The sequence below is a fragment of the Proteus hauseri ATCC 700826 genome (assembly GCF_001654965.1).
Taxonomy (GTDB): Bacteria; Pseudomonadota; Gammaproteobacteria; order Enterobacterales; family Enterobacteriaceae; genus Proteus; species Proteus hauseri.
The window spans coordinates 1-56,432 of the sequence record NZ_LXEV01000027.1 but is presented as its reverse complement, the minus strand read 5'-3'; the positions used below and the strand labels follow the sequence as shown (position 1 = coordinate 56,432).

The following is a 56,432-nucleotide window of genomic DNA, read 5'->3' as shown; positions in this document are numbered from 1 at the left end:
TAATATTAATTATTGCATTATGAATTGCCAACGTTCGTATTAATTCATGTCTTATTGGTGGATTAGTCAAGTCTATATTGTTCTGGCATGTGTCATCCAATATTATGCTTTTCTATTAAAATAAGTCAGTTGGGTTAATTTAAAAGAGTTTTCTCTTTGAATGCATTAATTTATCTATTATACGTAAATCTATAAGTTGATTGAGATTTTAAGAAACCAGTTGCTGTAATATCAGTGTAATGCGGTTAAATGTGTCACTAAATACACGTTCAGTAAAGACAGGCAGCGCAGGCATTATCATCGACATAGCCAAAATACCCACAGTTAATGTGAGCGGAAAACCGACAACAAATACCGATAACTGTGGTGTCATACGATTTAAAATACCTAATGACAAGTTAAGCACTAAAAGAAGGGTGATTAATGGCATTGCTAACATCATGCCGTTAATAAAAATGGCACTAGCACTTTGAACTAAGGTTAAAAAAGCCAAAGAATTAAAGGTTTGATTTTCTATCGGAACGACATAGAAAGTATCTACTAAAATAGATAACAGCCATAAATGCCCATCAAATACCATAAATAGCAACATGGTGAGCAGGTTAAAAATACGCGCAAGAATGGGCATGTTGGGCCCACCAGAGGGGTCAAAGAAGGTGGCGAAGGATAGACCCATTTGCAAACCTATTACCTCTCCAGCATGGCGTACAGAGGCAAACGCCATCTGCATTGCTAGTCCTAGCAGCGTACCAATCAGGATTTGCTGAAGTAGCACCCAAAAGGCAATGATAGAAAATAACGGAATATTATTTTGCGGCAATCCCGGCGCAATGAGTGCGGTGATAAGAAAGGCTAACGCAATACGAAACTTTTTTGGTGTTTGCTTTTCACTAAAAAGCGGTGCCGTGCTAAAAAGCGCAAGGATGCGAACAAATGGCCAGAAAAAATCACTCATGTAGCCGGTAAGCATTTCACTGGTCAGGGTCATCATTGCAATTAACCAATCATTCCTGGAATACCCGTAAATAAGTTACGCATATAATCTAATAACAAACTGAGCATCCAAGGTCCTGCAACTAAAATAGCTGCCAATACAGCCAGAATTTTAGGAATAAACGATAATGTCATTTCGTTTATTTGCGTTGCCGCCTGAAGCATACTGATGACTAAACCAGTGACAAGGGCTGAAAGTAACAATGGGCCGGCAAGAGATAAAGCGATTTTCATCGCTTCTGTACCAAGTGCTAGAACGGATTCTGGTGTCATAAATAACCTCAGCGCTAATGAAAGAAGCTTTGTGCTAATGAACCCAGTATTAACTGCCAGCCATCAACTAACACAAATAGCATGAGCTTAAAGGGGAGTGAGACCGTAGCAGGGGGTACCATCATCATACCAAGCGCCATTAAAACACTGGCAACCACCAAGTCGATAATTAAGAAAGGAATAAATATCATAAAACCGATTTGGAATGCGGTTTTTAGTTCACTAGTAATATAAGCCGGAACTAATATACGCATTGGTACGCTTTCGCGAGTTTCAAATGCAGGTGCATCGGCAAGACGCGCAAATAGCGCTAAATCTGTCTCACGTGTTTGTTGCATCATAAATTCACGTAGTGGTTTAGAACCATTATCTAACGCTTGTTCAAAAGAGATTTTATCTTCACTAAATGGCATATAGGCATCTTGATAAATTTTATCAAATACTGGAGCCATAATGAAAAAAGTCATAAATAGCGCAAGGCCAAGAACAACTTGGTTTGGTGGAGCAGAAGGTGTGCCTAACGCATTACGTAATAGCCCCAGCACAATAATAATGCGCGTAAAACTTGTCATCATCAGTAAAACAGCAGGAATAAATCCAAGTGCTGTAATAAAGATTAATGTTTGTACGGGCAATGACCAACTCTGACCACCCCCCGGTAACGATTGAGAAACAATACTGGGAAATTGAGCAAACGCGCTGCTAGGTAATAGTGACAAAATCAGCACACTAGCCAAGAGATGCCAGCGCTTTAATGCGTTAAAAAAAGAGACACATTGATGCATTATGAGTTGCCTTTATCTCGCTTTAGCGTTTTTTGTAATAATTGGGTAAATAGTGGAGATGTGGGTGATGCAGTCGCTTCCTGCGAGGCGTTATCAGGGATAGGTAATTTATGTAACAGATTAATCTGCGACGCAGTTACCCCTAATACTAGCCATTCCTGTTCAATTTCAACCACCACCACACGCTCTTTGGCACCTAATGAACAACTTGCTTTTACGTTAAGTTGAGCCTGAGCACCTTTAAATGTTCCACGAGCTAAGCCAAAACGACGGAATAACCACATTGCAACAATGATAAGAACAATAATACCGGCCAGCGCCGTACTGACTTGCGCAAGGCTTTGACCTACAGGTAAAGGCGGTTGTGCAACGGTTTGGACAGTTTGTGTTGTAGCGGGTGCGGCAATTGTCTCCGCACCTTGGCTGGAAAAGGAAGGAAGCTGTTCCATAAATTAACGGCTCAGACGACGCATACGTTCTGATGGTGTAATGATATCGGTAATACGGATGCCATATTTATCAGAAACAACAACAACCTCACCTTGAGCAATCAGATAGCCATTGATCAGAATATCAAGGGGTTCTCCTGCTAAACCATCAAGAGAAACCACAGAACCTTGTGACAGGCTAAGTAATTTTTTGATAGTCATTTTGGTGCGACCTAACTCTACCGTTAATTTGACTGGAATATCCATAATCAAATTGATATCAGACAGATGGCTCAGTGCATCCTCTTCGGGTAACAGGTGCTCAAATAAATCGGAACTATTGTCCTGGCTTTTCCCAGTTTGCTGTTCCATTGCTTCAGCCCACATATCTTCAGCAGGTTGTGAATTATCAGTTGGGCGATTCGCATCACTCATCGGTTTGTTCCTCATCCAGAGCGTTTAAAACAGGGTTAATAAGGTGTTCAACACGTAAGGCATATTGCCCATTTACCGTACCATACTGGCTAGTTAATACAGGTACACCATCAACATGTGCAATCAATCTTTCCGGTTTATCAATAGGGATAACATCCCCTTGTTTTAGTGTTAGCACTTTTGATAAACGTAACGGGACATCAGTAAAATTGGCAACCAATTCAAGTTCTGAATGTTGAACTTGATTGACTAAGCTATCTAACCAGATCCCATCTTCTTGACGGACATTCTCAATAGGTGGATTAATCAGTCGTTCACGTAACGGTTCAATCATGGCAAAAGGAATACAGATACTAAATTCCCCAACCATTGAACCGATTTCTACCTGAAAAGGTGTCGTAACAACGATGTCATTCGGCGATGAGGTGATATTAGTAAATTTAACCTGCATCTCTGAACGTACATATTCAACTTGAATTTTGAATATGGAATCCCAAGCATCACGGTAGGCATCAAGTGCCAGTTTCAACATTTTGTTGATGATCCGTTGCTCTGTGTTTGTAAATTCACGGCCTTCCACAGGGATAGGAAAGCGTCCATCACCACCAAACAGGTTATCAACCGCGATATAAACCAGGTTAGGTTCAAAGGTAAATAACGCTGTGCCACGTAACGGTTTTAAATGTACCAAGTTCAAGTTAGTTGGTACGGGTAAGTTACGTGCAAAGTCGTGATAAGGATGAATTTTAACGCCACCAACAGTAATATCTGGACTCCGACGGAGCATGTTAAACAGCCCCATACGAAATTGACGAGCAAAGCGTTCGTTAATAATTTCTAACGACTGTAAACGTTCACGAACTACACGACGTTGCGTGTTCGGGTCATAAGGCTGAATATCCGGTTCATTCGGATCCTTCGCTATCGCAGGTTCCCTGTTCGCGCTTTTTTGGGCGTCGTCACCTGATGTGTCATCATTCAGCAGAGCATCTATCTCTGCCTGTGAAAGGATATTATCGCTCATAATGATTATCGCAGAATAAACGTGGTAAACAGTACATCGGAAAGGATCTGTTCAGATTCTCCCGGTACGAGAGTCGGTCTCAGCGTTTCTTTTACATCAGTCATTAGCTGGATTTTTCCATTATCTGTCGCAAGCTTGTTAGCTTGTTGACGAGAAAGAAGTAATAACAACCGGCTGCGGACTTCGGGTAAGTAGTCATGCAGACGTTTACGAGTGTCGTCATTATGTAATCGTAATGTGATACCGATATAGAGCACTCGGTCTAAGTGTTCTTCATCATCAATTAGATTTACAGTAAAGGGTTCTAATGACATAAAAACGGGGGCCGGTATAACTTTTTGCTGACTTGTGCCCGCTGAACCTGATTTAGCATGCTTCAATGCCCACCAACTATATCCACCGAATGCCGCTGCAATAATGGCGACCACCAATAATACGATGATCAGAATTAAGCTATAGCTTTTACGTTCATTGCTGTAATTAGACATGGACAGTTAAATTCCTGTTTTGTAGTGGATACGTGTTCACTGTTGTGGACTTCCATATCCATCTAAATCAACCTTAATTATCCCGCTATTTCTGTTTTTTAATTGCAGAAACAGATAGGGAAAAAACCATTAACTCTTACGTTTATTGACATAGTGTGTCCTCCCAATACATTTGTATTAGGCAAAAATATCGACGCCACCACGAGCAGATGCTAATTCTTGCGGCGTAAGAGTTATCTTTTGTAGTGCCGGTTCGGAGGCTAATTGCATAGAATTACCCTCACTTCCTTGATGATTATCGGCACCATCTCCACTAAATTGAGAGGAATCTGACATATTTTCTTGTTGCCAACTGTCTTGACTGTCGCTAGACACTTGGCTTTGCGTGAGCTGGATCCCATTTTCAGAGAGCGCTTGACGCAAATGATGGATGGCATTTTCTAATACAGAACGCACTTGCCCATTCTGAGAAGCAAGATGTAACTGTGCCTGACCATCTTCTATCTTCATACGAATGTGCAATGAACCGAGCTCTTCAGGATGTAAACGTAGCTCTGCTTTTTGTAAGCCATTACGGCTAAACATCACAATTTGCTGATTTAATTGCTGTTGCCACTCTGGTGTACCCACCTGTGCATTTAATACCTGTGTTGCCATTGGTGAAAAATGTACTTGAGGTTGGTTTATCGCTGATGTGTGCGTACCAGCGATAGCGTGCGAAGCAAAAGAAGAGGTCGTTGATAACGTATTATGAAGATCTCTTTCAGCAAGGCTGTTTGTTGCCACAACGTGTTGAGCCGCATTTTCTGCTAATTTACTTGCTGATAGCTGCTTGTCACCATTAAGCAGTGAATTCACTTTCTCTGCGCTAGGTGTAAGCAATGAAGCGAGAGAATCAGTTTTCTTCGCTTGTGGCTTCTCAGTTTTATTTGCTGTTACGCCAATAGGTTGCGTTGCTAATGCCGCAGTTTCAGGCCGTAACTGTGCTAATAGTGATTTTTCATCAGATTTTGCAAGATTTTGTTGTTCGGAAAGGTTGAGATCCGATAACGCATCGTTGTCTTTTGAAAAAGAATTAGCCAAAGAAGCCAAGCTATCTTCTCGTTTTAGCGAGTGCGGTTGCTGTAATGCCTGAGCAAGATGTTCAGAACCTAATGGGGCGCGTTTTAAGCCCGGTAATCCTGCTAATTGAACGGGAAGTTCAGCTGCAAGTTCTTCGGCTGACATTAACGAAGGTGCTGTTTTATTATCAAGAATGGCAGCAAACTGTTCGTTGTCAGGTAAAGAGAGGGCTAGGGGAGATTTCTCTTGAGGCTGCTTCTCTTCGATAGGGGACTGAGTAGCAACAGATACGATGCTATTTTCGTCCTCTTTATTCTTGTTTTTATCTTCTTCAGAGTGAAGATGTGCCTTATTCTCTTTTGGTGATTGACCTTCGATATGGGCATTTTTTTTGTCACTCTGAGCATTCTGCGGTTGACTACTCAAAAGTTGAGCAAATGTCGAAGCATTATCACCGGGCTGACTATTTGTCGAGGATGTCGGTCCCGGAGATGGTGCTATGACATCCATAGTCAGAAGCGTTATCTCCATTAAGTTGTTCTCCGTAAAGTACTACGCTGTGCGTACTCGTCCATTTGTTTCTGTTCAATACGATCAAGATGTCGCTTACGGCTATCCTCAGCACGCTGCTCCAAAGTCTCAAATGCATTGAGCCGTTGCTGTTTTTCTCTCCATTGATTAGTCGCTAAATCTAACTGCTCTTGCCAATGGAGAAGTTGCTGTTTATGTTGCTCGATAGTCAGTTCGAGTGTTTTGAGAAACTGTTGGTAGTTTTGCCATGATGCAGACGACATTCCACCTAAGTTTAGCGTCTCATTCAGACGTACACGGTATTCATCCTGATACCCGATCAACATATTGAGTTGCTGTTCCATTTGTTGATGACTCTGCCGGACCTGAGCCAGTTGAATAGCGGCTTGTTCAGCCGCTGTCTGTGCCAGTTCTCTCAGTGTCACTAAAGGTGACTGCTCCCGCATTGGAACCCTCTTTACGTTCTCTGATTATGTTCAGAATTAGTTTAGTGTGATCAGTTGATTAAGCTGTTCACATGCACTCTGATAGCTGCATTGTTCTTGGATATCTTGTTGTAAGAACTTCGACAATGAAGGATAAAGCGCAATGGCTTTATCAAGCATTGGGTCACTTCCCGCGGCATAAGCACCCACGTTAATTAAATCGCGGTTACGCTGATAACTTGATAACAACTGTTTAAAAACTTGCACACGACGATAATGTGTTTTATCAATCAATGACGTCATCGCACGACTAATTGATGCTTCAATATCGATAGCAGGGTAGTGACCTGATTCTGCTAATGAACGTGAAAGCACAATATGGCCATCTAAAATGGCACGAGCCGAGTCTGCAATGGGATCTTGCTGGTCATCACCTTCGGTTAATACGGTGTAAAACGCGGTAATCGACCCCCCGCCATCAACACCATTACCTGCACGTTCAACCAATGCGGGTAATTTTGCGAATACAGAAGGCGGATAGCCTTTGGTTGCTGGTGGTTCACCTACGGCAAGCGCAATTTCACGTTGCGCCATACTGTAACGAGTGAGTGAATCCATAATCAGCAAAACATGTTTACCACGATCACGAAAATCCTCGGCAATACGTGTGGCATAAGAAGCACCTTGCATACGTAATAATGGTGATACGTCAGCAGGGGCCGCAACCACAACAGAACGGGCTAAGCCTTCTGTGCCAAGAATATTTTCGATAAAATCTTTAACTTCGCGGCCACGTTCGCCAATCAATCCAACCACAATTACATCAGCTTGCGTAAAACGCGCCATCATGCCTAATAGCACACTTTTACCTACACCTGAGCCAGCAAAAAGCCCCATTCGCTGTCCACGACCCACGGTTAAGAGTGAGTTGATCGCGCGAACACCGACATCCAGTACATCGGTTATCGGTGTACGTTGTAGTGGGTTAATTGGCGGTGTGATAAGTGGTGCACGATAACCAGTATCTGGCGGTGGTAGACCATCTAAAGGATAACCAGAACCATCAAGAACCCGGCCTAATAACGCATCACCTAGCGGTAATTGACGACCTTCATTTTCACTACCTGGCGCAGCTTGTGCATAGACTCTGGCACCGGGTGTTAATCCCTCGACTTCCTGTAAAGGCATTAACAACATTTGGCTGCCATTAAATCCAACCACTTCACTTTCTACTTCTTCAACCGTCTTGCCGATGGTGCGTTCTATTAAACACGTAGAACCAAGAGGCATCACTAGCCCCTTAGCTTCCATAACTAAACCGGTTGCTCTGGTTAAACGCCCATATTGACGAACACGTGGAATTTTATTTAAACGCGCTTCTGTCTCACTGAGTTTTTCTAGCCAACGCCCCAATCTTGCTGTCATTACAACGCCTCCGGTGCGGCAAGACGACAAAGTTCATGCCAACGGGTTGCAATGGTTGCATCAAGATCGCCATCGTTTGTTACAACGCGGCATCCACCAACATGAATACTGTTATCGGCAACAACTTTCCAACCATGAGCAGAAAGTGAATCACCTAACTCTTTTTCAATCAGTGGGATATGCTTAGGGTTAATCCGCAATTGCGGATTCCCTGTAAACATCTGCTCTTGCTGAACCATTAACGTAATCTGAGCAAGCAATGCAGAACCATCACATACCGCAGGTTGACCTAATACTTCTTTTGCAGCAGTGAGTGCAATTTGCATTAATCGTGCGGCAATAACGCTATCTAACCCATTAAGCGAATGTCTAAACTCAGAGAGTAAACCTTGCCATTCATTAATTAATGGATCTTGCTGCGCAATACCTTGACGAATGCCTTCTTCGATACCCGATTGTAATCCTGCCTGATAGCCGTCCTGATAACCCTGGTTTTTCCCTGCCTCAAAGCCTTCAGCGTGGCCCATTTTCTGAGCCTTTTCTTTCATGTCATCGAGCATATTGATTTGCTCAAGGACTTTCTGTTGCTGAACGACTTCTTTTTCCTGTTTTTCGTCATCCTTTTCGCTTTCTGCCGTATCCTCGGCAGCTAATTCCCAATCAGTGAGTTCTTTTGGAACCCAAGGCTTCCAGTTTGTATCAGTATGTTTATCAGACATAGGTATCGTCTCCTCCATGAAGCACAACTTCTCCGGTTTCTGCTAAGCGGCGAACGACAAGCAGAATGGCTTTTTGCTCTGCTTCCACTTGGGACATACGAACAGGCCCACGAGAAGACAAGTCATCACGCATAATCTCAGCAGCACGTTGCGACATATTGTTGAGGAAGTGATCGCGCAGCTCTTGATCGCACCCTTTCAATGCCACAACCAAGGAGTCGGATTCCACTTCCTGTAGAATGCGTTGAATAGAACGGTTGTCGATATCGATAAGGTTCTCGAATAGGAACATTTCGTCGATAATTTTTTGTGCCAGCTCGCCGTCGTAGTCGCGTACTGCGGTAATAACATTCTCTTCCTGTTGACTCTTCATCAGGTTGATAATTTCCGCAGCAGTACGAACACCACCCATTTTGCTGCGTTTGAGATTCTGACCATCAAGCAGGTTATTCAGAACTTCAGTTAACTCAGCTAATGCGGATGGTTGAACACCACCAAATGTCGCGATACGCAGCATGACGTCATTACGCAGCTTCTCGTCGAACAGAGCAAGAATATCAGCCGCTTGACCACGTTTAAGATGAACCAAGATAGTTGCGATAATCTGCGGATGTTCGTCGCGGATAATATCGGCAGCCATTTGTGGCTCCATAAAGTTAAGCGTTTCAATCCCTGTAGAGGTTTCTCGTGTTTCAGAGATTTCATCTAACAGATTATTTGCACGTTCTTCACCCAATGCTTTAACAAGAACAGAGCGTAGGTAGTCATTTGCATTTACATTTAGTGCAGCATATTGAACGGCGTCTTCTTCAAAACTCGCCATTACATCAATCAATTGCTGATTTGAAATCTGGCGCATTGATGACATTGCAATACTGAGTTGCTGTACTTCACGCGTTGATAGATGTCTAAATACGTCTGCCGCTCGGTCTTCACCGAGAGTTAGTAACATGACGGCGCTTTTTTCGGTTCCAGTTAAGTTACTCATTGTTCTTTACTCATCCATTGACGAATTACCATTGCCACAACGCGAGGGTCTTTCTCAGCCATTTCTCGGATACGTTGGCTTTGTAATTCGGCACTTACGCGTTGACGCGCTTGTTTACGTCTTTCTTCGTCGTCTAATTCAGCTTCATTAACGTCATCTTTCACTTTCAGCTTCGTTTTCAACACAGCTTTCTGTGCAGCAATTTCAGCTTCACGACGTTTCTCAATCTGTGGTTTAACCAGCTTACGCCATAAGATCCATGCGATAATGACCAGTAACAGCCAACGACCTAAATCTAATGCTTTTGATAAGATCTCTGGATTTTCCCAAACAGGAACTGTAATGACTTTTTCTTCAATATCACTAAACTGAGAGTTCACAACACTTAAAGAGTCACCACGATCTTGAGAATATCCCATCGCTTCGCGAACAAGACCTTCAATTTGTTGAAGTTGTTCATCTGTAAGCGGGATCTGTTTTGTTTCAACAACAGGTTCTTCGCCTTCAGCCGCTTCTTTCTTATCTTCTACTGTTTTGTAGTTAACAATAACAGCAACAGAAAGGCGCTCGATACTTCCAACAGGGCGTTTAATATGACGGATCCGACGGTCAACTTCATAGTTAGTCGTTTCATCTAAACGGCTATTGCTGTTTGGATTACGAGTGAGGGAACGATTTGTGCCTGTAGTTGCATCCTCTTTTTTCTCACCATCTTCAGCTTTAGGTGCTTCAATAGGTGCTTGAGGTGGTGCAACAGGTTGATTTGATAATGCACCAGGTACGCCGCCAGCTAACATGCCACCATTTTGCTCGCTTTGGCTCACTTGTTTTGAGCGCACAGCAGACTGATTAGGTGGTTGATTTGGCTTGTACTCTTCAGCGGTTTCTTCGGTATGAGAAAAATCGACTTGAGCAGTTACCTGTGCGTGAACGTTGCCACGCCCAACAATTGGGCCTAATAACGTTTCGATACGTTGTTGATAACGGGTTTCTAATTCCTGAACAAACTTAAGCTGCGTGGAATTAAGATCACGCCCCATAGCATCAGGTTGTGTTAGTAATTTACCGCTTTGGTCAACGATGGTAACACTGCTGTCTGGCATGCCAGCAACACTGCTTGCAACGATATGCACGATGGCATTAATCTGACCTTCGTCCAGTGCTCGGCCTTGTAAAAGACCCACAGTAACGGATGCAGAAGGGGATTTCTGTTCACGAACAAAAAGGGACGGCTTTGGTAATGCCAAATGAACGCGAGCATTTTGTACCGGACCTAATGTTTCGATGGTACGAGCAAGCTCACCTTCCAGCGCACGTTGGTAATTAATCTGTTCACTAAACTGGCTGATCCCGAACTTTTCTTTATCTAGTAGTTCAAAACCGGCAGCACCGCCTTTAGGAAACCCCGCTTGAGCGAGTTTCAGGCGTAATTCGTGAACCTGATTATCAGGCACCATAATCGCCGCGCCATTTTGAGACAAGCGATAAGGTACATTCATCTGTGTTAACTGTGTGACAATTTCGCCACCGTCTTTATCACTAAGATTACTATAAAGCACTTTATATTCAGGGCTTTGTAACCATAAAAAAGCAGCAACAAAAATGGCAATTGCCGCCGATCCCGCAATAATTAACGGGATTTTCGGATCGGCTTTTAACCGGTTAATAATGGCGTTAAAACCTTTTTTCTGGTTCACAACGTCGGTTTTTTCGGCATTCATAGACAATCCTTGCCTTGTAGTTCGGGATGAATACTAAAAGCGTGGCGTAACAAAACAGACTCCCCTTACGCAAATAAATAAACCTACTCTCAGGTGTCTCATTATTGGCCTTTTGCGTTTCATTTAATGGCGTAATTAGCCTTTAACTTTTGCGTTAATTACTCGCTTTGGAATGAAGCCCCTGTGTTAGGGTATTACTCAGTAAGCGTGTTGGTTCACTTCCTTACTATGACATTGATTCAGTAATTGAATTAGATGATTAACGCAGAGGTTTATATGTCAATTCCAGCTATTGAAAGTGTTCTGGATAAAATGCAAATCCAGAGTTTACAAGCATCCAATATTGCTAAACCCCAGCCAGTACAGGCGGGATTCGCCAGTCAGCTTGTTCAAGCTGTAGGTAAAATTAATGAAACTCGAGTTAATGCGGCCAACAAAGTACAAGCGTTTACCTTAGGAACTCCTGGCGTTGAATTAAACGACGTTATGGTTGATATGCAAAAATCCAGCATTTCATTACAAATGGGTGTGCAGGTTCGTAATAAACTGGTCGCGGCATATCAAGAAATTATGTCTATGCAGGTTTAGTATTGAACCATTTGATATTAATGATTTTATTTTTTATTAATATTAAGTGGGCACATAGGGGACATTGGCTCAGTTTCATTTATTGTTATGATACAATTTATTGATTATTATTAAATATGCAATAAACCATCCTATTTGCGCTATTTTTGAAAATGGGTGTCCCATTTTGTGTTTTGTATGTAGAAGCAGAATTACGGATTAATTGATGCCATTTGGGGTAGGATTTGTTACATCTAAATATTATTTAAATATAAATAATATTATATTATCGTATATTACACCCTACGCTTCTCAATAAAACAAAATAAAATAAAAACACTTTATTAATACAATTATATTAATAACTATATTATAAATAAAAATATAGTTATTAAGCTCTATTTTTTATTTTGCGGTAAAAGCCGAGAATTTAATTTTCCTGGATTGTTAATGGTGTCTAAATATTTTAATATAGCAGAGTGTTTGCAGCACACCATGCCGAGATTAAAAGAGATATATATATGCAGCCAATTCATAAATCAGAAGAATTATTAAATTTGCTTCAAGATCAAATAGTACGTGAAAACGTATGTACTGATTTTGAATTTATACAGTTTATTAGAGAAATAAATAAATATAGTACAGGGTTAGAAAAAAACTATCTTAAAGCGTTAGCTTATAGTTTATATAATAAAATAGAACAAGCTATTGATTTTTTCGAATTATCTCTTCAGTTTAATAATGTTGATTATGCTAGAAACTATTTGGCAGTTATAAATCAGCGTTCATCGAATAAAAAATATTTAAAACTTTTATATCGTTTTGCTGACGAGTATGAATCAGTAAGTTTTACTCTATTAGCTTATCAAACAAGTATTTACATAGCTAATTTAAAACTGGCTGAACATTATTTAAATAAAATATGCAAATTGTCTAATAAAGAAAAGGCAGATAAATATAAAAATAATTTTGAAAGAACCAAGTCAGCATTATTAAAATATTGCTTCTTATCTGGATTAAATGAAGATGAATTAATGAAATTGGTTAGCATGGCTATTTCAATTCTTGATAATCATCAAGTTAAAATTGTGGGGGTTAATTATACCAATGCTTCTGTGCATAATGAAGAATCTAATATATTTATTATGACAGCAGAATGCGATGATGCAGATATATTATCTGAAATGAATTTACAGTTAGCATATGAGTTAGCCGAGCATAAAGAATTTTTAGGTAAAAACTTTAGTATATTTATTAATGGTGTTGATGATGTATCCAAATTAAAGGAAGGTTTAACGTGTCTGTAACTTATGTTGATATACTTTCTTTTGCTAAAGACTGTATAAATAGAGATGATGAAGTGGGTTATAGAAATGCAATATCTAGGGCTTATTATGCAGCATACCATTGTGTATACCCATTAATAAGATATGGGCCGAAAGGTAGTCATCAAGGTTTGATTAATTATCTTCTACAAGCAGATTCAGCGAAAAAAGAATCGTGCAACAAAAAGGCATTGCTTGCTCTGGCTTATGCTATGCAAAATTTAAAAGGAATGCGTGTAATTGCTGATTATAGTTTAAATAATGAAAATATGAATAAGGTTAATGCGAGTTCAAGTATTATTACGAGTGAAAAATTGATAAATAAAATCAAAGAAATAAAATAAAATTTATTAATAACTTATAATCGTTACATGTTAAAATTATTATTTTTATAGTGAAACTTAACGTAGATAGCTATTGCTATATTTATAATACTTCTTGTTTTAGTGTTTTTATTATGCGTCATTTTTGGCTGTTCCCTGATGAAATCTTAATTGCCAATGATGTTCTTTATTTTTTATCCATATTGAAGAACGATAAGTGATTTTTATTTTCTTCTTGTTTTCTAATTGATAACTGATATAAGTTAATAGCACTGTATCATTATTTAAATATGAACAGTGATAATTTTCAGAATAAATATTTATTCTACAGTTTTCTAATGTTAGGCTATTTATGGTTTCCATTTTATTTACACTTACACCAGAGCGACAAATTTCAATAAAGTCGTCATGTAAAAGATTAACCAAGATATCTGTATTTTTTCGATTAGTTTCTGAGTGAAGTGTTTTTTCTTTTTCTATTAATTTATCAAAAAGTATTTTCATTTTTTTATTTTCTCTTTTTTATTATTTGCTTATTACTATTTTATTTTACTTTTTTGCCTATTTATACAGTGTGTTGTGTGAAGTTAAAACTCAATCCTGACAAAATAGAATTGACTCAGATTACATTTTGATCTTGTATATTGGTACCTCAATTTTTTCTATCGATAGACTAAACTAATGGGATTACTTGTTAAAGCGTTAATTGGTGCATTCGTGGTTGTGCTTATTGCGGTTTTATCCAAAACTCGCAATTACTATATTGCCGGGCTTGTTCCGCTTTTTCCTACTTTTGCACTTATTGCTCACTATATTGTCGGATCAGAACGTTCAATAGAAGCTTTACGTACAACAATTATTTTTAGCATGTGGGCAGTTGTGCCTTATATGGTGTATTTAGTTTCGCTCTATTTTATGCTTAATTATGTCAAATTATTTACTGCACTAAGTGCCGCAGTTTTATGTTGGGTGATTGCTGCATGGATACTAATTTTGCTTTGGAATAGAGTTCATGGTTTATAGTAGATTATCACCTATAAAATCGATTGATTTTACTAATAAATATTGAGCTAATCATCCTATTGAAATGATGATAGGACAAGAAAGGGCTATTAGTGATATTTTCTTTGCCTGCACCAATAACATTTCGTCGTATAACGAAGTATCGATTTTATTTTTAACTATCCTTATTTTCATTCAGAAAAATAAGGAAAAAAAATGTCAAAATGTCCTTTAAACACCTCTTCATTAAATAAATTAAAAAAATACTTAAATCATAATAATTATCGGGTACGACCTGAAGAGACTCCTGTACCTAAAATTATCCAACATAGCTTCTTAGGTGATATATTTTCAAAGCTAATCAGAATGCGAGATGATGAAAAGAGAGTGCCAGTAAAGCAAGCACTAACTCAAGCTTTAAATAGTTATACTTATGACGCTATTTTTAACATAACACAAAATGTAGCTAAACAAAATTTGCCGAAAACAATAACTGCTGAGGGATTAAACACTTTTTTAGCAACATTGCCTGTTTATGTATTAGGAACATTATTAGGTTATAAACCAGAGCAATGGCAACAACTCGCTTATGATGCTCACCATTTTTCTTGTACAGTTCTTTCTTTACATATTAAACCCTATGAAATATCGGCTCAAATAGAAAGTGCTGAACGTCTTTACTCTCAGATTGAACAGCAAAATGGTGAACTTTTTGTACTGTTTTCTCAATACGCACAGCAACATAAAATTGTAGATAAATCATTACTTATAAGTAATTTAATGGGACTATTTTTTCAAATTAGCGATAGCACCACTGCACTTATTGGATTAACACTAATTGAAACTCAAAAAGGAACTGAGCAAACTATTTCATCTTTGATTGAAAAAGTATTGAATGAAATAGTTCCGATAAAACAGACTAAACGTTTTAAGTCTCAAAATAACTCAGTAGATGAAATAGCAATACCTTTGTTAACACGTGACGGTGCTTTACCCTTCGGTTATGGCAAGCATCGCTGCCCTGGTGAACATATTGCTAGAGCGATGGGATGTAGTGCTGTTAAGTTTATTTTGCAACAAAAATACAATAAAGATTATTTTACACACTATAGATGGAAAACATCGACTAATGCACAAATTCTATTATTTTACTTAAAACAGGAATTATCATCATGATCGCGGTTATTTTTGAATTAAAAACGAATGAAGAACAACAGCAAAATTATTTAACCTTAGCTCAAGATTTAAAAAAAATATTAGTTAATATAGATGGTTTTATTTCAATTGAACGTTTTCAAAGTTTAAGTGATAACGATAAATTACTTTCACTCTCATTTTGGCAAAGTGAAAATGCGATTATGCAATGGCGTAATACTGAATTACATCGTATGGCTCAAGCCAGAGGGCGGCATTCTATTTTACAGCATTATCGCTTACGTGTTGCTAGCGTTATTCGGGATTATGGATTTAATGAAAGAGAACATGCGCCTCAAGATAGTGTGTTATATCATCAATCATCAGAAAATGAGGAAAATAATAATTTATTCTAGATTCGTATTAGCGGGAAGTTATTAAATAAAGTTATTAAATAAAAACAGTAAAAATAAAAGAAGAACAATCTATGAACAAAAGACTACAGAAAAAAATTATTCAAGTTTGTGACGATAAAATAGCGACAAAAGGTGAAAATGTCGGATTATCATTTTATGCCTTTTTTGCTAATAAAAATGACAAACCAGAATTACTGATGGAAGCAGCAAATTGGTGGATAATGACGCATAAATTAGATCACTTTGAAAAAGCGGTTAAGATAAAAGCACTTATTCAGTCTGAAATGTGTTAGAGCTACCATTATTGCTTTTTACTATTTAAAAAATTTTATTAAACCGAAGATAGTTGATTATTGTCACATTAAAGAGGGAAATAAACCGTTATGGTAATTCTATGATTAATAACGTAAACGGTGATGATATGGAATATTGGTTTATTGCGTATAAAGTGCGTTCCAGAAATGGTGATACCTACGCCGGACATAAAATAGTAGAAACTGAGAGTGGCATTTCACCTCATATTGCGTTAGAAAAAGCATGTCAGGAAGTGGCTGACGGAGCTCAAGCTGATATTCCTGCAGTACGTGTAGTTGCTTTTAATCGTCTCTAATAATTATCCTAATAAAAAGATCCCACTTTAGTGGGATTTTTTTTTATTAAATCGTAACACCAATAACTCCCAATAAAATAAACAAGTGAATTTATTTAGCTAAATAAAATTAGTTAAGAAGGTTTAAATAAAAAATTGATTTTATTGTGTTTTTTATTTATTGATCAATTAAATGAAATTTGATTTTGTGATCTGAGCTGTGTTAATTCATTTTTTGCAATTGAATAAAAAAAGGTGAAAGGCTAATGTTTGTCTGGGCTAAGGAATAGCTCAAACATGGAAATAAAAATCAGAATAGTGATTTTTTAGTGATAATTAAAAGGATATTAAATTATGACAGTATTAACCGTTTATTTATGTGGTACAGGCTCAAATTCATTTGATAGCAATAATCCTACCTTTTGGCATGGCGAATTAGTGGCTACATTAGCACAAAATAATCAAGATCGTGAGTTTGCACAATGGTTTATTGTGGATGGCCCAGGAAGTGGCAATCTACAAGAAGATGACTTATGGATTGAAAACCCTAATTATTCTGATCTGAAAGGCTCTTTATTTGGTAATGGTTGGGAAGAAAATGTTCAACACGCACTTTGTTTGATGAAAGGGAATTTCGACTGGCAACGTGAGAAATTAACAGAAGAACAATATAACCAGCTAAAAAAAGCCGGTATTCCTATTGAAGATGTTAAAGTCACCGGTTCTTTTTTGTGGCGTAAATATGATTATGGCGACCGCCATATAACTCAGCAGCAACTTCAACAACAAATTATCCGTACTTTTCGTAAAGATGGCATCATTCCTACTCAAGTAAACTTAGTTGGCTGGAGTCGTGGGGGTATTACCTGCCATATGTTGGCAAATGCGATGCTGACAGATCCACAATTAAAAGATATTCCAGTGAATATCTTTGCTATAGACCCAGTACCTGGCCCATTAAATTTCCAACCTGAAAAAGTAACTTTGGGTAAAAATGTTAAAGAATATGTCGGATTTTATGCAAAAGATGAACGCTCTAAAGGCTTTACTTGTGTTATTCCAACAATTGAATCTGAAACTAAAATGCATATTTTCCCTATTTCAGGGCGTCATGCTACGTTAGTGGGCAATGCTTCTTTAGATGGCGCTAATGGTGAAAATGGCTTATATGCTCCAGGTTTATTAGTCCGTCATTTTGCAGAGGTCTGTTTAACGCGTTGGGGATGTGATTTAGCGAATAAGCTTGCATTAACTAATGAACAAATTAAAGAATACCATCTTGATATTCACCATAACCTAGATAAATACACCGCAATGCGCCGTAAAACCTATTCTATTTATGAAAGTACAGGTAAAGACGAACGCAAAGTTTCATTAGGTAAACAGGGTAAAGCCTTCTCTGAAATTGTAGGGGCTCAATTCACACCGTTTAATGGATTAACTGCAGATTACTTATCAGATAATCATCTTTATGATGTAATTAAATAATAGATAAAAATATTTTTAATTATGTGTAAATAAACTTAATTAAAACCATCGCCTGCTATTTTATTTAGTAGGCGATTTTGTATAAGGGAATTCAGTATAAAAATAAGTGATAAATTTAATGATAAATTGAAAATCACACTATTTATCACATTATTAGACTATGAAAATGGTTATCAATTTACTATATTGAGTAACGAGAGCTAACAGGATCTTATTGGACATAGGCTTATTGTAGGAGAATACTATGCCTGAATTTACTGTTAGAGTTGAGCTTTCTGATACTGAAAATGCAGATTATGCATTGTTAACTCAAAGAATGCTTAAAGAAGGGTTTAAAAAAGAGATTTATGGACTGAAAGGTAAATATATTCTGCCACTGGCTGAATTTAATTATCAAACTGAAACGCAAAATCATAGAGAAGTGATAGAGCTTGCTTTTTCTATTGCTGAAAAAATTGCATTAAATCCAGCAATTTTAGTGACTGAAGTAAAAAATAGAGCCTGGAAAGGACTTGAGCGGATTTAAAAATAATTAGGTGTTATATTTGTGATAAGTTACTAGAAACTGAGATAATCTTGATATAAAAAGGCTCGTGGGGAGTCTGTTATTACGTTGCTGTATCACTTCAAATGGTTAAACCAATAGCTAATCCAATAAATGTTAATGCAATGCGTTTAAATCTGTTATAAACAGCTAATAAATGCTGGCATTACTATGCTGTTTTACTTTTTTTATTATACCAAGCAGGGAATAAAGAACTTATGAATTGGGTTTTAAAAACATTTTCACAGCTAACTTCAGATGAACTGTATGCTATTTTAGCCTTAAGAAATCAGGTTTTTATTTGTGAACAGCAATGTGCTTATCAAGATTTGGATGGTATTGATCAACAATCATTACATCTATTTGCTAATGATAAAATAACTTCACAGTTAATCGCTTATGCGCGTTTATTGCCTCAAGGTATGGTATTTCCACAGGCATCAATAGGGCGGGTGATTGTTGCTAAAGAGTATCGTGGTGGTGGCGTTGCTCATCTATTATTAAAAGAAGCCATTTCAGCATCTTTTAAACAGTTTAAAACCAATAGTGTAAAAATAATGGCTCAAACTTATTTAGTCGATTTTTATCAATCTCATGGTTTTGTTATCGACTCAGAAAGTTATCTTGAAGATAATATTCCTCATATCGATATGGTATTCATGCAGTCTAATAAATAAAATAACTTACAGATAAACCAGAAAAGAGTACGTTACCGATAACAAATTTAGCTGAATAAAAGCCTCTAATTGCTTAGATAAAAAGACGCCATTAGCTAGTAAACCGGCTTTTGGCGCAGAGGAACGTTATTTGAGATTAAGGTCAGGATAATAACTATGCTCTGTAAACTGACCATAGCTATTTTGTACCCTCTGCTCTTGTTCAGTCTGTCTAATTAACACACCGAGCTCATCTAACCTTGCCCGTAATAAATTTCGCGTCTCATTTTCGTTTTCTAAGATTTTCTTTAATATATCAGTGAGTCGTTGTTGTAAACGTAGTTCACCATCTGCGGGTTTTATCATCTTAGTGATAGCTTCCACATTTTTTAGGTAGTCCATTTCCATTTCAATCAGCTTATCCCACTGATGATCCTTCGCAAGCGATAACATCTGCTCACTTAATTTCAGGACATGCTCGTAAGCCGCCATAATATCCATATTCTTGTCCACTCTAATTTAATAAGAATTAATCTGCGTGCCGATTTGTTGCCAAGCATCAGAGAGTTCTGTTAAGAGCTTGATGACTTCATGAATTTTTTCGGGATTATTTTTTAAGTTAGCATCTAGCAACTGACTAACCATATAGTCATAAAGAAGCTCCAGATTTTCTGCAAGCTCACCGCCTTTTTCCTTATCCAGGCCTTGTTTTAATCCGTTGCCAATAATATTAATGGCTTTAGAAATATTTTCGCCTTTAGCGGCAATATTTCCTTGTTCCATTAATATTAAAGCACGGCGAAGGGCGCTAAGCGCCCCATTAAATAGGATCTGGATCAGCTGGTAAGGAGAAGCGTTTAAAATCTCGCTTTCAACGTCGATTTGAGCATACATTTTACTGGCTGATTGTTGATACATAATGTCCTACTTTAAAAAAATTAACCTAATAAACGACCAATAGAAGCACTTGAGTTAGTCATGGAGTTAACCATTTTATCAAGTTGCTGGAATTGGTTTTTATAACGTTCCATGGTGGCCGCGATATTGCGCTCAGTATTTTTAATTTGTTTATCTAACGTTTTTTTCCGTTTTTTTACACCATCAGTGGCAATATCTAGGGTGCCATCTGTAGATTGCAGTGTTTTCTTCAGGAAATTATAAGTTTGAGTACCAAAGCCGGTCTCTTTACCATCACCCATAAAAAACTCTTTTACGTTAGCCGGTTTCTCTTTTAACGCATCATCGAGTTTTTTATTATCAATCTCTAAAGTGCCATCAACTTTGAATTTAATACCCATTTTATTCAGGGTATCCATATCTGATGTTGATTGAGAGCGAGTAATAAAGCTTTTTAGCTCAGACATAATCATACGGCTGGTGCTATCACCTAATAAAACACCGTTATCTTTAGCTGAATCTTCACCTTTTTCAACTTGGGTATATTTGGTGAGATCTTTATAAGTTTTGCTTAGCTCGTTATAAGCTTCAGTCCAGGCTTTTATTGCCTTTTTCATCGGCTCAATATCACGAGCGACGCTGACAATTTCAGGCTTATCTACGTTGTCTTTATTGTTGTCAGTGGTTTTTTTCAGATTTAAGACGATACCTTCAGGGGCATCTTTAATCTCATTGGTCTGACGTTCAATATCGATACCATTAATCGTTAGCTTTGCATTATTTGCAGCAACGATTTGTTTCATACCTTGTGTATGTTTAGCGCCGTCAGGATCGGGTGAATTAGATAAAAATCTATTTAATTCATCATCACCTTCAACTTTAATGGTCATCATTGAGTCTGTTCCCTCTTTACGAGAGGTCAAAATCAAGTGGTTAACACCATCTTCAGCTTTAACAATAGAGGCAGAAACATTCCCTTCTTTTTTATTGATTGCATCACGCAATTCAATCATTGAAGTTTGTTTATCTGTTAATTCAATACGTAATGGTTCTTTTTCACCAGGTTGAGTAATAACTACAGTACGGGTATTACCTTCACCTAATGTTTTGCCTATAGGACTTTTAACATTATTGACTGGAATCGATTTTAATGTTTGCGCATGAGCAAGTTCTTTCACAGATACAGTGTAGTTACCAATACTGGCTTTACCGTCTGTTGTTACTTTAAATGCGTCAAACTCATCTTCAACTTTCGTTGCCGTAATTTTGTCGAATTTTTTTAAATCTTCTGAAGCTTTTTGTAATTTATCAAGTTGTCCGCGAATTTTACCGTAAGCAGTAATTTGCGCTTCGTAGCTTTTCATCTGTTTATCAAGGGGTTCGAGACGTTTATTTTCCGCCGCCTCTAATTGTGCCAATGTTTGGCTTAGAGGCATCCCTGAGCCCACGCCTAGTGAAGCAATACCAGCCATACTGGTCTCCTTTCTGTGTTCGTAAAATAATCCTCAAAAAACGTTATCGGTAGAATCGGCGAAAAGTTTACGTCTATTTGGTTTTTTTGATGAGTTAAACAGGCTGCCATATAGAAGCCATTTATTGCTATTGGTAACCAAAGCGCAATTTGGGGAGAAGTAAAACCACATTAGGTGAAAAGTGATAAAAATTTAATAAAAAAATAATAAATTAATTTCGTTATTTATCATTGGCTTGATATCAATTCTATAAAAAATCGCAGAAATTTTTGTAGGAAAAGTTAAAGGTTATATTTAGGGTGCCGATAAACTTGTTGCCGGTGATTGACACCGAAAATGAATAGGCAAACTTTTATTTTATCGACTTGATTTTAAAGGAATCTAGCTATGGCACAAGTCATTAATACCAACTATCTATCTCTGGTAACTCAAAACAACCTGAATAAATCTCAGGGAGCTTTAGGAAGTGCAATCGAGCGTCTGTCTTCTGGTCTACGTATCAACAGCGCTAAAGACGATGCAGCAGGTCAAGCGATTGCTAACCGTTTCACTTCAAACGTAAATGGTTTAACTCAAGCAGCACGTAATGCGAACGATGGTATCTCTATCGCTCAAACTACTGAAGGTGCACTGAACGAAATCAACAACAACTTACAACGTATCCGTGAGTTAACAGTTCAAGCTAAAAACGGTTCTAACTCAGAATCAGATATCAAATCAATTCAAGAAGAAGTTGGTGAGCGTTTAAAAGAAATCGACCGTATTTCTGAACAAACTCAATTCAACGGCGTTAAAGTACTGAGCGGCGAAAAAGAAAAAATGACCGTTCACGTTGGTACTAACGACAAAGAAAAAATTGAATTTGACCTGAAAAAAGTTGACAGCAAAACACTGAAAGTTGACGAATTAGAAGTTGGCGCAGAAGCATTCGGTGGTGTTAAAGCTGCTGATTTAACTGGTAAAACAGTTGATAAATTAGCTCCTGCTGATGCTGACGGTAAAGTTGCTACAACTTTAGGTAAAGTTGACGTAAACTACGGCGGTAAAGCTCAAAACGTTGATGTTAAAACTGCAAGTGTTGATAAAAATGGCCAACATTATATCACTGCTGAAGTTGAAGAAGCTGATGGTTCTAAGAAAGATGTAACGTTTAAAGCGGATATGAAGGTTACTAATCCTGCATTAGCTACTGGTGATAAAACAATCAAATTCACCGCGGGTAGTGATGTTAAAGTTGCAACTGCTGATGACGTAACTAAAGCAGAAGCTAAAGCTGAAGCTCAACTGAAAACTTTAGATGATGCAATCAACACTGTTGACGGTATGCGTTCTTCTTTAGGTGCGATTCAAAACCGTTTTGAATCAACTATCAACAACCTGAACAACACTGTTAACAACTTATCTGCTGCACGTAGTCGTATCTTAGATGCTGACTATGCAACAGAAGTTTCTAACATGAGCCGTGGTCAAATCTTGCAACAAGCAGGTACTTCAGTACTTGCTCAAGCAAACCAAGTACCACAAACAGTTCTGTCTCTGTTACGTTAATTCGTACTCTGACACAAAAGATACCTTTCTATATGCAAAAGGTCCTCGTAAGAGGACCTTTTTATATTAAGTATCATTAAACTATCTTTTCTTACCTTTTAAACTTTTTAATTTCATTAAATATTAATAGATTGAGATTGATTATTTATTTTATGATGCCTCAAGCATTAAATTTTATTGAATTGAGTATAATAGTAAATTATGACTATTATTAAATATCAATTAATTAAGAGATTAGTTGCTTCATTTTTTGGTCCTATCTATCGAGTGTGACGAGATTGTGACGAACTCACTATATTTACTTAAATGCTCTCCACTTAAATGGGCGTACCTTTTAACCATTTCTAATGTCTCCCATCCACCCATTTCTTTAAGTATCATTAATGGGGTTCCATTTTGCACATGCCAACTTGCCCATGTATGCCTCAGATCATGAAACCTAAAATCAACTAATCTAGTTAACTTTATTGCTCGAGCAAAATCCTCTAAGCCAATTGAATTTTTTTCTTTCCTGTTCTAGTAAATATGTAATCGAATTTCCGTGGCATATTTTTTAGAATATTTACTGCCTCTTCATTAAGCGGGAGAGGTCGACCACGTTTCGACTTAGCATTTTCAGCAGTAATAATAGCTACACCTTTGTCTAAGTCTACATTGCGCCACGTTAATGAAAGCAATTCTCCTTGTCTGGCTCCAGTCAGTAAGGCTAAGCTAACAAGGTCTTTCATCCACTTAAGCTTCAGGTTATTAATTAACTCAATAGCTTGCTCTTTTTCAAGCCACCTAACTCTAACCGTAGGTTCCCTCATTCTTGGAATATATAATTGTTCTTTAACCCACCCCATTTTATGAGCAAGTGAAAAAGCTCGCATAATGAAAGCTCTATATCTATTTTTAGATGCATTAGATAGCTTTCTCTTTCTCGCTGTACTATAAATAGGTAAAGAGTTAGCTATTTCTTCCCTTGTGATTGTTGATATTTTTCTTCCTTTAAAAATACCTAAGAAATATTTAGCTTGGGTCTGTTTATTTGAAAAACTTCTCTGCCCTTCGGCATCTTTTAAAGCAAGAATAATAATTTCATCAAAGATCTTATCTGGATGCTTATCCAATTTATCTAATTGCCATAAGTCATATTTCAACTTGTCATGATATTCTTGTGCTTTTATTTTGTCCGAGGTGTCAGCAGATTGTCTAATTCTTCCTCCATTTGGAGATGTGATATCAATCCAGTATTTTTTACCTCTTTTGTAGATCGGCATTTTGAAATTCTCCTACCACCGACTACACTTAGCCGGTAAATATTATTGTCATTAAACTGTGCTAGCTCAAATTTTTTCAGACTTCCGCGGTTTGCTCTCCATGATCCACCTACTCGAAACATAAAAAAATTAGTAGGATTTCGATATATAGTGTGACGAGAAAGCTTTAATTTCCTTGCGTATTCTTTCAGTGTGAAATAGCTGTCATCATCCATTGATCTCTCCCTTACATAACTCATAAAAACGCTGTAGGAACGTTGACTTTGCTTGTGGTGGCGTTAATGGATTAACAACAAAATCACTTGCTGGAATACCTTCAAGCATTAACCAATTACCACCAACATCGATTTCTAAATCACGTTTTTCAGTTGCTAGCATCATTAGATCTGCAAAATGAACTTCATTAGACATAGTTTCTGGCAAGCTATATTTTTTGCGGATCATCTTTTCTACACGTAATTCAATTAATTTATATTCAGGTAATAGTTTTTTAAGCGGCGACGGCAGGTCTTTTATATAAGCCTCGCTTGCATCGTGAAGCAGGGCTTCTAGTGCGAATTCAGGTGCAACTAAATAACTCGCATATACAGAGTGCTGAGCAACAGAATAAAAATTATCAAGCTGCCCATTAAAACGACATTCATTAGCTAATCCACTTGCAATATCTTGAATATCAATATCCTCGATCCGTACATCGAGGTAATTGAAGTGCTTATTTGTTGCTGTTGCAATATAAGTCATTATTCTCTCCACACAATTCTATAAATGCCACCAGAGCAGTGGCATTTGTACTATTAATTACGCTAAAAATTTGCCAATGAATGTTTCGATATCGCTTTCATCAAATTCATCACAAAGCAGATTTCTAAACTCTTGAGCAATCTGCTCTTCAAGGTTTTCAAGTTGAACAATGCGGAGCACTAAAATAGGAGTATCACCACCAGTGAGTATGCTGTAACGCAATTTAATGCTACGCTCTTTTAATTCATCATACGGAGTGCAGGTAAACTGAAATGCAGTAGGCATGACATCCTTACTTCTCGCCTCAACATTTTCTAATACTGAACGCTTAGCACTAAAATCGTTATCTTCATGTTCAGCAGAGCGTGTTGATTCAATCGTAATACGGCGAACAGCAGAAATAGCTTGTTTGATATCTAGAACATTACCGTCAGCATCGAACGCCATTAAATAATCGCGCCAATCTTCTAACCACTCAGCTAATTCTTTTTGACGATGTTTAACACCATCAATTTTTAATAGTGCAGCGAATGGAGCTGTTTGTTTTAATTTAATAACAGCCGTGTTATCAGCATGACCTGGTTCACCAATTGTGCCGATATTAAAAATCGTTTTGGCACTCATTTCATCGGCATCAATAAAGCAGCTAACACCTTCTTCAATTGCATTTTTGATTGAGTATTTAACATAGTCACTGATACTGGTTGTTTTCATTTCACCACGGAAACGGAAGCGACCTTCCTGTAAATTTTCCAAACTACTCACTTTAAATTCATTTGGAAGAACAATAGCTGGGCAAAGAGACCTTTCTATTGCATCGAGACTTAATGAAGCCACCGTCATATCTTGAATTTGCGAAATAGCGTTACCGTCTAATTGAGACATGAATAAACTCCTACTTATTTAAAAGTATTAAATTAAATGGATAGGTTTAATTAAAAATTAGGAAACTAATTAACGGATTTTAATTTTCCGTCGGGCTGACCTTGTAAAGAAAACAATTGACCTTGGTCCTCTTGCATAATGGTCAACTTGCCGCCTTTGCCTACATACATTGGCGTTTTGGTGGTGTCCTCCTCAGCCCGTTTCCCTCTAGGTGTTGGTGCAGAGAATTTAAGTTTATGAGTTATTTCAACTCGTTTTTCTTCCATTGAATTACTAAGACGAGCAATATCTAATTCAATAGTGACCTTGCCTTTTCCACCATTATTCAAAACGCCTAAAGCCACATCATTTAAAACAGCAGAGACTTTATTTTCAAAAACGCCAGCGTCTAATTCTGAAAGAAAGTCGGGGACATTTGTCTTACGATCTTCTTGGCTCATTTCTATAACCTCACTTTATCACTTCACACAATAAGAAAGGGCACTAGCTACAGTGGATACCTGATATGGACTGTCATGGATGAATGCCAGTACCCTTACTTATTGTTAGATTTGATAAAAATGGCTGACTGAGCAGAACATTATCACCACTCCCCTAGTGTTGGTTTAAGACTCAGCCAGCCATTGTTTCTCTTCACACGTAAAAATCATTTACTTTGTATCTGAATAGCACTTTTATTTGTGTACTCAGTTATTTCAGCTTTAATATTTTCTAATTGAGCCACCAGCACATCACGTCTTACATACAATTCAGATAAGTGGTCAATATCCTGCAATTTTTCTCTCATCCATTTAACAGCATCGGTACTCGTTAAATTATTTGGAAGTAAGATTATTGGTTCGGTTGTCATAAGTATTCTCAATAACTATTTAGTATAGATATTAGTAAACTTACATTTTAAGTCAAGAAAAAAATATAAGTTACCTTACATTTCTTTCTTTTTTTGTGAAGGGGGGGATTAGTCTAGATTTATAATAACTTGCTTAACTTTACCTGCTATAACGCAGTCACCATTTATCTGAATAGGGTTAAATTGAGGGTTTAAAGGGGCTAAGTATTTGTTTGGCCCATCAATAATAAGTTTTTTGATAGTGGCTTCATCGCTACCTTTTTGCTGTGCTATGACTATTTTTCCATTTATATCATCGAGATATCCATAATCAGGCTCAACTATAACCACAGCACCCTCAGGGATGCTTAACTCTCCATTGTAGGTAGTCATAGACTGCCCCTTAACTATTAAAGCAAATGCTTTATCTGACAGTTTTAAATTAGTATCAATGTATTTGTAATTACCAGGATCTGACTCGCAATACGTCTCAGTCCATTCTCCAGCCTGCACCCAACTAATGATTGGTATGGGTTTATAAATAGACGTTTTTATTTCAATATCATCCTCAGGAAGCCCTACTCCAAACATTAACCATTTTGGATTGCAGCTCAAAACAGATGATAGCTTTAATAAGCTTTCTGCAGATAAACCTGTGTTGTCACTTTCCCATTGAGTAACCGCTGATGCTGAGATTCCAACTCGTTCAGCTATATCTTTTTGGGTCATTTTCAACTGTCGTCTACGTTGCTTTATTCTCTCTCCTACTGTTTCCATAAATAGCCTCAAATTCACGTATAACACGTAAGTAATCTTACATTTTATTGACATTAGTATCCTGCTACATTAAATTGTAAGCATGCTTACTTTATGGGGAGTGTAATGCTTAAAAATTTAGTTTTAGAACATTTTGGGGGAACAGTAAAAACGGCTATTGCGCTTGGTGTATCTCATAGTGCTGTTTGCCAGTGGTCGATTATTGTTCCTGAAAAACAAGCTTTAAAAATAGAACGGTTAACTAAGGGATTCCTTAAATACAACCCCGAACTTTATTCAAACAATAACAAAACCGTTTAAAGCAGTTAACTACAAGAATTTATCAATGGTGGTAGGAAATGAGTAACCAATCAATAAAACAAGTAGTGAAAGAAATGTGTGAGGCGATAGCTGGTGGACGCGAGGCAATGGCTGGAGCACTTGGTCTGTCTTTAACTTCATTCAATAACAAACTTTACGAAAAAAACGGGTGTCGTTCTTTTGATCTGAACGAATTATTAGCGATGCAGGATATCTCTAAGACCGTTTTATTTGCTGAATTTGTCGCTCATGAATCGAACCGTCTACTCATTGACAAAATTAGTCCTGCAGAGTTGGACGAAACTGAATTGTTTGTACTGCGTAGCAATGTTGACGAAATGCAGGGGCGTTTAGCGTTAATCATGAAAGACAGTTTGGCTGATGGCGTTATTGACGATGATGAAGAGCAAAAAATAAAAATGATGTTGGATGGATTAATTTCGCAGATCCGCACATTTATGAATGCGTTTGTTTCGTTACATCAAAAGAGAAATTAAAGATGGCTATATCCAGAAAGGGTGAAGCCAACGATGTACGGTCGCTGGCTTCGGTTTGCAAATTTCAATTGTGTGAAGAGAAATTAGCATGAGTAGATTAACAAACTTGACACACCGTACGCAAGTACGAGTTTCGATACGGGGTGGTCGTTTTGTCTATGAAATTAAAGTACCAGAAGGCTATGAAGAAACCAACTACCCGTTTATGCGTTGGTTGGTAGATGATTTCAATTCAAATCATGGTGTAAGAACGGGCAATGAGCAATGAAAATCCAAACCAACTTGATCGCTACTACAAAAATCACAGGGGTATCGTTGTTCATGTTGTTCGTTATGACAGAGAAAAACAGCGTGTCATTTTTATGCTGGATGGTTGTGATGATCCGCAATGTGAGCCTTTGCAACGATTCAAAGAGAAATACACCAGAGTTAAATAAGGCGGCGCTATGACGACTATTTTTGATGTTGTACAGGCCATGTCGGGACAGAAAAACGTCATTGTTATTCCTGTTCCCTATTTAGACTTTTTCAAGGGTGATCAGCAAGCTCATGCTTTGTCTGCAATTTTAAACCAACTTGTCTTTTGGTCTGGTGTTTCCTCAAGTGCTGACGATGGCTGGTTCTATAAAAGCCACGAAGAACTGGCAGAAGAAATTCACGGGCTTTCTGGTGAAGAGCAAGCTCGACGCCTCGTTGATAAATTACGTAAGAAGTATTTCCCTGGTGTGATTGAAACTAAGACAAAAAAGGTCAATGGAACACCCGTTACTCACTACAAGATAGATGGCAATAAACTTATCTCTATGATTTTTCCGTCTATTTCTGAAACGTCGAAAGTGAGGAATGGAAACGTCGAAAGTGAGGAATCGGAACGTCGAAAATGCGGAATGGAAACCGCAGAAATGCAGAATCATGGAAACGTCGAAAATGCGGAATCCTATCTTTATACAGATCTTAACTCAGATAAAAACTTACAGATCACTAAAAACCCTTCGTCGCAGAATTCTAACGAATCCAGCGACCAGCCGAAAAATGATTTTTTAACTCGTTATCCCGAAGCAGTGATTTACAGCGCTAACTTCCAGAAATGGGGAACTGCAGACGATTTAAAATGTGCAGAATGGTTGTTTGCTCGAAAATGCGAGGTGTTCGTAGATATGGGACTTCAAGCACCTAAAGAGCCTAATTTCACGGAATGGGCTAACGACATTCGCCTGATGAGCACAATTGACGGGCGTTCTCACAAAGAAATTTGCCAACTCTACAAACGCATTACTCAAGACGAGTTCTGGAAAAAGAATATTCAATGCCCCCAAAAACTGAGGGAGCAATGGGATAGCGTAACGCTGCGCCTAGCTGGTGATGAAAAAGTTGCTATTGATACTGTCGAGCGCGATGAAACATTTCTATTAATTTTTCGAACTGGATGGAAACCAAAAAACAGAATTCAAGAGTTGTCAGCGGTTCAAGCCCGCAAGAACGGACTAGGTAGAATGAGTGAGGTTGCTGGGTTATCTGCATGGCGTGGTATCTGGAAACAAGTTGCAGAGCAAGTTGCACAGGAGGCCAGCAATGATTGATTACGCACTGAAATTACACGACTTGAAAAGCCAATCTTCTCATAAATTAAAGGAAGTTGGCGATCAGTGGCGCACCCCTGAAAATCTGTACTGGGGTATCAATTCGCTCTATGGGCCTTTTACGCTAGATCTCTTTACCGATGCACAAAACAGCAAATGCCCTCATTTTTACACCGTTGAGGATAATGCGCTCACTCAAGATTGGTCGGAAAAACTCAAAGAAATCGGCGGTTCAGCTTTTGCTAATCCACCATATTCACGTAGTTCATATCATGAAAAACAAGCTGTTACTGGTGTTAGACATATCATGAATCATGCGTTAGCCATGCGTGAAAAAGGCGGGCGCTATGTTTTCTTGTTGAAAGTGGCCACAAGCGAAACATGGTGGTGTGAAGAGGCCGATCATATTTGTTTTATTCGCGGTCGTGTTGGTTTTGACGTTCCTCAATGGTTTGTTCCTGCGGATGAAACTCAAGTGCCAACAGGGGCATTTTTTGCTGGTGCTATCGTGGTGTTTGATAAAACGTGGAATGGTAACGCCATTGATTACATTCAGCGTAGTGAGCTAGAGCAAATCGGCAAAACATTTATTGAACAGGCAAAGTGGCTTGTATCGAGAGGTGTTGCATGAAAATCACAGAGCAAATTTTAGCGTTATACAAAGTTGGTGAAGTAGTGGATCGCGACATTGTTACTCGTGATTTAGACATTAATTTAGCTGGCGCATCAAGGGCATTAGCTCACCTTTGGAGTTTGGGTGCATTAATCAGGATCAGCGAAGTGCGCCCATTACGTTACAGAGTAACTAAAGAGGCAGAAAGAGTTCATTCAGCAATAACAGAATCACGAAAATCAGGTGAGTCAGTCTACATTGAAAAACTGAATATTCAGAAAACTAAAAAATGTGCTTTGCCAACTATTAAATGGGTAAAACACGCGACATCTAATTTTTCATTAATGGGGAAATTACCAACTGAGCCCTACGATTCGTTAGTTAGAGCAGCACGTAATAATAGGAGCTGATAATGATAACTAAATATATGTTGTTTGTGGCGTTTTGGTTTGTAGTGACATTACTGATTGGTCTATGGGGGACTTATGTCTGAATTAATACTCACACTCCCATTTCCACCAAGTGTTAACTCATATTGGCGAAATATTAAGGGTAGAACGCTGATCAGTGAAAAAGGGCGTAAGTTTCGAACTAATACCATCGCTTCTGTATATGAGCAGCTAAAACGAAAACCTAAAGCAATTAAAGAAAATGTCTCCGTCCTGGTTCGCTTATATCCACCAACAAAACAGCGCAGAGATATTGATAATTTTTTAAAAGCCCCATTTGATGCATTAACACATGCAGGGGTTTGGGAAGATGATCAGCAAGTGAAACACATGGATGTGATGTTAATGGAAGTCGTAAAGGGTGGAAAGTTAGAAATCACTATCCGCTCATTTAATAACGTGATGTACGGTCACGAGTAAAAGTGGAGAGAAATAGCATGAATGGATTAATTGTTATTGATGGTTTTCAGGTTCGTAGAGATGTAGCCGGTCGTTATTGTTTAAATGATTTACATCGAGTGTCGGGTGGTGAAAAACGGCACCAACCGTCAAACTGGAGTTCATTGGCTCAAACAAAAGAGTTAATTGATGAAATTTCGACCGCTCCTGTGATCTCAGGAGCGCCTATTGTTACTGTTGCTGGTGGATATAACCAAGGTACCTATGTCTGCAAAGAATTGGTTTACGCTTATGCAATGTGGATCAGTGCTTCTTTTCATTTAAAAGTGATCCGCACCTTTGATGCTTTAGTGACACAACAGCACCAAGAAAAACTCAGTGATAAGGTTCAAGCCGGTGTGATATTGCTAGAATCTATGTCTAAAAGTTTAAATTTCTCCAACTCATCAAAGTTGGGTGCCTATCAAAAATTACAAACAATGGCTGGATTACCTGAGTTAGCCCCTGTTTATGCGATTGATGCGCCCAGCGGTTCTATGGATGGTTCAAGTCGGCCAACAGTTGCACTATCAACGCTGATCAACAAACACAACTTACCTATTTCAGCACGACAGGCCTACAAACGATTAGCTGATCTTGGCATTGTTGAGCGGTTATCACGTCCAAGCACGAAAACAGCTAACAAAACGAAGGAGTTTTGGTCTGTTACGGCAAGGGGTTGTCAGTTTGGTAAGAATATGACCAGCCCTAATAACCCTCGTGAAACCCAACCGCATTTCTTTGAGAGCAAAACGGATGAGTTGATCCGCATGGTGATGCTGAATAAACAGGTGAGTGTATGAAATTATTATTAACACCTTATATTCAAAAAGAGCTTGGCGTTGTGTTACTTAAACCGGGCGCTGAATTACTCGAGCAATTTAAAAAGCACAACCGCGTAATTATTAGTGATGTACCTAAAAGTTTAGACGTTCTCCCGTCAGGTGTTTTAACGGGTGATGAGCAGCCATTATTGAATAACAAATACATCATACAATTTCTCAATAGTAAAAAAGTGGTTCATGCGATAGATAAGGTTGCCCCAATGGATATGTGGGTAACTCGTAATATTCATTGCTGTCAGATTGACAACGATGAGGATAATTATCATCACCATGAATTAGTAACAACCTTTCATGAGGCGGGGGTGATCCGCACTTGTTGGTACCACGATAATCATATTCGTCATTCATCGGCTGTGTGGGTAGCTGAATTAGCCCATGAAAATCGTATCAATTGGATGATAGACACTATTCGTTTTCGTTTGAGGTTAGATGATAACCACCAGCTAACTATCCCAGACTTTTTCACATTTGCTGTTATGCATGGTGTTGTTGATGAGTTGCACGATGCCATATTGCGGAGAGTGTTGGATTGGCCTGTGGAGCCTAAAGAGCGCAGAGTGCATGGCGGTTTTCCTGAGGCTGACATTATTCCAAGTAACGTAACAGTATTATCTGCAATGAATGAGCGTTTAGATGCGATAAAACCCGTTATAAAAGTCTCTGTCGATCCTGAGCCACCAGCGTCATTTCTTCTTAAACCTAAAATGCAACGTTGGAAAAGCACCAACTGGCTACAATGGGTGAAAACTCAACCGTGTTGCGTGTGTGGGCAACAGGCTGATGATCCGCACCACATCATTGGTCATGGTATGGGAGGTATGGGAATGAAAGCTCACGATTTATTCACTATTCCATTATGTCGCATTCACCATGACGAGCTACACCGTGACCCAAAACAATGGGAAACCACTCACAGCAATCAAATCGAGTTGTTATTTCATTTTTTAAACCGGTCGCTAGGTATCGGTGCATTTATTTAACGTGTGTACGGCACGAGGAGTATTAGGCATGAGAGATATGCAGGAAGTTTTATCGCGTTGGGGAGCATGGGCATCTAATGATAATAGTGGTGTGGATTATTCTCATATAGCTGCAGGGTTTAAAGGTTTAATACCACCATCATCTAGTTCACGCATTGCGTGTAGTGATGACGACGGGTTATTAATTGATGGTGTTATTGCTCATTTAAAACGAATTAGAAAAGAAGATGAATTGGAGTTAATTGTTGCTCATTATATTTATGGGTTATCAAAGCGGAGCATTGCTAAATCGTGGAAAGTGAGTGAAGGGCGCATTAGACAACAACTTCAAGTAGCTGAGGGATTTGTCGAGGGATGTTTGGCTATGTTAAATGTTCCTCTTGAAATGGATGTTGAGGTAATGAAATCACCAAAAATTATCGATTCAAAAAAAGCATTAGTGCGCTACGCAAAAATAGTGCTAATGTGATAAGAGTGAATACGTAGTCACCTAACTTATATTATGAAACCTCGCTCCGGCGGGGTTTTCTTTTTTCATGCGCTCCTAAATTGCTTTATCTCTCACATTTTTTTCTTATTTATCTAAATATTAAATCGCCAAATTGGTCGCGACTAAGAAGGCACCATAACTATGGAGTATTTATTATGTGCAAATAAGCGGTTAAACCGCAATTACTAGGTGATAATGGTTAGGTAATGACTAACCCCTGAGTAGCATGATAGCTAGCCTGTGTAGCGACGGGTTAAGGTTAATATATTAAAAATAGCTCTTAAAGCAGTGTAAAAGCCAAATACACACCAGTTATTAGCGGTCAATAGACGGCAGTTCCCAAGGGCATGGCGTGACCACTACGAAAGTGTGGTTAAATACAACTTGCTGTTTTACCTGTTGATTGCTTGATATGTGATCTAATAGTAAGAATAATTTAACTATTTAACATATTATCTCTTTGTGTACACAACAATAAGAGGTATTTATGTATCATCATTACTATGTTCACACATCTACTGATAATCATGGTGATTATGAAGTTCATCAAGATGGTTGTAACCACATGCCTAACGAGTCAAATCGGCAATATTTAGGTTATTTTACCAGTTGTGCTCAGGCTGTTTCTCAAGCAAAGGCTAATGGATATAGAACCGCTGATGGTTGCTACTGGTGCTGCAGAGAGTGTCACACGTCATAAATAAAAATGTATGAATTAATTAAAGATCGCCTAGGCGGTCTTTTTTATTATCTAAAATAAGGAACGAAATTATGTACGCACTTAAATTAATTACTGAACGTGAAGGACGTAAAGTGGAAGAAGTCCACTGCTTAGGTGAAATGTACCGCTTAGAGTTTTATCCTGAATCAGAAAATAAAGATATCGTGGCGCGGGTTGAACACATAAAGAAAGACGCCATCCCATCATTTGATATTAATAGAACAGATCGCGCTTATATTACGACAGTAACAGGTGATACTGTTCGGGTTATTTCCAGAGGCAGAAAAGCTTGCCAGTAAGGTCATTTCGGTGGCCTTTTTTATTGGAGAAAATATGAAAAATTTATTTATTAATCTATGTATAAATCTATCTGGTAAGACTAAAGAGCAATTAGGCTTAGCTTGGTCATTTCATTATTTCGTTACCCGATCTAAATATAAAGCTTATTGGCGAGCGGTATTTCATTAATTATCGAAAACCTCATGCAGAGATATCGATAATTGCACACTAGGTGGAGTTGTGCCCACCATCTATTTACACATTGCAGACCACAGTATCAATCACACACACTAACCACTTCACACAAGAGCTGTGAGTCTGCTCCCCTTTAACTAAACTCGGACACTCCGTAGGGGGTGTATATGCGCATGGAAAAATTGACCAATGCTACCTACGGAACAGCTGGCTTAACTGCCTTTTTTGCAAGTCTTTCACTTTATGAATGGGGATTTGTAATAGGGATGGGATTCAGCATGCTCCTTGGATTATCAACTTATTTTATGACACAGCGGGAACAGCGGAAACGAACAGCGTTATTTGCTGAATTAGTTCATCGAAATTGTTCTAGTGATCCGCAGGACATAGAAAAGATAGTTGGCGAGATGCTGACTAAAGCTAAAAAGGACATTTAATGAATCTAAAGCAAAAGGTGGCTGCAGTTGCGAGTGCTGGTGCGGTCAGTATTGCGATAACAGTGATCGGTTACTTTGAAGGTGTTCGTTATGAGCCTTATCGTGATGTTGCTGGAATTCTTACGGTTTGTTATGGCCATACTGGAAACGACATCATTCAAGGTAAGACATACACACAACAAGAGTGTGACGAGTTACTGCAGAAAGACTTTATCAGAACGCAACAGCAAGTTGATGTCCTGGTTAAAGTGCCGGTAGATGATAAAACAAAAGCTTCTCTATATTCCTTTGCTTTCAATGTGGGTACCACAGCCTTTGCACGTTCTACATTGCTAAAGAAATTAAACGCAGGTGATCAGTACGGTGCTTGTGAAGAAATGAAACGTTGGGTTTATGCTGGTGGAAAGGTTTGGCGAGGGCTAGTCAGTCGTAGAGATGCGGAGTCAGCACTATGTCATGGAAATCTTTAATCCTCATTCTAATAACCGTTGTTGCAATATTACTAATGGTTTCTTTTTGTGTGTATATCTCAATTGATAATTCATGTGTTAACGATAAGGCAAGTTTAGAAAAGCGCTGTCAGGTAGCTATATCACATCACAGGTACTAATTATGAAGCACTGGAAAATTTACATTGTCATTGTGATGGTGGGGATTGTTGCTGGTGGTTGTGCGTTGATTAATGCACAAGCGAAAAGAATTAACACACTGACAGAAAACAACAAAGAACTTACTGCCACACTCGAAGATCAGAAGGCTATCAATACTGATTATCAAGTACGTATAGAGCGACTAAATCACCTCGATATTAAATACACTCAGGAGTTAGCCAGTGCAAAGAATGAAATTGATAGGTTGCGTGTTAGTGCTGAGCGCAATCCTGAACGGGTGTACATCAAAGCCAACTGTCCAGAGAGCACCAGTAATCCCACCACCAGCATGGCTAATGCAACCACCGCCCGACCTACTGACACCGCTATCCGAAATTATTGGTTACTCAGAGAGCGAATTGCACAGTCAGAGCAAATAATTGAAGGGTTGCAGGATTACATTAGAGTGGAGTGTGTAAACAAAAAAAAGCCCAGCATGGGTGCATGGGCAAACTAACAATATATCAATTAAAGTATAGTGATATTTGCTTAGTATAGCTTAAGTAAGTATATATACCAGATTGATAATTCTGATTAACCCATCTCCTACCTAAATAAACAACGCAAGATAAAAATAACCCTGTGATTTTGGGCTTCCTCAGGGCTTTCACTGGTATGTGTGAAAACAATAGATTACCAATAACCAATAAGCTCAATTGTTAATAATCAACGTAAATTTTTAGAAAACAATCACCTCGCAATAGCGGGGATTTTTAATGCGTTGCATTGTCGCTGTTTCCTATGTTAGCCATGACCTGCATTTCCTCACAGCGAGCGCATGGTGAGAATCAAAAACAATGAATCCACTCGTTTTTAGTATGAGTAGTAACGTCAGCTATGAGAGAAGAAACGGCGTGACTATGGAGAGACATAAATATATTTAATTCTACAAACGTCATTCATTGAGTGGCGTTGATAGAGTTTATATCGATAGCCATCAGTTAATAGCTGGTGGTTTTTTATTGGAGATAGATATGTCAGATAACATTATTAAATTAAAAGTCTCAGTAGATACAAGCGAGTTAGATAAGTTAGAAGAACAACTAACCCGTATTAAACAATTGATGCAAGATGTAGGTATCAAGGTCAGCATTAAATCAGAGCAAAGCAACGATTTCTTTATTACAGCTCTAGACAAGTGTTTCATTAAAGATGCTGTCATTGATTCACCAAAGATTAAATTTAGTGCATCGGGTGATGCGGTATTTAGTGGTGTGCTTATCAATAATAAGTTTGATCGGGACATAAGGATTAAGGCAGAAGGTTTAATGAAGCAAGCAGAGTCAACCAGTATCGCTATTGCTGAACTAATGAATGCACGGGTAGCAGATCAACAAGCATGGGCTGAGGCTATTAACAGAACGTGGTGTAGCCAGAAGTAAAGATAGATAAAGAATTATTTAAATAATAATTAAATAAAAACAATTAGTTAATTCAAAAGGTACTCCCGGCGGGGTACCCTCTCCACGGGGCGACGCGCACGCGGGAAACGGCTAGTTTTCTGATTTCCATGGTGTCAGCAGCAGGTCTCCTAATTTATTGATATATATAAATATAAACAGCATTGAGATGACGATATTTTTTAACTGCTGTCACCTCAATGCTATTTATCATATTGATTTTTATTAAAAAACAAAAAATTCACCTGACCAAGTGAGGTGTCGATGTCTAATGTCAGCAATCTGGGAGACGCCTATAACTGGAGTGTTGCAAAGATTGCTGAGGCATTCGGGCTAAACCGAGGCACAGTCAAAAAGAGATTATTAGAAGCCAATGTTCCCATTGCTAATACAGTCAGAGGAAACCCTGTTTATGCATTGAGAGATATTGGGCCAATAATTTTTGCAGATAACAGTAAGGGTGGGGAAGGGATTCAAGATCCTGACCTTATGTTCCCTAAAGATAGAAAAGATTGGTATCAATCTGAAAATGAAAGAATTAAATTTGAAACTACATTAAAACAACTTATTCCAGCATCAGAAGTTCATCGAGAAATGGCGGTTATTATCAAGGCGATTGCTCAGGTTCTGGAAACGTGGCCAGACAGGTTAGAGCGAGATCACGGATGGAATGCAGAACAATTAGTGCAAGTTCAAATTGTTATTGATGAAATGAGAGAACTGTTATCAAGTGAAGTAAATAATGCAGAAGCGATGGAGGAATAATGACAGTAAGATTTGCTTCCGCTTCATCCATTCGGCGTGATGTATCTACATTATTAAAACCACCAAACAGATTACCTGTCGCGGAAGCCGTTAAAAAATATATGAGAGTTCCTCTTGATGGCGGTAGTTCATTACCTTGGGATGACACATTAACACCTTACATTATGGAGCCTATGAATTGTTTAACATCAAGGCGTTATGATGCTGTTATTTTTGTTGGACCAGCTCGAACAGGTAAGTCATTAGCATTAATTGATGGATGGATTGTTTATACCATTGTTTGTGATCCTGCTGATTTTTTATTAATTCAAATGACAGAGGATAAAGCCAGAGAGCACTCTAAAAAACGGCTAGATAGAACATTTAGAGTGAGCAGGGAGGTATCAAAACGGTTAAGCCCTCGCACAAACGACAATAACGTTCATGACAAAACATTTAGAGCAGGAAACTACCTGAAGATAGGGTGGCCAACCGTCAACATTATGTCATCTTCAGATTATCGTTTTGTTGCTTTAACTGATTATGACCGTTTCCCTGAAAATATTGACGGTGAAGGCGATGCATTTTCACTAGCATCAAAACGGACAACCACCTTTATGTCTGCTGGCATGACGCTGGTGGAAAGCTCTCCTGGTCGTGAAATAACAAATACAAAGTGGAGTCGAACATTGCCTCATGAGGCACCACCCACAACAGGGATTTTATCACTTTATAACCGAGGTGATCGCCGTCGTTGGTATTGGCCTTGTCCACATTGTGGTGAATATTTTCAACCTATAAAAGATAACATGGTTGGGTTTTCATTAACGGACGATCCCTTTGAAGCAGGTAAAAACGCCTATCTTCAATGTCCTCACTGTTTATCAAAGATAGAACATGACCAAAAAAGAACATTAAACAATAAAGGCGTATGGCTAATAGAGGGGCAATTGATTGATAAAACAGGAAAAATAACTGGAAATTCTCGCTATTCAAGGTTTGCCTCTTTTTGGATGGAAGGCCCTGCTGCGGCTTATCAAACATGGGCACAATTAGTGAATAAGTTTGTTGGTGCAGAGCAAGAATATGAATTAACGGGCAGTGAAGAAACATTAAAGTCAGTAACTAATACGGACTGGGGTTTACCTTATTTACCCAAAGTTGCACAAGAACAGCGTCAGAGTGATGAACTGATTAATCGCGTAGAAAATTGGGAAGAGTCAGTGATCCCAGACGGTGTGCGATTCTTGGTTGCCACGGTTGACGTACAAGGCGGTAAAAAACGACGCTTTGTGGTTCAGGTGGTCGGTTACGGCGAAAAAGGCGAACGTTGGGTGATTGACCGATTTGAAATCACCCAATCCCTACGTTATGACAATAACGGCGAATGCCGTCGAATTGATCCGGGTTCGTATCCCGAAGATTGGCAAGTATTAATCACCGATGTATTAGAGAAAACTTATCCATTGCAACATTATCCTCACCATGAAATGGAAATCATGATGTTGGGTGTGGACTCCGGTGGTGAAGATGGCGTTACTGATAATGCGTATAAATTTTGGCGTCGCTGTCGAAAAGAGGGATTACACCGTAAAGTCTATCTCTTTAAGGGCGACGGGCATAAACGCAGTAAGTTAATTACTAAATCATTCCCCGATAACACCAGTCGTTCTGAGAGGCGCGCCCAAGCAAAAGGGGATGTGCCTCTTTATTTACTGCAAACAGATCAACTCAAAGACCGGATCAGTTCTGCGTTATCGCGCGATACCGTAGGACCTAATTATATTCATTTCCCTGATTGGCTGGATGAATCGTTCTATGACGAGTTGACGTATGAAGAGCGTGATGAAAAAGGGCATTGGGAAAAGCCGGGTCGAGGTGCTAATGAGGCATTTGACCTGATGGTTTACGCTCATGCCTTGGTGATATTAAAAGGGTACGAAAATATTAATTGGGAGAAGCCGCCTAAATGGGCAAGGTTACCTGATGTTGCTCTTTCCTCACCTCCTTCAATCACTGATATTGCCACAGAGCCTGAAATAAAACCCTCACCCGAAACCCAAAAACAGGAAACGTCTGCGGTATCTGCATGGGCACCGGTATCAAACAGCGGAGGCTGGATATGACGAAAGAAGAAATTGAACACATGATTGAGCAATACCGTTTAGCGGAAGAGGCGGTATTAAAAGGTAAATCTATCACCTTTAATGGACAAGCCATGACAATGGAAAACCTCAACGAAATCATTAAGGGTCGTGAGCGTTGGGAATCTCGTTTATCGGCGTTGATATCGAGAAAACGAGGCAATCCGATGTATAAATTAGCGAGGTTTAGATGACATTATTAGACAGCGCTATTGGTTATTTTGCGCCAAACTGGCAAGCCTCACGCCTCCGCTCTCGATTACAAATTAAAGCCTATGAAGCCGTTTTACCCACTCGCACTCATCCTGCTAAACGTGAAAATCGTAATGGTAACCAACTGACTCAATTTGGTGGGACTTCATTACGGGAGCAAGCGCGATGGCTAGATAATAATCATGATATCTCTATCGGTATTCTCGACAAGATGGAAGAGCGCATTGTTGGGGCAAAGGGCATTATTGTTGAACCGCAACCTCTCGATGGTGCAGGGCAAATTCATGAAGATTTAGCCTCACAAATTCGTCAAGCCTGGGCGGAGTGGTCAGTGTTACCCGAAGTGACAGGACAATTTAGTCGCCCGGTATTAGAGCGTTTATTGGTTAGAACGTGGCTACGTGATGGTGAAGTATTTGCTCAACTGGTCAAAGGTAAAGCCAAAGGGTTAGAACCTCAAGCCAATATCTATTTCTGGCTCGAAGCCTTAGAGCCTGACTTTGTGCCGATCCACATGAATATGCCTGAAAGTAAGATCATCCAAGGCATTAAATTTAATGATTGGGGGCGACCCACAGGGTATCAGGTGTATAAAAACCTCCCACAATTCAGTGCCAATTTAGGGGATATCAAAACTATTGATGCCGAAAATATGTTGCACCTGAAATTCACTCGGCGGCTTCATCAAGCGCGAGGTGTTAGTTTGTTTTCGGGGATCTTAATGCGCTTAAGTGCGTTAAAAGATTACGAAGACGCAGAGTTAACTTCTGCACGTATTGCAGCTTCGTTAGGTATGTACATCAAAAAAGGGGATGCCGGTTCTTTCCCTGAGGGTGAATACGACGAAGATGAACAACGTAACATCGATATTCAGCCTGGCATGATTTACGACGGCTTAAAACCGGGTGAAGAAGTCGGCATGATCAAATCAGACCGACCCAACCCCAACCTACAATCGTTTCGCAATGGACAATTACGTGCGGTTTCTGCAGGCAGTCGGGGCAGTTATTCCAGTATCGCTCGTGACTATAACGGTACGTATAGCGCTCAGCGACAAGAGCTGGTGGAGTCATTTGAAGGTTATAACATTTTCCAAGATACCTTTGTGGCAGGTATTAGCCGTCCGATGTATCGCAATTGGTTAAAAATGGCGATAGCCAGTGGTGTGATAGTGGTTCCTCCAGATGTTGATACTAAATCCCTGTTTAATGCGGTTTACAGTGGCCCTGTGATGCCATGGATTGATCCGAAAAAAGAGTCTGAGGCATGGAAAACCTTGTTACGCGGTGGTGCGTCAACAGAAAGTGACTGGATACGAGCTAAAGGGGGCAACCCTGCGGATGTAAAACGTCGTCGTAAAACCGAAATTGACGAAAATAAACGATTAGGACTGGTATTTGATACTGATCCTTCTAATGACAAAGGGGCACAAGATGCTAAACAACAAGAAATCGATGACGATGCCTAAAATGTCGGGGCCAGTAAATCAAAAAAGCTGGTTTCGCATGCAGGTTAAAGAAGACCAAACTGCGGATATCTATATTTATGATGAAATCGGTGGATGGGGAATTAGCGCAAGACGCTTTACGGAAGATTTGCTCTCGATGGGTAATCTCAGCCATATCAATCTGCATATTCACTCACCGGGTGGTGAGGTGTTTGATGGTATCGCCATTTATAACCAACTTAAAAACCATTCGGCAACAATCACGGTTTATATCGACGGTTTGGCCGCATCAATGGCGTCGGTCATTGCGATGGTCGGTGACACGGTCATAATGCCAAAAAATGCCATGATGATGATCCACAAACCATGGGGCGTTTCATGGGGTGACGCGAATGATATGCGTGAATATGCCGACTTGCTCGACAAGTTGGAAAACGTACTTATTCCTGCTTATGTCGCTAAAACAGGAAAAACAACAGAAGAAATTACTGCCATGTTAGAGCAGGAAACATGGCTTGATGGTGACGAGTGTGTTGAACACGGTTTCGCCGATAAAGTGATTGAGCCAGTAAAAGCAATGGCAAGTCTTACATCTAAACGAATTGAGGAATTTTCATCTATGCCAAGTGCAATTAAAAATCAAATTACCCCTAAAAACACGACCACACCTATTCAACAACCTATTACAGCCCCAGCACCAGAGCCTCAACCTAACGTCACCTATGCTGATGAACAAGTGCGCTTAAATGGTATTAAAGATTTATTTGCCATGTTCGGCGGTCGTCATAATGATTTGATGATCACTTGTTTAGCGGATGCGAGTTGTTCTGTTGAGAAAGCGCGTGAGCAATTACTTAACACGGTTGCACAACAACAAAATCCTGAGCCATCAAATAAAGATAATGCACACATTTACGCAGGAAACGGCAATATCGTCGGTGACAGTGTGCGCGCCTCTGTGATGGCGCGTGCGGGTTATCAGGATTATGAGAAAGATAACGCCTTTAATAGCATGACACTGCGTGAATTAGCGCGCGCATCACTGACAGAACGTGGTGTTGGTGTGGCTACGTATAATCCGATGCAAATGATTGGAATGGCATTTACGCACAGCACCTCTGATTTCGGTAATATCCTACTGGATGTCGCGAATAAAGCGATTTTACTCGGTTGGGAAGAAAACGAAGAAACCTTTGAAAAATGGACGAAAAAAGGGCAACTCAGCGACTTTAAAACCGCACATCGTGTTGGTCTAGGCGCATTCCCTTCCTTACGTGAAGTGCGTGAGGGGGCTGAGTATAAGTATGTTACGCTCAATGATAAAGGCGAAACCATCGCGCTGGCTACCTACGGTGAGTTATTTAGTATTACCCGTCAAGCCATCATCAATGATGATATGAATATGCTGACGGATGTACCAATGAAGTTTGGTCGTGCAGCTAAAGCAACAGTCGGCGATTTGGTGTATGCGGTACTTATCGACAATGAAAAAATGAGTGATAAAAAAGCACTATTTAGTGCCGATCATAAAAATATGATCACTGGCGGGATGGATGTAGAAACCATCAGTGCGGGTCGTACCGCTATGAGTCAACAAAAAGAAGGCGAGCGTACACTCAATATTCGACCTGCCTTTATGTTGGTACCGACCACACTAGAAACACAAGCTATCCAAGTGGTTAAATCAGGTAGTGTGAAAGGCGCAGATGTTAATTCTAATATTATTAACCCAGTGCGTGATTTAGCCGAAATTATTGCTGAGCCTCGTTTAGATGATGCGAGTGAAAAAGATTGGTATATGGCATCACGTCAAGGTAGCGACACCATTGAAGTGGCGTACTTAAATGGGATTGATGTGCCGTATATTGATCAGCTTGAAGGCTTTACCTCAGATGGTGTCACTACAAAAGTACGTATTGATGCGGGTGTAGCGCCAGTTGATTATCGTGGTCTGCTGAAAGTCTCCGGTAAATAAGACGTCTTTTTTCTTCGTTTTACCCTGATGCCCTGATGGGCTTTTTTTATATCTAAAATCCGGTGCCTCGGCATCGGAAGGAGTTTTTATGGCTAAAAATTATGTACAACAGGGCGGCACAATTGCTCTGGTTAATAGCACAAAAGAGATCATTAAAAGTGGTCAACTGGTGCACGTTGGTGCCATTGCTGGTGTTGCGATTACCGATATTCAACCTAGTGAAAAAGGGGATGGTTTCTCAGAAGGTGTTTTCTTGCTGAACAAGAAAGCCGGTATTGCCTTAAAAGCCGGTGCGACTGCTTTAGTTAAAGATAATGTCGTGGTGGATACAGGTGGTACACCTGCTGGTGTTGTTTGGGATGATGCGGATGCATCGAGTGAAAATGTCACGGTTAAACTGAATGTGTTTGCGCCAGCGGGTACGCCATAAGGCAGGAAACGATGAATCCATTTGAACGGTTGGTAAAAAGAATGGATAACGTGACCGAAGAACGGATGGGGGTTCCCATCCGTGTCAATGGTGTTTTTTATCAAGCACTTGAATCTCACTTTATCCCTGAATTGGGGCCGATGAGTGGTGATGGGGTGAGTTATGTTATTTTTTCGTCAACCTATCAACCTGACCGTAAGGATCCTGTTGAAATTGATGGAAAAACTTACCAAATCACGCGATATCAAAAGTTTAATGGTAAACCACATATTTGGATTAAATAGGTGGGTGATATGAAAGGGTTAGAGCAAGCCATTAAAAACCTAAATAGCATTAATGATGAAATGGTACCGAAAGCAACGGCAATGGCGATCAACCGTGTTGCTCGTCGTGTCATTAGCCACAGTGTTAAACGAGTTTCAGCCGAAACCAAAGTGCCTCAACGTCTGATCCGTCAACGTGTTCGACTTAATCGAGCGAGTAGTCGCTATAAAACACCTCGCGCTAGGTTAGTGATAAACCGGGGTAATTTACCTGCCATTGCGTTGGGTAATGCGCGCGTTCAATTATCAAGAAAACGAGGTAATCAAAAAGGATCTGGGAGTGTGCTGAAAGTGGGCAAATTTTCTTTTCCTAATGCCTTTATTCAACAGCTTGATAATGGGCGCTGGCATATTCTTCAGCGCGTTGGAAAAAGTCGTTATCCTATCGAAGTAGTTAAAATTCCGCTTGTCACACCATTAACAACAGCTTACACCGAAGAGTCAGAGAAGCTTATTGAATCTGATATGTCTAAAGAAATGGCGGCGGCCTTAAAGCAACAATTACGGCTTTATATAAAAGGGAGGGTTTGGTGATCAAGCACACGCAGATCCGACACGCAATTAAAGAGGCGATTGAACCTCATGCCAATGGGGCGACAGTATTTGATGGTCGCCCTTTTTTTGTGGATGAAAACGAATTCCCTGCGGTTGCCGTGTATATCACGGATGCTGTCTCAACAGGTGAAAACCTTGATGAAGACAGCTGGCAATCGATTGTTCACATAGAAGTTTTTCTCAGTGCGAATAGCCCTGATGCTGAATTAGATAAATGGGTTGAAGCCGTGATTTATCCCGCACTGACCTCCATTCCCGCACTGTCCGATCTTATCGAAAATATGACCCCTAACGGCTACGACTACCATCGTGATGAAGAAATGGGGTTATGGGGTTCTGTCGATCTCAATTATCAAATTAGTTACTCAATGTAAAAGGAATCATTATGCCTACACCAAACCCATTGGCACCCGTAAAAGGTGCTGGTACCACGCTTTGGATTTATAGCGGTACCGAAGACCCATTAAAAGCGCCATTCGACGATACAGATTGGACGCGACTGGCAAAAATTAAAGAGTTACAGCCCGGTGAAATTACCGCGGACAGTTATGACGATACCTATCTTGACGATGAAGACGCAGACTGGAAAGCCACTGCACAAGGTGAAAAATCAGCCGGTGAAGCCAACGTTACGCTGGCGTGGAAACCGGGCGAGCAGGGACAAAAAGATCTGGTTGATTGGTTCCAGCTGGGTGATGTTCGCCACTACCGTATTCGTTATCCAAATGGTGCTGTCGATATTTATCGTGGTTGGGTCAGTTCACTAGGAAAAACAGTACCGGCAAAAGAAGTGATCACCCGCACAATTAAAATCACCAACAGTGGTCGTCCAGCCCTTGCAGAAGAAATTAAATCAGCTTCAGAGCAAGGCAAAAGTGCGCCCGTTATTAAAAAAGACAATGAATAAAAGGTAACAGTATGTTTTTAAAGAAAAAAGAGTTTACTTACGGTGGTAATTCTGTTGCGTTATATGAATTGTCAGCACTTCAACGCATTGAATACTTTGATTTTTTAGTCGAGCAATCAGAAAAAAACGACGATATTGAAAAAGTGGAAGGTGTTAAAAAAACAGCCCTGATTATACGTGTGAATACAGAATCGAACGCCTGGTTAGTGTCTCGTTCATTAGCACATGGTGAATCAGATGATGTTGAGCAAATTTACAATGATGTTCTTTCCTCATGGAATCCTGAAGCTCTAGGCCTAGCAGCTAAAGAAGTGCTGGTGATTAGTGGAATGGCACAAGTTGAACGCGCGGAAAATGAAAATATTCAAAGTGATGCACAGGAAGAATCACTGGAAAAGTAGTTGCCCGTGAACATCAATTTATCCTGCGCCTGTCGCATGAATTTAAACGTGCTGATTGGCGCAGGATGCTCAGCGAAATGACGGCGACCGAGCTCGCTGACTGGTTACACTTCTTTAATGAAACTCCCTTCACCATCCAACTTATCGATCATGCTTTTTCTGGTCTTAACTTTACTGTCGCCAGTGTTTTTGGTGGCAGTAGCAGTTTATCACCAGAAGATTTCAGCGTGTTGTTACGTAAACCAGCCGTTGATATGGACGATGAGACCATGATGGCGGTAAGTGAAGGGATAGCGGGCGGAGTACGATATGAGCCAACAAATAGCGGATCTCACGATTAATTTAGGCGCTGAAACAGCCGATTTTAGCCAGCAAATGGGGCGTGTTGAACGTCAACTGCAAGAAACCGCAGAAAAAGCCGAAGCCAGTCAACGACGCATGGCTCAAATGGTTGAACAACAGGCGCAATCTGCTCGCGCTTCAACAGAGAGTACTGCGCAGTCTCTTCAAGAACTTAACAATCAACAAGAAATCTCTCAACAACAAAGAGCTGATTATTATCAGCGAATTGCTCAAGAAGAGGCACGTTCTGCTGTTGAGTCACGTAAACAAGCTGATGCTTTTTTAGAGCAAGCTCAAAGTGTGGGGCAAACGAGAAATGCACTCGAACAACTCACTGATGTTTTAAATAAGTCAACAAACGCTTATGACAAACTCAAAATTACAGGTGAGCAATTCGCCGAAATTCAAAATGTCACTAAATCAAGAATAAGGGCAATACAAGATCAGCAAGACGCGAATACTGAGAGATATTATAAACAAATTGAAGCCGTCAAAGGCCTATCCGGCAGTGAATCGGCATTAAGAGCCATTCAGGCTCAGTTAAACCAAGAAGTGAAGAAAGGCACTATCCATCAGCGAGATTATCAGGTGCTTATTTCTGCTATTACTTCAGAGTCAATGAAGTTACGCCGAGAAGAAGAGTCTCTGACACAACAAAAAACACGATTTATTCAGCGGTTAAAGGAACAAGTTGCCACTCAAAATTTAAGTCGTGAACAGATGTTGCGTTATCAAGCGTCTCAGTTAGGTGTCAGTTCTTCAGCTGAGATCTATATTCGTCGATTATCTGAATCGAACAAAGAAACTAAAGAGTTTGATAAAAACAGTAAGTCATTATCTGGTCGTCTTCAGGGGATTGCTAATTCCTTTAATATGGGCTCACTGGTTCGCGGTGGTATTTGGGGCGGGATCACTGCCGGTTTAACGGGCGTCGCAAAATTAGCTTATGATGCAGAAAGAGAGTTTTCTCAATTTAATAAGCAGTTGATATTAACCGGTAACTACGCCAATAAGTCAGCCAGCCAATTAAATGAAATGGCGCGAACCCTTGCGGGTGGCGGTATTACGCGTGGTGAAATGGCATCATCCATTTCGAGTGTTGTCGGTACAGGCGTATTTTCAAATAATGAGATTTCCCGTGTTTCAAAAGCGGCCGCACAGATGAATTACATCACAGGGCAGGCGATTGATACCACGATTGATCAGTTTAAACGCTTGCAAGATGAACCACTTCAAATGTCGCTTGAATTAGAAAAAGCGAATCACCACCTTACAGCATCCCAATTAGAGCAAATCAGAACGCTCGAATTACAAGGTAATAAAACCGAAGCAGCACGATTAGCAATTGATGCTTATGCGCAATCTATCAATGATGGTGCTAATGAAATACCTAACAAACTGCTAACAATAGAAGATGCCTGGGTTCGCATTAAAAATGCGACTAATCAGGCTAAAGATGCTGTACTTCGTTTTAAGCTCGGAAGCTCTTTACAAGATGAGATCCGTGAACACGAAGAAATGCTAGTTAATTTTCAGTTAAACCCATTTACCGTGAAGCTACATCATGACAGAACAGGGCAAACAGTTGAGGATGTTAAGGCTAATTTAAGCAAACTGAGGGGGCAACTCTATGATTTAGAAAAACCGGAAAAAGAAGCTCAAGCCATAAAAAATAATGAGCAATTAGAAGTAAATAGGTTAAGGATAAGAGATGAGTTAGAGAATAGATATGCAGATCGAGAAATTAGAAGAAACAAGGAACTAGCTCAATTAGAGGCAAAAAAATGGACGTTAAGTACAGAAGAATTTAAAAAATATGAAACAGAAATCAATCGTCGATGGAGGGATCACAAACCACTCCAACCACCTAAAATCAAACCTTATAAAGTTTCTGCTGGAGATCGTGAAGAGGAAAAAGCTTCTCGCGATTTACTCTCATTACAAGCCCAGTTAGAAATTCTTAAAAAACATCAAAGCGCTAATGATGTTATCAGTCAACAACGCAAGGATCTTCAAAAAGAGCAGGCACAATTTGCAATTTTAGAAGAAGCGCAATTGACACGCCGATTAACTAACGCCGAAAAATCTTTATTATCAAATAAAGAAAATATTCTTGCTCAAAAGGAAAAACTTGCATTAGTGGGTGATGAAGTTGCTTTGCAAGAGCGTTTAAATAAGATGCAAGATCAGGCTGATAAATATATTGCTCAACAATCGGAAAAACGTAAAGCGATTGAAGAAAGTATGGGTAAATCAGCAAGAGAGCAACAACGTTACTTAGAACGAGCTCAACTTCTTGCAGGTCAAAAAGAGAACCCACAGCTAAACAATATGTTAGCCGAGCAACAAAAAACCTATGAAGTTGAAGATCAGAAGCGTGCTGATTGGTTAGCGGGTGCCCAAACAGCATGGGGCAATTATAAAGACACCGCGCTTGATGTTAACTCTCAAGTGCAAAATGCAACATCAATGGCACTCAATGGGTTTAGTAGCCAGTTAACCAACGTGTTATTTGAAGGTGAAGCCAATTTCAAAGACTTTACAAAATCAATTCTCAAAATGCTAACTGATATTTTAATTAAAATGTCTTTAGTCAAAGGAATAGAAGCGATGGGCTTTGGTTTTAGCGCACCAGTTGCGAATGCGGACGGCGGGGTTTACAACTCAGCAAGCCTAAGTGCTTACAGTGGGCAGATCGTGCATAAGCCTACTATGTTTGCTTTTGCAAAAGGCGCGGGCTTGATGGGAGAGGCAGGCCCAGAAGGTATTTTCCCTCTACGACGTGGTGCTGATGGAAAGCTGGGTGTTATTGCGAAAATACCTAATCAGGGAGGAGGTGTTACTCAGCATTATCATATTAATATTCAAAATGACGGTAGCAATGGTCAGATAGGTCCTGAAGCATTGAAAAAAGTTTATGAAATCAGTAAGCGAGGTGCTCAGGACTATATTATGAGCCAGCGTCGTGATGGTGGAGCTATGTAGATGGAATCATTTAAGTGGAAAGTTAAACCTGATATGAAAAAGGAGTTTGAGCCTCGAGTAAAATCAGTGAAATTTGGCGACGGTTATGAACAGCGTCGCCCTGACGGTATTAATAATAATCTAAAAAAGTACAATGTAACGCTAATCTATATAAATAGTGAAAGCTTGCGGATTGAGTCATTTTTAGAAAAACATGCTGGTGTCACCGCATTTTTATGGAAGCCACCTCACCAATCAGGCTTAATTAAGGTAATATGTCGAAAGTGGTCATCATCAGTTGGAATGATTAGAACTGAAATAACAGCTGAATTTGAACAGACTTTGTTTTAATTATGCTGATTGATAAAAATAACTTTAATGAGGGTGATATGAAAAGAGTATTATTTGGTGCGATAGCATTGTTAACATGTTCTTATTCCTTTGCTATTGATGAAATTACAGTTATCGATCATGCAAAACAAGAAGCCTGTAAAAGTAATGTTGAGTGTGAAAAATACTTTGTAGATGCTATTGGTATTGTATCTATGATCTCACGTTATCATGGTGAGTGTGTTGTAGACAATGATAGCTCAAAGCAATGCAAGGATGCCGAAAAAATATATAAATACATCATGACTCAATATGATAAAAATAACTAATTGTTATATAAGTTATTTTACTTTAGATTATTGAAATAAGGAATAATGGTGAAAAATATAATACTAACAGTTTTGTTATTTACTTCATTTAGTGTAATTGGTAGTGAAAATATATCGTTAGGAAAATGGATCATAACTAAAGAAGAGAATAGATTAACTGATAAAATAGATTATTTTGCAATATTACCACCTAAAAGTGGTGATGGGGCGTTAGTATTAAGATGTGTTGATAATAAGACTGATGTATTCCTTGCGACAGATGATTTTATAAGTTTGGATGATTATAGTAAAGTTACTATTAGAATTGATGGGAAGAAAGCATATACCGAAAGATGGGAAATAGGCGGGGATAATGACACCTTGTTTCCTTTAAATCCGATACAATTTATAAAAAAAATAAATAATAGTAATAAATTAATTATTGGTTATAAGCCATATGATAGAACCCAAGCTGTAAGCGAATTTAAAATTGATTATATAGATGAAGTTTCAAAATCGGTATCAAAATACTGTGGATGGAAACTATAAAAAATCATATTAATTGTATTATTTTAAATATTTACGAAAATTATAATAAGCCACCTTTTTCGGGTGGTTTTTTATTGGAGCTAATATGCAACATATTCCTCCTGAAATGCGAATTAGTGTTATCGAACTCTCCTCCACTGATGCTTTGCTTGAGCTTTACGAATTTGATTTAACCAAAATAGGCGGTATTCGGTACCGCTTTTTTGATGGACTCAATCAGCGTAAAGAGCCGTTAATCTGGCAAGGAAACACCTATGAACCTTATCCAGTGAAAGGTGAGGGATTTACCTTCAATGGCAAAGGGCCATCAGGACGACCCACTATTACATTGTCGAATTTATTTGGGCTGATTACGGGGATTGCCAGTCAACTAGATAGTGCAATCGGTGGGCTGGTGGTACGTCGCATTGTCAGTACCCAATTTTTAGATGCTGTCAATTTTCCCCAAGGTAATCCTAATGCCGACCCGTCACAAGAGATTGTGACACGTTGGATCATTGAACAGATGACCAGTTTAAATTCAGTGACCGCCACTTTTATGTTGGCAACGCCCAGTGAAACCGATGGGTTGATGCTTCCTGGTCGCGTTATTTTGTCGGATATCTGCCCTTGGGGATATCGCTCAGAAGAGTGCGGATATAAAGGTGCTCCTGTTGCTGATGAATGGGGAAAACCAACCACCGATCCGTTAAAAGATAAATGTGGTAAACGTCTGAGTGACTGTAAGCTACGAAAAAACGAATCCCGCATAGGGGCATTTGTCTCGACTTCCCGCATTGGTAATAGTTAATTCCCTTCTGAGGTGTTTCTCATGATTGAACAAGCAATTTTGGCGCATGCAAAAGAGCAAGCGCCCTTAGAGGCGTGTGGCTTATTGGTAAGTACCGCGCAGGGTGAGCAATATTTACCTTGTATTAATCAACATGCCGATCCGAAAAACCACTTCACGATTTCTTTTGATGATTTTATTCGAGCCGAACACCAGGGCGAAGTGATTGCGGTTGTCCACAGTCACCCTGATGGTCAGCCTTATCTCAGTTCCTTAGACCGCCAACTGCAAGTGAACAGCGCATTGCCGTGGTGGGTGGTCTGTGATGAAAAAATTAACCGCTATCAACCGGTGCCTCATCTGTTAGGTCGCCAATTTGCTCATGGCTCAACAGATTGTTATGGGCTGTTTCGTGATGCTTACCATTTGTCAGGACATGATCTACCTGATTTTGAGCGACATGATAATTGGTGGCGACAAGGTAAAGAGTTGTATCTCGATAATATGGTGAGCAGTGGTTTTCGACAGGTCAAAAAAGAGGCACAACCCGGCGATATTATTTTGTGTTGTTATGCCAGCTCTCGCGCTAACCACGCAGGGATCTATTTAGGCAATCAAACGATTTTGCATCACATTCCAAACCAACTGAGCAAACGCGAGGAGTATAACGAACGATGGCAACGAATGACGCACTCAATCTGGCGTTACCGCGATTGGCAACCTTCCGACTTTACGGGAATTTGCAACGATTTGGACGTCGCTTTGATTTAAATGTCAGTACTGCTTCTGAAGGGCTTCACGCGCTTTTCATTCAAATTCCAGCCTTACGTTTAGCGATTCGGGATGGTTGGTATCAAGTACGCATTGCCGGTACCGATATTTCCCCGCAAGAAATTAACCAAAAATTCAATGAAACCTTACCGGATAACGCGGTCGTCCATATTGTGCCGAAATTATCAGGGGCTAAAAACGTCGGTGTTTTTCAGTTTGTTGCGGGTGCTGCCTTATTTTCATTGGGATGGTGGGGGCCAGCGTGGATCTCCGCAACAGTGGCGACTTCTTTGATGGCAGGTGGTGCAGCCATGATGATTGGTGGTGTCGCTCAAATGCTGATCCCCGCGCCTAAACCCCCTAATTTATCTCGTGGTGATGAAGAAAAAGGCAATACCTATTTTAGTAATCTGGATAACGCGGTTGCACAAGGGATGCCGGTGCCCATTGCGTATGGCGAAATTATGTGTGGTTCACGCGTCATTTCACAATCCGTTGAAATTATGGATGACAGTGACGGCGAAGATATCGATGCCGGCAAACACGGCGGTTAAGAGGAGTTTGTATTATGGGTAAAGGTGGTGGTGGTCAAAAAACACCGTATGAGGCACCAAACGATTTAACATCACGCCAAAAAGCCTCATTAATTGATTTAATCAGTGAGGGACCGATTGAAGGTCCTATTCATGTTCAAGGCTCGATGGATGATTTAGGGTGTATTTATTTGGATGATACGCCTGTGATAGACGGCTCTGGCAATAGCACCATTAATGGGATGTATGCACAATGGCGAGCAGGGACATTAGAGCAACCGGCAATGAGTGGCTTTACCGCGTCTGCGAATGAAGTGCCGGTGGGTATCGAAGTTAAATATAATTCCCCCGTCACTCGTACTATTACCTCACCCAATATTGACCGTTTACGTCTAACCTTTGGTACGCAAGCACTGGTTGAAACCAAAGATAATGGTGATCGCGTACCGACTTCTGTTCAATTACAAATCCAAGTTCAGCGCAACGGGGCATGGATAACAGAGAAAAATGTCACGATTAATGGCAAACGCTCTAACTCACCTTATTTGATGGCCGTTGTGTTGGATGATTTACCGCCCGTTCCGTTTAGTGTGCGCATGATCCGTATCACTCAAGACAGCACTTCTGACAAAATTCAAAATAATACCGTTTGGTCGAGCTATTCTGAGTTAGTGGATATTTCACAAACTTATCCGGGGTCTGCTGTTGCTGGATTAATGTTTGATAGTGAACAGTTTGGTAATAAATTTCCTCGCCGTAATTATTTAATTAAAGGCCGTATCATTCAAGTACCGAGTAATTACGATCCGGATAAACAGATTTATACAGGCATTTGGGATGGCACCTTTAAACCTGCATTTACCAACAACCCCGCATGGATATTATGGGATTTATTAACTCATCCACGTTACGGAATGGGAAAACGCCTCAATATTAGTGAGGTCGATAAATTCGCTCTGTATGCGATTGGTCGTTATTGTGATGAGCAGGTTGATGATGGGTTCGGTGGAAAAGAACCACGCATGACGTGTAATGCTTACATTACGGATATGCGCAAGGCCTATGATGTCATGGGCGATATGTGTGCCATGATGCGCATTATGCCTGTCTGGAATGGGCGAGCATTAACCTTTATTCAAGATAGACCGTCTGATGTGGTGTGGCCTTATACCAACGCCAACGTGATTGATGGTAACTTTCAGTATAGTTTTAGTGCATTAAAATCGCGTCATACTGCTGTCGAGGTTCGCTTTATTGATCCCGATAATGGCTGGAAAACCAGTGTCGAGTTGGTTGAGGATGATGCCAGCATTGCCCGCTTTGGGCGTAATGTGATGCGCGTCGATGCCTTTGGTTGTACTAGCCGAGGGCAAGCCCATCGTCATGGTCTTTGGTTATTAACGACTGAAAAATTAGAGACACAGACGGTTGAGTTTACTGTCGGCAGTGAAGGTTTACGCCACATGCCGGGTGATATTATCGAAATAGCCGATAACTATTACGCAGACAATCAAATTGGTGGACGTCTAACACACATTGATTATGCCTCTCAAACGTTAACTTTAGATCGTAATATCGACACACCAAAAAGTGGTAAATCAAGCGTCACACTCATTAGTACACAAGGTGATCCGCAATCGTATGAAGTGATGAGTTATCCCGCATCCAATCAAATAAAGCTAGATACCTTACCGTTAGGATTAAAAGATGGAGGAGTTTGGACGTTAACGCTCCCGTCTTTACGTCGCCGATTATTTCGTGCCATCAGTTTGGCAGATAATGGTGATGGTAGTTTTACGGTTATCGCAGTGCAACATACACCCGAAAAAGAGGCGATTGTTGATAAGGGTGCTAAGTTTGAACCCAAGCCCGATACGCCACTGGGTGGATTTATTTCACCGGTTGAAAATCTTTCTGTGGATATCGAATCGGATGCGAGCGCGTGGCAAGTTGAAGCCAGTTGGAATACGCCTTATTCCAGCCGAGGAGTCGATTTTTTATTAAAACTCACTACGGGTGATCGCATTGTTGGAACAGCGTCAACTACTGACACGATGTATCGTTTTGGTGGTTTGCCTCAAGGAAATTATGTTTTATCCGTCGTGCCTCAAAATGATCGGAAACAAAAAGGCGAGGTGGCCACAACGTCATTCGCGATTAATCCACCATTACCACCGAGTTATATTGAAGTGGAGTCAGGTTATTTTAGCCTTGGGATTATTCCGCGTTCTGGTGGTCAAAATAGCTTACGAGCACAGTATGAGTTTTGGTTTTCAGAAAAGAAGATCACTGATATTCATGAGGTGGAAAATCGTGCTGAGTATTTAGGTATTAGTTCTATGTGGGTTATTCAAGGCCGAAACTTAAAGGCAGGGCATACCTATTATATTTATGTTCGTAGTGTGAATGCCGTAGGAAAATCAGTATTTGTTGAAGCAAAAGGGGAACCAGATAGTAATACAAAGGAGATCTTAGATGAGTTAGATGGTTATTTCATGACAACTGAAGCTGGAAAACAACTCGGTAAGCGTTTAGATTGGAATGCAGAAACTGCGCTAATTCTCAGTAATGCGGACTCTCAGCTATCACGCAGTTTGTTGGTGAAACATGGGCAATCTCAAGCGGGCATTCGCGAGTTATGGCAGGTTCGCGCAACTGATAGCGAGGCGTGGGCACAGGAAGTTAAAGAGATTTACTCCGCTGTTGGTGACAACAAATCTGCAATTAAAGAGACGCAAACATCTATCACTAAACTAGATGAGGCCATCGGCCAGCGTTTTACTGAGATTCGTACGGAAATGGATAAGGCTCAGGCCGATATCATTTCAAACTCTACTGCCATCTCTAACACAAATAAGGCTTTCGCTGAAAATAAAACACAAGTTCAGGCTAAGTTTGATAAACAAGAAGGCATGATTCAGGAGAAGATGCAAGCCACCTTTAATCAAGCTGGTGATGGTGTTGTCACTCATTCCATCAATATCACGATTGTTCATAACAACGTGAAATACAATGCGGCAGGGCAAGTCATTAGCGCTCAGGTTAAGAATGGTAAGTTGGAATCATTTTTTGGCTATAACGCCAATAACTTCGCTTGGTAT

72 protein-coding genes and 1 pseudogene are annotated in these 56,432 nt (G+C 39.6%); 49 read left to right on the top strand and 24 right to left on the bottom strand.

The window, feature by feature from the left end; all coding sequences use genetic code 11:
- Positions 1–208: 208 nt before the first annotated feature.
- The 13 genes from fliR to fliF all read right to left on the bottom strand — a co-directional run bounded on the left by fliR (position 209) and on the right by fliF (position 11,297).
- The gene (gene fliR, locus M997_RS12020; protein ID WP_064720362.1) at positions 209–991 is read right to left on the bottom strand and encodes a flagellar biosynthetic protein FliR; all 783 of its coding nucleotides are present in this window, start codon (positions 989–991) and stop codon (positions 209–211) included.
- 5 nt (positions 992–996) lie between these two features.
- A complete protein-coding gene (gene fliQ, locus M997_RS12015; RefSeq protein ID WP_064720361.1) occupies positions 997–1,266 on the bottom strand; it encodes a flagellar biosynthesis protein FliQ in 270 nt (89 codons plus the stop codon).
- Between the two features lie 14 nt (positions 1,267–1,280).
- Positions 1,281–2,051: a flagellar type III secretion system pore protein FliP gene (gene fliP / locus M997_RS12010; protein WP_064720360.1), complete on the bottom strand. Its 771-nt coding sequence runs from the start codon at positions 2,049–2,051 to the stop codon at positions 1,281–1,283.
- Positions 2,051–2,500: a flagellar biosynthetic protein FliO gene (fliO, locus tag M997_RS12005; RefSeq protein ID WP_064720359.1), complete on the bottom strand. Its 450-nt coding sequence runs from the start codon at positions 2,498–2,500 to the stop codon at positions 2,051–2,053. Before fliO ends, fliP begins: the two co-directional genes overlap by 1 nt.
- A 3-nt stretch (positions 2,501–2,503) precedes the next feature.
- Positions 2,504–2,914, bottom strand: coding sequence for a flagellar motor switch protein FliN (gene fliN / locus M997_RS12000; protein ID WP_064720358.1), 411 nt, complete (start codon positions 2,912–2,914; stop codon positions 2,504–2,506).
- The gene (fliM, locus tag M997_RS11995) at positions 2,907–3,938 is read right to left on the bottom strand and encodes a flagellar motor switch protein FliM (RefSeq protein ID WP_064720357.1); all 1,032 of its coding nucleotides are present in this window, start codon (positions 3,936–3,938) and stop codon (positions 2,907–2,909) included. Before fliM ends, fliN begins: the two co-directional genes overlap by 8 nt.
- Positions 3,939–3,943: 5 nt before the next feature.
- Complete coding sequence (gene fliL, locus M997_RS11990; RefSeq protein ID WP_064720356.1) at positions 3,944–4,426, bottom strand: flagellar basal body-associated protein FliL; 483 nt, start codon at positions 4,424–4,426, stop codon at positions 3,944–3,946.
- Between the two features lie 177 nt (positions 4,427–4,603).
- The gene (locus M997_RS11985) at positions 4,604–6,019 is read right to left on the bottom strand and encodes a flagellar hook-length control protein FliK (protein ID WP_064720355.1); all 1,416 of its coding nucleotides are present in this window, start codon (positions 6,017–6,019) and stop codon (positions 4,604–4,606) included.
- Positions 6,019–6,465 carry a flagellar export protein FliJ gene (gene fliJ / locus M997_RS11980; RefSeq protein WP_064720354.1) on the bottom strand — a complete coding sequence of 149 codons (447 nt, stop codon included), beginning with the start codon at positions 6,463–6,465 and terminating at the stop codon, positions 6,019–6,021. Before fliJ ends, M997_RS11985 begins: the two co-directional genes overlap by 1 nt.
- Positions 6,466–6,501: 36 nt before the next feature.
- Positions 6,502–7,869, bottom strand: a complete 1,368-nt coding sequence (gene fliI, locus M997_RS11975) for a flagellar protein export ATPase FliI (RefSeq protein WP_064720353.1) — start codon at positions 7,867–7,869, stop codon at positions 6,502–6,504.
- Positions 7,869–8,588: a flagellar assembly protein FliH gene (gene fliH, locus M997_RS11970; protein WP_064720352.1), complete on the bottom strand. Its 720-nt coding sequence runs from the start codon at positions 8,586–8,588 to the stop codon at positions 7,869–7,871. Before fliH ends, fliI begins: the two co-directional genes overlap by 1 nt.
- Entirely contained in the window at positions 8,581–9,576 is a 996-nt protein-coding gene (gene fliG, locus M997_RS11965; RefSeq protein WP_064720351.1) for a flagellar motor switch protein FliG, read from the bottom strand. Before fliG ends, fliH begins: the two co-directional genes overlap by 8 nt.
- Positions 9,573–11,297 carry a flagellar basal-body MS-ring/collar protein FliF gene (gene fliF / locus M997_RS11960; RefSeq protein WP_064720350.1) on the bottom strand — a complete coding sequence of 575 codons (1,725 nt, stop codon included), beginning with the start codon at positions 11,295–11,297 and terminating at the stop codon, positions 9,573–9,575. Before fliF ends, fliG begins: the two co-directional genes overlap by 4 nt.
- Before the next feature lie 276 nt (positions 11,298–11,573).
- On the opposite strand from fliF, the gene fliE reads away from it, so the two are divergent.
- The 3 genes from fliE (at position 11,574) to M997_RS11945 (ending at position 13,533) form a co-directional block, all read left to right on the top strand.
- Positions 11,574–11,885, top strand: a complete 312-nt coding sequence (gene fliE / locus M997_RS11955) for a flagellar hook-basal body complex protein FliE (protein WP_064720349.1) — start codon at positions 11,574–11,576, stop codon at positions 11,883–11,885.
- Between the two features lie 500 nt (positions 11,886–12,385).
- Complete coding sequence (locus M997_RS11950) at positions 12,386–13,171, top strand: hypothetical protein (RefSeq protein WP_064720348.1); 786 nt, start codon at positions 12,386–12,388, stop codon at positions 13,169–13,171.
- On the top strand, positions 13,162–13,533 hold the full coding sequence (locus M997_RS11945) for a HEPN domain-containing protein (RefSeq protein WP_064720347.1): 372 nt from the start codon (positions 13,162–13,164) through the stop codon (positions 13,531–13,533). Before M997_RS11950 ends, M997_RS11945 begins: the two co-directional genes overlap by 10 nt.
- 111 nt (positions 13,534–13,644) lie before the next feature.
- Here M997_RS11945 and M997_RS11940 read toward each other — a convergent pair whose 3' ends face one another.
- Complete coding sequence (locus tag M997_RS11940) at positions 13,645–14,016, bottom strand: nuclear transport factor 2 family protein (RefSeq protein WP_064720346.1); 372 nt, start codon at positions 14,014–14,016, stop codon at positions 13,645–13,647.
- Between the two features lie 177 nt (positions 14,017–14,193).
- Here M997_RS11940 and M997_RS11935 point away from each other — a divergent pair, with 177 nt between their 5' ends.
- The 8 genes from M997_RS11935 (at position 14,194) to M997_RS11900 (ending at position 19,362) form a co-directional block, all read left to right on the top strand.
- Positions 14,194–14,535, top strand: a complete 342-nt coding sequence (locus M997_RS11935) for a GlpM family protein (protein WP_064720345.1) — start codon at positions 14,194–14,196, stop codon at positions 14,533–14,535.
- A gap of 195 nt (positions 14,536–14,730) precedes the next feature.
- The gene (locus tag M997_RS11930) at positions 14,731–15,690 is read left to right on the top strand and encodes a cytochrome P450 family protein (RefSeq protein WP_064720344.1); all 960 of its coding nucleotides are present in this window, start codon (positions 14,731–14,733) and stop codon (positions 15,688–15,690) included.
- Positions 15,687–16,064, top strand: a complete 378-nt coding sequence (locus M997_RS11925) for an antibiotic biosynthesis monooxygenase family protein (RefSeq protein ID WP_064720343.1) — start codon at positions 15,687–15,689, stop codon at positions 16,062–16,064. The genes M997_RS11930 and M997_RS11925 overlap by 4 nt, the downstream gene beginning before the upstream one ends.
- A gap of 71 nt (positions 16,065–16,135) precedes the next feature.
- Positions 16,136–16,357 carry a DUF6500 family protein gene (locus M997_RS11920; RefSeq protein ID WP_064720342.1) on the top strand — a complete coding sequence of 74 codons (222 nt, stop codon included), beginning with the start codon at positions 16,136–16,138 and terminating at the stop codon, positions 16,355–16,357.
- 101 nt (positions 16,358–16,458) lie between these two features.
- Positions 16,459–16,674, top strand: a complete 216-nt coding sequence (locus tag M997_RS11915; RefSeq protein ID WP_064720341.1) for a hypothetical protein — start codon at positions 16,459–16,461, stop codon at positions 16,672–16,674.
- Between the two features lie 333 nt (positions 16,675–17,007).
- Positions 17,008–18,141 (top strand): hypothetical protein, encoded by a 1,134-nt coding sequence (locus M997_RS11910; protein WP_064720340.1) that lies wholly within the window; start codon positions 17,008–17,010, stop codon positions 18,139–18,141.
- Positions 18,142–18,385: 244 nt separating this feature from the next.
- Entirely contained in the window at positions 18,386–18,667 is a 282-nt protein-coding gene (locus tag M997_RS11905; RefSeq protein WP_064720339.1) for a hypothetical protein, read from the top strand.
- Positions 18,668–18,903: 236 nt separating this feature from the next.
- A complete protein-coding gene (locus tag M997_RS11900; RefSeq protein ID WP_064720338.1) occupies positions 18,904–19,362 on the top strand; it encodes a GNAT family N-acetyltransferase in 459 nt (152 codons plus the stop codon).
- 126 nt (positions 19,363–19,488) lie between these two features.
- Here M997_RS11900 and fliT read toward each other — a convergent pair whose 3' ends face one another.
- From fliT to fliD, 3 genes are read right to left on the bottom strand one after another with little or no spacing between them, the layout of a single operon-like run.
- Positions 19,489–19,854 (bottom strand): flagellar protein FliT, encoded by a 366-nt coding sequence (gene fliT / locus M997_RS11895; protein WP_248846339.1) that lies wholly within the window; start codon positions 19,852–19,854, stop codon positions 19,489–19,491.
- 6 nt (positions 19,855–19,860) lie between these two features.
- Positions 19,861–20,259 carry a flagellar export chaperone FliS gene (fliS, locus tag M997_RS11890; RefSeq protein WP_064720336.1) on the bottom strand — a complete coding sequence of 133 codons (399 nt, stop codon included), beginning with the start codon at positions 20,257–20,259 and terminating at the stop codon, positions 19,861–19,863.
- Between the two features lie 20 nt (positions 20,260–20,279).
- The gene (fliD, locus tag M997_RS11885) at positions 20,280–21,710 is read right to left on the bottom strand and encodes a flagellar filament capping protein FliD (protein ID WP_064720335.1); all 1,431 of its coding nucleotides are present in this window, start codon (positions 21,708–21,710) and stop codon (positions 20,280–20,282) included.
- Between the two features lie 387 nt (positions 21,711–22,097).
- Between fliD and M997_RS11880 the strand changes: the two genes are divergently transcribed.
- On the top strand, positions 22,098–23,258 hold the full coding sequence (locus M997_RS11880; protein WP_064720334.1) for a FliC/FljB family flagellin: 1,161 nt from the start codon (positions 22,098–22,100) through the stop codon (positions 23,256–23,258).
- Positions 23,259–23,501: 243 nt separating this feature from the next.
- On the opposite strand, the gene M997_RS17875 is transcribed toward M997_RS11880, so the two are convergent.
- The 7 genes from M997_RS17875 to M997_RS11850 all read right to left on the bottom strand — a co-directional run bounded on the left by M997_RS17875 (position 23,502) and on the right by M997_RS11850 (position 27,752).
- Entirely contained in the window at positions 23,502–23,687 is a 186-nt protein-coding gene (locus M997_RS17875) for a tyrosine-type recombinase/integrase (protein WP_275658115.1), read from the bottom strand.
- A gap of 56 nt (positions 23,688–23,743) precedes the next feature.
- The gene (locus tag M997_RS17870) at positions 23,744–24,520 is read right to left on the bottom strand and encodes a tyrosine-type recombinase/integrase (protein ID WP_275658114.1); all 777 of its coding nucleotides are present in this window, start codon (positions 24,518–24,520) and stop codon (positions 23,744–23,746) included.
- Between the two features lie 207 nt (positions 24,521–24,727).
- Positions 24,728–25,261 carry a hypothetical protein gene (locus M997_RS11870; RefSeq protein ID WP_064720333.1) on the bottom strand — a complete coding sequence of 178 codons (534 nt, stop codon included), beginning with the start codon at positions 25,259–25,261 and terminating at the stop codon, positions 24,728–24,730.
- Positions 25,262–25,318: 57 nt separating this feature from the next.
- Positions 25,319–26,146 carry a YfdQ family protein gene (locus tag M997_RS11865; RefSeq protein ID WP_064720332.1) on the bottom strand — a complete coding sequence of 276 codons (828 nt, stop codon included), beginning with the start codon at positions 26,144–26,146 and terminating at the stop codon, positions 25,319–25,321.
- A 65-nt stretch (positions 26,147–26,211) separates the two neighbouring features.
- Positions 26,212–26,586, bottom strand: coding sequence for a hypothetical protein (locus M997_RS11860; RefSeq protein WP_006533955.1), 375 nt, complete (start codon positions 26,584–26,586; stop codon positions 26,212–26,214).
- Positions 26,587–26,792: 206 nt separating this feature from the next.
- Positions 26,793–26,996: a hypothetical protein gene (locus M997_RS11855; RefSeq protein ID WP_064720331.1), complete on the bottom strand. Its 204-nt coding sequence runs from the start codon at positions 26,994–26,996 to the stop codon at positions 26,793–26,795.
- Positions 26,997–27,104: 108 nt separating this feature from the next.
- Complete coding sequence (locus tag M997_RS11850) at positions 27,105–27,752, bottom strand: LexA family protein (RefSeq protein ID WP_064720330.1); 648 nt, start codon at positions 27,750–27,752, stop codon at positions 27,105–27,107.
- Between the two features lie 105 nt (positions 27,753–27,857).
- Between M997_RS11850 and M997_RS11845 the strand changes: the two genes are divergently transcribed.
- From M997_RS11845 to M997_RS11670, 37 genes and pseudogenes are all read left to right on the top strand, one after another.
- Positions 27,858–28,052, top strand: coding sequence for a Cro/CI family transcriptional regulator (locus tag M997_RS11845; protein WP_064720329.1), 195 nt, complete (start codon positions 27,858–27,860; stop codon positions 28,050–28,052).
- 38 nt (positions 28,053–28,090) lie between these two features.
- Positions 28,091–28,549, top strand: a complete 459-nt coding sequence (locus M997_RS11840; protein ID WP_064720328.1) for a YmfL family putative regulatory protein — start codon at positions 28,091–28,093, stop codon at positions 28,547–28,549.
- An 88-nt stretch (positions 28,550–28,637) separates the two neighbouring features.
- Positions 28,638–28,817: a hypothetical protein gene (locus M997_RS11835; protein ID WP_064720327.1), complete on the top strand. Its 180-nt coding sequence runs from the start codon at positions 28,638–28,640 to the stop codon at positions 28,815–28,817.
- The gene (locus tag M997_RS11830) at positions 28,807–28,986 is read left to right on the top strand and encodes a DUF4222 domain-containing protein (RefSeq protein ID WP_064720326.1); all 180 of its coding nucleotides are present in this window, start codon (positions 28,807–28,809) and stop codon (positions 28,984–28,986) included. Before M997_RS11835 ends, M997_RS11830 begins: the two co-directional genes overlap by 11 nt.
- 9 nt (positions 28,987–28,995) lie before the next feature.
- Positions 28,996–30,129, top strand: coding sequence for a hypothetical protein (locus tag M997_RS17790; RefSeq protein ID WP_064720325.1), 1,134 nt, complete (start codon positions 28,996–28,998; stop codon positions 30,127–30,129).
- Positions 30,122–30,760 (top strand): phage N-6-adenine-methyltransferase, encoded by a 639-nt coding sequence (locus M997_RS11820; protein ID WP_064720324.1) that lies wholly within the window; start codon positions 30,122–30,124, stop codon positions 30,758–30,760. Before M997_RS17790 ends, M997_RS11820 begins: the two co-directional genes overlap by 8 nt.
- Entirely contained in the window at positions 30,757–31,152 is a 396-nt protein-coding gene (locus tag M997_RS11815; RefSeq protein WP_064720323.1) for a hypothetical protein, read from the top strand. The genes M997_RS11820 and M997_RS11815 overlap by 4 nt, the downstream gene beginning before the upstream one ends.
- A 75-nt stretch (positions 31,153–31,227) precedes the next feature.
- Entirely contained in the window at positions 31,228–31,611 is a 384-nt protein-coding gene (locus M997_RS11810; RefSeq protein ID WP_064720322.1) for a RusA family crossover junction endodeoxyribonuclease, read from the top strand.
- Between the two features lie 17 nt (positions 31,612–31,628).
- A complete protein-coding gene (locus M997_RS11805) occupies positions 31,629–32,432 on the top strand; it encodes a KilA-N domain-containing protein (protein WP_064720321.1) in 804 nt (267 codons plus the stop codon).
- Positions 32,429–33,454 carry a DUF968 domain-containing protein gene (locus tag M997_RS11800; protein WP_064720320.1) on the top strand — a complete coding sequence of 342 codons (1,026 nt, stop codon included), beginning with the start codon at positions 32,429–32,431 and terminating at the stop codon, positions 33,452–33,454. Before M997_RS11805 ends, M997_RS11800 begins: the two co-directional genes overlap by 4 nt.
- 28 nt (positions 33,455–33,482) lie before the next feature.
- The gene (locus tag M997_RS11795) at positions 33,483–33,923 is read left to right on the top strand and encodes an antiterminator Q family protein (protein ID WP_064720319.1); all 441 of its coding nucleotides are present in this window, start codon (positions 33,483–33,485) and stop codon (positions 33,921–33,923) included.
- A gap of 508 nt (positions 33,924–34,431) precedes the next feature.
- Positions 34,432–34,644: a hypothetical protein gene (locus M997_RS17235; RefSeq protein ID WP_074379358.1), complete on the top strand. Its 213-nt coding sequence runs from the start codon at positions 34,432–34,434 to the stop codon at positions 34,642–34,644.
- 71 nt (positions 34,645–34,715) lie between these two features.
- A complete protein-coding gene (locus tag M997_RS11790; RefSeq protein WP_064720318.1) occupies positions 34,716–34,964 on the top strand; it encodes a hypothetical protein in 249 nt (82 codons plus the stop codon).
- A 342-nt stretch (positions 34,965–35,306) separates the two neighbouring features.
- Positions 35,307–35,576: a hypothetical protein gene (locus tag M997_RS11785; RefSeq protein ID WP_064720317.1), complete on the top strand. Its 270-nt coding sequence runs from the start codon at positions 35,307–35,309 to the stop codon at positions 35,574–35,576.
- Positions 35,576–36,046, top strand: coding sequence for a lysozyme (locus M997_RS11780; RefSeq protein ID WP_064720316.1), 471 nt, complete (start codon positions 35,576–35,578; stop codon positions 36,044–36,046). The genes M997_RS11785 and M997_RS11780 overlap by 1 nt, the downstream gene beginning before the upstream one ends.
- Positions 36,047–36,188: 142 nt before the next feature.
- Complete coding sequence (locus M997_RS11775; protein ID WP_064720315.1) at positions 36,189–36,683, top strand: lysis protein; 495 nt, start codon at positions 36,189–36,191, stop codon at positions 36,681–36,683.
- Positions 36,684–37,200: 517 nt separating this feature from the next.
- On the top strand, positions 37,201–37,608 hold the full coding sequence (locus M997_RS11770) for a hypothetical protein (RefSeq protein WP_064720314.1): 408 nt from the start codon (positions 37,201–37,203) through the stop codon (positions 37,606–37,608).
- A gap of 282 nt (positions 37,609–37,890) precedes the next feature.
- Positions 37,891–38,391 (top strand): DUF1441 family protein, encoded by a 501-nt coding sequence (locus tag M997_RS11765; RefSeq protein ID WP_064720313.1) that lies wholly within the window; start codon positions 37,891–37,893, stop codon positions 38,389–38,391.
- A complete protein-coding gene (locus tag M997_RS11760; protein WP_064720312.1) occupies positions 38,391–40,496 on the top strand; it encodes a phage terminase large subunit family protein in 2,106 nt (701 codons plus the stop codon). The genes M997_RS11765 and M997_RS11760 overlap by 1 nt, the downstream gene beginning before the upstream one ends.
- Entirely contained in the window at positions 40,493–40,708 is a 216-nt protein-coding gene (locus M997_RS11755; protein WP_004247869.1) for a DUF6148 family protein, read from the top strand. The genes M997_RS11760 and M997_RS11755 overlap by 4 nt, the downstream gene beginning before the upstream one ends.
- Positions 40,705–42,195 (top strand): phage portal protein, encoded by a 1,491-nt coding sequence (locus M997_RS11750; RefSeq protein ID WP_064720311.1) that lies wholly within the window; start codon positions 40,705–40,707, stop codon positions 42,193–42,195. Before M997_RS11755 ends, M997_RS11750 begins: the two co-directional genes overlap by 4 nt.
- Positions 42,161–44,149, top strand: a complete 1,989-nt coding sequence (locus M997_RS11745; protein WP_082918436.1) for a ClpP-like prohead protease/major capsid protein fusion protein — start codon at positions 42,161–42,163, stop codon at positions 44,147–44,149. The genes M997_RS11750 and M997_RS11745 overlap by 35 nt, the downstream gene beginning before the upstream one ends.
- 88 nt (positions 44,150–44,237) lie before the next feature.
- Complete coding sequence (locus M997_RS11740) at positions 44,238–44,579, top strand: DUF2190 family protein (RefSeq protein WP_064720309.1); 342 nt, start codon at positions 44,238–44,240, stop codon at positions 44,577–44,579.
- 11 nt (positions 44,580–44,590) lie between these two features.
- On the top strand, positions 44,591–44,863 hold the full coding sequence (locus M997_RS11735; RefSeq protein ID WP_064720308.1) for an ATP-binding protein: 273 nt from the start codon (positions 44,591–44,593) through the stop codon (positions 44,861–44,863).
- Positions 44,864–44,872: 9 nt separating this feature from the next.
- A complete protein-coding gene (locus M997_RS11730) occupies positions 44,873–45,436 on the top strand; it encodes a phage tail protein (RefSeq protein WP_064720392.1) in 564 nt (187 codons plus the stop codon).
- Positions 45,436–45,831, top strand: a complete 396-nt coding sequence (gpU, locus tag M997_RS11725) for a phage tail terminator protein (RefSeq protein ID WP_064720393.1) — start codon at positions 45,436–45,438, stop codon at positions 45,829–45,831. Before M997_RS11730 ends, gpU begins: the two co-directional genes overlap by 1 nt.
- Positions 45,832–45,842: 11 nt before the next feature.
- Positions 45,843–46,304: pseudogene (locus M997_RS11720) on the top strand (phage tail tube protein); the annotation flags it as partial.
- Positions 46,305–46,375: 71 nt separating this feature from the next.
- The gene (gene gpG / locus M997_RS11715) at positions 46,376–46,765 is read left to right on the top strand and encodes a phage tail assembly chaperone G (protein ID WP_064720307.1); all 390 of its coding nucleotides are present in this window, start codon (positions 46,376–46,378) and stop codon (positions 46,763–46,765) included.
- Between the two features lie 65 nt (positions 46,766–46,830).
- The gene (locus M997_RS11710) at positions 46,831–47,106 is read left to right on the top strand and encodes a phage tail assembly protein T (RefSeq protein ID WP_239994713.1); all 276 of its coding nucleotides are present in this window, start codon (positions 46,831–46,833) and stop codon (positions 47,104–47,106) included.
- Positions 47,075–50,092: a phage tail tape measure protein gene (locus M997_RS11705; RefSeq protein WP_064720305.1), complete on the top strand. Its 3,018-nt coding sequence runs from the start codon at positions 47,075–47,077 to the stop codon at positions 50,090–50,092. Before M997_RS11710 ends, M997_RS11705 begins: the two co-directional genes overlap by 32 nt.
- Complete coding sequence (locus M997_RS11700; RefSeq protein WP_064720304.1) at positions 50,093–50,422, top strand: phage tail protein; 330 nt, start codon at positions 50,093–50,095, stop codon at positions 50,420–50,422.
- 38 nt (positions 50,423–50,460) lie between these two features.
- Positions 50,461–50,730 (top strand): hypothetical protein, encoded by a 270-nt coding sequence (locus M997_RS11695; RefSeq protein ID WP_156510823.1) that lies wholly within the window; start codon positions 50,461–50,463, stop codon positions 50,728–50,730.
- A 48-nt stretch (positions 50,731–50,778) separates the two neighbouring features.
- A complete protein-coding gene (locus tag M997_RS11690; protein ID WP_157957772.1) occupies positions 50,779–51,258 on the top strand; it encodes a type VI secretion system-associated protein TagO in 480 nt (159 codons plus the stop codon).
- Between the two features lie 85 nt (positions 51,259–51,343).
- Positions 51,344–52,048: a phage minor tail protein L gene (locus M997_RS11685; RefSeq protein WP_064720301.1), complete on the top strand. Its 705-nt coding sequence runs from the start codon at positions 51,344–51,346 to the stop codon at positions 52,046–52,048.
- Positions 52,049–52,069: 21 nt separating this feature from the next.
- The gene (locus M997_RS11680) at positions 52,070–52,798 is read left to right on the top strand and encodes a C40 family peptidase (RefSeq protein ID WP_064720299.1); all 729 of its coding nucleotides are present in this window, start codon (positions 52,070–52,072) and stop codon (positions 52,796–52,798) included.
- Positions 52,702–53,352 (top strand): tail assembly protein, encoded by a 651-nt coding sequence (locus M997_RS11675; RefSeq protein ID WP_064720298.1) that lies wholly within the window; start codon positions 52,702–52,704, stop codon positions 53,350–53,352. The genes M997_RS11680 and M997_RS11675 overlap by 97 nt, the downstream gene beginning before the upstream one ends.
- A 14-nt stretch (positions 53,353–53,366) precedes the next feature.
- Positions 53,367–56,432: TipJ family phage tail tip protein (locus tag M997_RS11670; protein WP_156510822.1), on the top strand; the 3,066-nt coding region annotated here is incomplete at its 3' end.

Coding starts and splice junctions, on each gene's coding strand:
- fliR (WP_064720362.1), bottom strand. CDS start 991: ATGATGACCCTGACCAGTGAAATGCTTACCGGCTACATGAGTGATTTT.
- fliQ (WP_064720361.1), bottom strand. CDS start 1,266: ATGACACCAGAATCCGTTCTAGCACTTGGTACAGAAGCGATGAAAATC.
- fliP (WP_064720360.1), bottom strand. CDS start 2,051: ATGCATCAATGTGTCTCTTTTTTTAACGCATTAAAGCGCTGGCATCTC.
- fliO (WP_064720359.1), bottom strand. CDS start 2,500: ATGGAACAGCTTCCTTCCTTTTCCAGCCAAGGTGCGGAGACAATTGCC.
- fliN (WP_064720358.1), bottom strand. CDS start 2,914: ATGAGTGATGCGAATCGCCCAACTGATAATTCACAACCTGCTGAAGAT.
- fliM (WP_064720357.1), bottom strand. CDS start 3,938: ATGAGCGATAATATCCTTTCACAGGCAGAGATAGATGCTCTGCTGAAT.
- fliL (WP_064720356.1), bottom strand. CDS start 4,426: ATGTCTAATTACAGCAATGAACGTAAAAGCTATAGCTTAATTCTGATC.
- M997_RS11985 (WP_064720355.1), bottom strand. CDS start 6,019: ATGGAGATAACGCTTCTGACTATGGATGTCATAGCACCATCTCCGGGA.
- fliJ (WP_064720354.1), bottom strand. CDS start 6,465: ATGCGGGAGCAGTCACCTTTAGTGACACTGAGAGAACTGGCACAGACA.
- fliI (WP_064720353.1), bottom strand. CDS start 7,869: ATGACAGCAAGATTGGGGCGTTGGCTAGAAAAACTCAGTGAGACAGAA.
- fliH (WP_064720352.1), bottom strand. CDS start 8,588: ATGTCTGATAAACATACTGATACAAACTGGAAGCCTTGGGTTCCAAAA.
- fliG (WP_064720351.1), bottom strand. CDS start 9,576: ATGAGTAACTTAACTGGAACCGAAAAAAGCGCCGTCATGTTACTAACT.
- fliF (WP_064720350.1), bottom strand. CDS start 11,297: ATGAATGCCGAAAAAACCGACGTTGTGAACCAGAAAAAAGGTTTTAAC.
- fliE (WP_064720349.1), top strand. CDS start 11,574: ATGTCAATTCCAGCTATTGAAAGTGTTCTGGATAAAATGCAAATCCAG.
- M997_RS11950 (WP_064720348.1), top strand. CDS start 12,386: ATGCAGCCAATTCATAAATCAGAAGAATTATTAAATTTGCTTCAAGAT.
- M997_RS11940 (WP_064720346.1), bottom strand. CDS start 14,016: ATGAAAATACTTTTTGATAAATTAATAGAAAAAGAAAAAACACTTCAC.
- M997_RS11935 (WP_064720345.1), top strand. CDS start 14,194: ATGGGATTACTTGTTAAAGCGTTAATTGGTGCATTCGTGGTTGTGCTT.
- M997_RS11930 (WP_064720344.1), top strand. CDS start 14,731: ATGTCAAAATGTCCTTTAAACACCTCTTCATTAAATAAATTAAAAAAA.
- M997_RS11925 (WP_064720343.1), top strand. CDS start 15,687: ATGATCGCGGTTATTTTTGAATTAAAAACGAATGAAGAACAACAGCAA.
- M997_RS11920 (WP_064720342.1), top strand. CDS start 16,136: ATGAACAAAAGACTACAGAAAAAAATTATTCAAGTTTGTGACGATAAA.
- M997_RS11915 (WP_064720341.1), top strand. CDS start 16,459: ATGATTAATAACGTAAACGGTGATGATATGGAATATTGGTTTATTGCG.
- M997_RS11910 (WP_064720340.1), top strand. CDS start 17,008: ATGACAGTATTAACCGTTTATTTATGTGGTACAGGCTCAAATTCATTT.
- M997_RS11905 (WP_064720339.1), top strand. CDS start 18,386: ATGCCTGAATTTACTGTTAGAGTTGAGCTTTCTGATACTGAAAATGCA.
- M997_RS11900 (WP_064720338.1), top strand. CDS start 18,904: ATGAATTGGGTTTTAAAAACATTTTCACAGCTAACTTCAGATGAACTG.
- fliS (WP_064720336.1), bottom strand. CDS start 20,259: ATGTATCAACAATCAGCCAGTAAAATGTATGCTCAAATCGACGTTGAA.
- fliD (WP_064720335.1), bottom strand. CDS start 21,710: ATGGCTGGTATTGCTTCACTAGGCGTGGGCTCAGGGATGCCTCTAAGC.
- M997_RS11880 (WP_064720334.1), top strand. CDS start 22,098: ATGGCACAAGTCATTAATACCAACTATCTATCTCTGGTAACTCAAAAC.
- M997_RS17870 (WP_275658114.1), bottom strand. CDS start 24,520: ATGCCGATCTACAAAAGAGGTAAAAAATACTGGATTGATATCACATCT.
- M997_RS11870 (WP_064720333.1), bottom strand. CDS start 25,261: ATGACTTATATTGCAACAGCAACAAATAAGCACTTCAATTACCTCGAT.
- M997_RS11865 (WP_064720332.1), bottom strand. CDS start 26,146: ATGTCTCAATTAGACGGTAACGCTATTTCGCAAATTCAAGATATGACG.
- M997_RS11860 (WP_006533955.1), bottom strand. CDS start 26,586: ATGAGCCAAGAAGATCGTAAGACAAATGTCCCCGACTTTCTTTCAGAA.
- M997_RS11855 (WP_064720331.1), bottom strand. CDS start 26,996: ATGACAACCGAACCAATAATCTTACTTCCAAATAATTTAACGAGTACC.
- M997_RS11850 (WP_064720330.1), bottom strand. CDS start 27,752: ATGGAAACAGTAGGAGAGAGAATAAAGCAACGTAGACGACAGTTGAAA.
- M997_RS11845 (WP_064720329.1), top strand. CDS start 27,858: ATGCTTAAAAATTTAGTTTTAGAACATTTTGGGGGAACAGTAAAAACG.
- M997_RS11840 (WP_064720328.1), top strand. CDS start 28,091: ATGAGTAACCAATCAATAAAACAAGTAGTGAAAGAAATGTGTGAGGCG.
- M997_RS11835 (WP_064720327.1), top strand. CDS start 28,638: ATGAGTAGATTAACAAACTTGACACACCGTACGCAAGTACGAGTTTCG.
- M997_RS11830 (WP_064720326.1), top strand. CDS start 28,807: ATGAGCAATGAAAATCCAAACCAACTTGATCGCTACTACAAAAATCAC.
- M997_RS17790 (WP_064720325.1), top strand. CDS start 28,996: ATGACGACTATTTTTGATGTTGTACAGGCCATGTCGGGACAGAAAAAC.
- M997_RS11820 (WP_064720324.1), top strand. CDS start 30,122: ATGATTGATTACGCACTGAAATTACACGACTTGAAAAGCCAATCTTCT.
- M997_RS11815 (WP_064720323.1), top strand. CDS start 30,757: ATGAAAATCACAGAGCAAATTTTAGCGTTATACAAAGTTGGTGAAGTA.
- M997_RS11810 (WP_064720322.1), top strand. CDS start 31,228: ATGTCTGAATTAATACTCACACTCCCATTTCCACCAAGTGTTAACTCA.
- M997_RS11805 (WP_064720321.1), top strand. CDS start 31,629: ATGAATGGATTAATTGTTATTGATGGTTTTCAGGTTCGTAGAGATGTA.
- M997_RS11800 (WP_064720320.1), top strand. CDS start 32,429: ATGAAATTATTATTAACACCTTATATTCAAAAAGAGCTTGGCGTTGTG.
- M997_RS11795 (WP_064720319.1), top strand. CDS start 33,483: ATGAGAGATATGCAGGAAGTTTTATCGCGTTGGGGAGCATGGGCATCT.
- M997_RS17235 (WP_074379358.1), top strand. CDS start 34,432: ATGTATCATCATTACTATGTTCACACATCTACTGATAATCATGGTGAT.
- M997_RS11790 (WP_064720318.1), top strand. CDS start 34,716: ATGTACGCACTTAAATTAATTACTGAACGTGAAGGACGTAAAGTGGAA.
- M997_RS11785 (WP_064720317.1), top strand. CDS start 35,307: ATGCGCATGGAAAAATTGACCAATGCTACCTACGGAACAGCTGGCTTA.
- M997_RS11780 (WP_064720316.1), top strand. CDS start 35,576: ATGAATCTAAAGCAAAAGGTGGCTGCAGTTGCGAGTGCTGGTGCGGTC.
- M997_RS11775 (WP_064720315.1), top strand. CDS start 36,189: ATGAAGCACTGGAAAATTTACATTGTCATTGTGATGGTGGGGATTGTT.
- M997_RS11770 (WP_064720314.1), top strand. CDS start 37,201: ATGTCAGATAACATTATTAAATTAAAAGTCTCAGTAGATACAAGCGAG.
- M997_RS11765 (WP_064720313.1), top strand. CDS start 37,891: ATGTCTAATGTCAGCAATCTGGGAGACGCCTATAACTGGAGTGTTGCA.
- M997_RS11760 (WP_064720312.1), top strand. CDS start 38,391: ATGACAGTAAGATTTGCTTCCGCTTCATCCATTCGGCGTGATGTATCT.
- M997_RS11755 (WP_004247869.1), top strand. CDS start 40,493: ATGACGAAAGAAGAAATTGAACACATGATTGAGCAATACCGTTTAGCG.
- M997_RS11750 (WP_064720311.1), top strand. CDS start 40,705: ATGACATTATTAGACAGCGCTATTGGTTATTTTGCGCCAAACTGGCAA.
- M997_RS11745 (WP_082918436.1), top strand. CDS start 42,161: ATGCTAAACAACAAGAAATCGATGACGATGCCTAAAATGTCGGGGCCA.
- M997_RS11740 (WP_064720309.1), top strand. CDS start 44,238: ATGGCTAAAAATTATGTACAACAGGGCGGCACAATTGCTCTGGTTAAT.
- M997_RS11735 (WP_064720308.1), top strand. CDS start 44,591: ATGAATCCATTTGAACGGTTGGTAAAAAGAATGGATAACGTGACCGAA.
- M997_RS11730 (WP_064720392.1), top strand. CDS start 44,873: ATGAAAGGGTTAGAGCAAGCCATTAAAAACCTAAATAGCATTAATGAT.
- gpG (WP_064720307.1), top strand. CDS start 46,376: ATGTTTTTAAAGAAAAAAGAGTTTACTTACGGTGGTAATTCTGTTGCG.
- M997_RS11710 (WP_239994713.1), top strand. CDS start 46,831: ATGCTCAGCGAAATGACGGCGACCGAGCTCGCTGACTGGTTACACTTC.
- M997_RS11705 (WP_064720305.1), top strand. CDS start 47,075: ATGAGCCAACAAATAGCGGATCTCACGATTAATTTAGGCGCTGAAACA.
- M997_RS11700 (WP_064720304.1), top strand. CDS start 50,093: ATGGAATCATTTAAGTGGAAAGTTAAACCTGATATGAAAAAGGAGTTT.
- M997_RS11695 (WP_156510823.1), top strand. CDS start 50,461: ATGAAAAGAGTATTATTTGGTGCGATAGCATTGTTAACATGTTCTTAT.
- M997_RS11685 (WP_064720301.1), top strand. CDS start 51,344: ATGCAACATATTCCTCCTGAAATGCGAATTAGTGTTATCGAACTCTCC.
- M997_RS11680 (WP_064720299.1), top strand. CDS start 52,070: ATGATTGAACAAGCAATTTTGGCGCATGCAAAAGAGCAAGCGCCCTTA.
- M997_RS11675 (WP_064720298.1), top strand. CDS start 52,702: ATGGCAACGAATGACGCACTCAATCTGGCGTTACCGCGATTGGCAACC.